The sequence below is a fragment of the Bacillus sp. YKCMOAS1 genome (genome assembly GCF_030268125.1).
GTDB classification, from domain to species: Bacteria; Bacillota; Bacilli; order Bacillales; family Bacillaceae; genus Bacillus; species Bacillus safensis.
Genome location: NZ_BSEI01000001.1, coordinates 919,390 through 977,060 on the forward strand (window position 1 = coordinate 919,390; position 57,671 = coordinate 977,060).

Consider the following 57,671-nt stretch of genomic DNA (forward strand, 5'->3'; position numbering starts at 1 on the left):
ATCTTTGTTGTTAAAATCGTTCAATATCTTTTGAGCATCCTCTTTTAATTCTGCCTTGCTTTTCGATGAATCTTGTTCTAGGTAATACGATAACGAGTAGATTCGCTGATTCAAGGAATTATCATATGAATTAATTAAGGACTGCTCTAGCTGCTTCACAAAGTACACGCCAATGATCTGCATGGCGACGATGATCAGCAGCACGTAAATCAAGGTCAATTTGAAGTGAATCGAGCGAAAAAAACCTACTTTACTCATAAGAATCTTAGTCCTGCTCTGGGTTTCTTAAATAGTAGCCGACGCCTCGTCTTGTCACGATCCAGCTCGGGTGACTAGGGTTGTCTTCAATCTTTTCACGAAGACGGCGGACTGTGACGTCTACTGTACGGACATCTCCGAAGTAATCGTAGCCCCATACGGTTTGCAGTAAGTGCTCACGTGTCATGACTTGTCCGATATGTTTCGCTAAGTAATGAAGCAGTTCGAACTCACGGTGCGTCAATTCAATCGTTTCCTCACGCTTAGACACCACATACGCATCTGGATAAATGACGAGTGATCCAACCTCAATATCATTTGATTCAGATTCTTCCTCCGTCTGTGGAGCAGCGGTTTGTCTTCTCAAATTCGCTTTCACGCGGGCAAGCAGCTCACGCGTACTGAAAGGCTTTGTCACATAATCATCTGCGCCAAGCTCAAGGCCGATGACTTTATCAATTTCAGAGTCTTTTGCTGTCAGCATGATAATGGGCATGTCGTATTTCTTTCTCACTTCACGGCATACTTCAACACCATCTTTATTCGGCAGCATAATGTCGAGCAGAATAATGTCCGGCTTAATTTCTTCTACCATTTCAAGGGCTTCGTTTCCATCATATGCACAATGAACCTCATAGCCCTCTTTCCTTAAATTAAATTCCAATATATCAGCAATCGGTTTTTCATCATCTACGACAAGAATCTTTTTTTCCATTGTGATTTCCTCCTGCATTTTTAGCATCTATGTCATTCCATTTTGCATGTATCATTACGCCTTTTCCGTTTACGAAAAAAAGGCTCACTGTCTATTATAACGTTTTACGAGGCAAAGATAAAAATAATAACGGCTTTCTTTTCTAGTAAACGTTGGATAGAAAGACGCCAGTCAAAAAAATTGATGACTTTTTCCTTTTTTATTGAAACTTTTCCAATCATCAGCCGTCTATATAGATGTAACGTCTTCTTCTTATGGAGCCGGGCCCTACCTAGGTCCGGCTTCTCCCTTTTTATGCCTTCTTTTCATAATAAAAACGCACCTGCGATTGCAGATGCGTTTGGAAGTGGCTCGGGACGGAATCGAACCGCCGACACACGGATTTTCAGTCCGTTGCTCTACCAACTGAGCTACCGAGCCATCATCAAAAAGATGAATATGTATAAATGGCGGTCCGGACGGGACTCGAACCCGCGACCTCCTGCGTGACAGGCAGGCATTCTAACCAACTGAACTACCGGACCTCAGTAACTTGCCCGAAAAAGCAATCGTGGTGCTCCTTCAAGCAAGTGAGGAAAAAATTAGCTTAACGCTAAAGTAAATCAATGACCCGTACGGGATTCGAACCCGTGTTACCGCCGTGAAAGGGCGGTGTCTTAACCGCTTGACCAACGGGCCAATACATGGTGAGCCATGAAGGACTCGAACCTTCGACCCTCTGATTAAAAGTCAGATGCTCTACCAACTGAGCTAATGGCTCTCGGTTTGTGAAAAGTAAATCTGAAGAAGTTGTATTGCGTCAAACCAATCGCTTTAAAAAAGCTGGAACATCGCATCCTAACAAGTTTCAGAGACCTTTGCAACAACGAGATTTATAATATCATAGAATAATTACATATGGCAATACGTTTTTCGACATTTTTTTAAAAAAAGTGTCGGATGTCAAATCTGCTTTCAAAGCCTCCACTTCTGCAACCGCCTTCATTTTACACGTCTTTTCGGATGATCTCTGCCTATTCAAGCACATAGACACGTTTCAGGCCGCTCAAAAATGGCTATACATGAAACAAGTGACATTGTCATTGAAAAAGGAGGAAGCAGTATGAGTTCATTCAAATTAGGAGATAAAATGCCCAACTTTTCACTTCCAACAATACAGGGCGATCACATTGATTTCGACAAACATTTAGAGGAGCATCAAAGCTGGCACCTGATCGTTTTCTTTAGAGGATCTTGGTGTCCGGTATGTGTAGAAGAATTAAAAGAGCTCGAACAGCAGCAGTCATATTTTCAGGACAAGGATATTCACTTGATGGCGATTTCAACCGATAACCCTGATGACTTGAAGGCATTTGCGGATAAAGAGGGACTGTCCTTCCCGATCATGTATGACCATGACCTCACGTCATTAAAAGCATATGAAGTCCACTATCACGGGGAAGATGCCCCATATGAAGACCACGGGGTGCACGGTGAACCCGCCTATTTCTTATTAAATGAAAAAGGGCAAGTGCTCTATCAGCAAAGACAAACAAGTCCGTTTGGCAGACCGCATGCCAACGAATTACGCAAAATCATTCAATACATCCGCAAAAACTTAAAAGGCCAATATAAAAGCCTGAAGTAAGGAAAAAGCCCTCGTGATGAGGGCTTTTTTTATGAATGTTTTTTGTTAAATAGCCAGTCAGCGGAGAAAAAAACAAGGAGTCCCGCCATTAAAATGACAAAAGTAACCGGTGGCCTGTCACCTTGGAAATACGCGTACAACGCATGCCCTCCTAATGCCAGAAGATAAAAGACAAATGCCGGCACAACCGCTTTATGTGCATTCGCTTGTTCTCTTTTCGTCATTTTTTTAAAAAACATTGTGTCTATCCCCTTTATGATGCTTTTTTCATCGTCACCCTGCGAAGTGCCCGTGAACGGATATATTCCAATGGTCCAATTCTCCAAACCTTTAGGCAAACTGCTGAAATCGCGATTTGCAGAAGTGAAATCAATAGCCATGCCAATACAATAAGGGGCGCATTGATTTGACCGCCAAGACCCAATCCCCAGCTATAAAAAAGAATGGAGCAGATGACATTTTGCAGGATGTAGCAGCTAAGCGCCATTTTCCCTACATATTCAAACCAATTCCACATGAACCATGACTCCGTGCGTGCGAGGAGCTTCGCAATGACAGCTATATAGAAAATAGAGAGGAATGGTGAAAAGATGTAGCGCACCACAAATTCCACTAGATCGTTCGGAACGAAGACTAGTGCATTCAGCGGCAGACCAACCCACAGTCCAATTCGGAACAATATTTTCCGGAGAGATTGTCCGCGTTCATTTGCATAAAATACACCGGCTCTCATCATCCGCACACCTAATAAAAATAGAAATGTGTTCATTGGAATGATAAAGATCGCTTCTTCTCGGTACATGAAAAAGTATTGTAACCGTTCTTGAACCTGCGAGATCCATGTCTCTGGCAGCTGCTCTTCTAATGCCGGTTCACCGCCTTGATCATCGGCCGCTGACTCCATTTCAGAGGGGGAGTACACCATCAAACACGACATAACGAGTAGATGAATCACACCTGAGAACATCATGCCCTTCTTGATACGCCTGCTGCCTCCCCGTACAATGTAAGCCACAAGCAGCCCAGTAACGGCATAACTCATGAGCACATCATATTCCATCACGAGCGCAAAATGGACAAAGCCTTCGATGAATAAAAATAAAAGAATCCATAAATAAGTGCCCGGCCAAGGCGTGTTTTTCCTTTTTGCCTGCTGGTATTTCAGCTCCAATCCAACACCAAACATGATCGTGAGCAGCGAGAGCATTTTTCCATATACGAACATGGAGACAAGGCTTTCGAGAAAACTGCCATTTTCATATTCATCCGCAATCTGATCTGTCGCAAAGGTATCTCCTGCATACGCAAAAAACCAGACGTTCGTTCCCAATGTGCCAAGTATAGCAAAACCTCGTAAAATATCTAATAATCGTATTCTTTCTTTCACTAGAACGCTCCTTCCCTCTATACAGTTATCATATTTTGGTAATGATCGGAAGTCCGTTCTACTGAAATTAAGGAATATTTAAACAAAAAAACACCAGTAAAATGCGAGATTTTACTGGTGTCTCATCAATCTATTCTTATGGACGGTACACGCTGCGGACAACGTTCGTTTGTGAACGATCTGGTCCGACTGAGAAAATAGAAAGTGGAATACCTGTTAATTGTGAAATACGCTCTAAATAATGGCGAGCATTTGCAGGCAGTTCACTTAAGTTCTTCACACCTGTAATATCCTCTGTCCATCCAGGCATTTCTTCGTAGACAGGCTCACATTTCGCTAATTCGTTTAGGCTTGCTGGGAATTCCTCTGTGATTTCTCCGTTCAATTTATAAGCAACACAGATTTTCAACTTTTCAATCCCTGTTAGTACATCAATTGAGTTAAGAGATAAATCTGTAATTCCGCTCACACGGCGTGCATGACGGACAACAACGCTGTCAAACCAGCCTACACGGCGCGGGCGTCCAGTTGTCGTACCGTATTCACGGCCAACCTCACGAATTTGATCGCCAATTTCATCATGGAGTTCTGTCGGGAATGGGCCATCTCCAACACGTGTTGTGTACGCTTTTGACACGCCGACCACATGTTGAATTTTCGTTGGTCCTACACCAGAACCAATCGTCACTCCTCCAGCTACTGGGTTAGATGACGTCACAAATGGGTATGTCCCTTGATCGATATCAAGCATGACCCCTTGTGCTCCTTCAAATAGCACGCGGCGGCCTTCATCTAGTGCATCATTCAGAACAACAGATGTGTCTACGACATATTTTTTCACTTGCTGGCCATATTCATAATACTCGTCTAAAATATCTTCAATCTTGAAGCCTTCTGTGTCGTACATTCTCTCTAAAAGACGATTTTTCTCTTCTAGATTACGTGCAAGCTTCTCTTCAAATACTTCACGATCTAATAGATCTGCGACACGGATACCGACGCGAGCTGCTTTGTCCATATAAGCTGGTCCGATTCCTTTTTTCGTCGTGCCGATCTTGTTAGCCCCTTTCCGCTCCTCTTCTACCTCGTCCAATTTTAAATGATAAGGCAGAATAACATGGGCTCTATTGCTGATTCTGAGGTTATCTGTACTCACATTCCGTTCGTGAAGATACGCAAGCTCAGTGACCAACGCTTTAGGATCAACCACCATTCCATTACCGATGACACAAGTTTTCTCTTTATAAAAAATACCGGATGGAATGAGGTGTAGCTTATAAGTCACTCCATCAAATTTGATCGTGTGACCTGCATTGTTTCCCCCTTGATAACGGGCAATCACCTCTGCATTTTCTGAAAGGAAATCGGTAATTTTCCCTTTCCCTTCGTCACCCCACTGCGTACCTACTACGACTACTGAAGACATATCGTGCACCTCCGTTAACCTTTCAAAACGTTATCTCTTTCAAACACATTTATTTTATCAATGCACAACGAAAAAGTCAACGCGAAATCCGAACATTAATATCTCGAAATCAAATTTTGTTCGCTTTAAATATAAAGAAAAGCGCTTTAATCACTTCTTTAGTGCTTGGAAATGGAGATTTTGAGAAAAAACAACGAATTCCCTATTCTTAATGATATTCAAGCAATTGAATCATCGAACTTGCCATGAAGTCAGGTGAGTAGGGTCTTCCTGTCCTCAGCCACCACTCAGCAGTTCCTACATATGCAGAAATGACAAATTGCTTCTGCATATCGAGAGGAACATGCGCCGTATCAGACTTTGAACCAGCAACTCCTTCTAGGCCCAAAGTAAAGCTTTCATCAAAAAAGGCACTGGCTGTCTGATGAATATTAAGCGCTCGTCCTCTTTTTAAGAGAATTTGATACTCCTCTTCATATTCCTGTAAATGTTGATAGAAACGGTAAATATACACATAAGCTTCGTGACCGACTTGCCCATCTTCTTTCTGTACAGGAGCAAAAATAGCGGCTTTCATGATATCGAACATCTCATCCATGACCTGCTGGGCTAAGTCGAACTTATCTTCATAATGCTGATAAAAAGTCGTACGATGAATGCCTGCCGTTTTCGTCAAATCCTGTACAGAAATCTTTGCCCATTCCCTCTCTCTTAGTAACTGAAAGAATGCTTTCCTTAATTGCTGCTTTGATTCAGTTGCCCGCTTATCCCCTCTATAGCAGTCTGCCACGAGCCACTCTCCCCTTCCCATTTTCTTCAACAGATTTCGCTTTTCTGTTGGTTGAATCCTTTCCGTGGATGAATTAACTTTAATCTAACACAATGAAAAAAAGGAATCATCTGACAACCCATAAGGAGTGATGATCGTGGAAACAACAACACCAAATGCTGTGCAAAAAGCGTTAATAAGAGGGAAAAATAAGCAGGATCCGTATCACCCGTTCGATTGGTATGCCAACATGCGTCAAACATCACCTGTTCATTTTGATGAAGCCAGCCAAACATGGAGTGTTTTCACCTATGAAGAAGCAAAACGTGTGACAATCGATAATGATACTTTTTCTAGTCAGCCTCCTAAAGACCGGCGGAAGCATTCCCTGATGAAAACAATGGTGATGATGGACCCACCCAATCACACTCGCATCCGCTCCATTGTAAGCAAAGCCTTTTCACCTCGAGTCATGAAATCGTGGGAACCGCGTATTCAACAATTGATGGAAGAACTCATGGCAGAATTAGAAGGAAAACAAGAGATTGACCTTGTTCAAGATATCTCGTATCCACTCCCAGTCATCGTGATCGCAGAGCTTTTAGGTGTGCCGTCAGAGCATAAACAATCCTTTAAAGAATGGTCAGATATTCTCGTCAGTATGCCTAAAAGTGAACATGAGGAGGATATCGCTGAATGGCAGAAAATTCGGGACAAAGGAGAAGCTGACATGATGGCGTTTTTTGCAGACATTATTGAAAGAAAACGTCAAAACCTCGGTGATGATTTGATTTCTCTCCTCATTCAAGCGGAGGAGATTGGAGACAAGCTGTCAGCGGATGAATTAATTCCATTCTGTAATCTTCTTCTTTTAGCTGGGAATGAAACAACCACCAATTTGATCTCCAATTTGATCTTTAGCTTGTTAGAACAGCCAGGTACGTATGAAGCGCTCGCTCAATCTCCTGAACTTATTCCTCGTGCGGTGGAGGAAGCTGTCCGTTTTCGTGCACCAGCTCCTACGATCGTCCGCTATGTCACAGTAGACACAGAGCTCGGAGGAAAAATGTTGAAAAAGGGAGACAATGTCATTGTGTTTCTTGCGTCTGCCAACAGGGATGAACGTCAATTTTCAAACGCACATGAATTTGATATACACCGCCACCCTAACCCTCATATTGGTTTCGGACACGGCATCCATTTCTGTCTCGGCGCACCCCTTGCCCGTCTTGAGGCATGTACTGCCATAAAGACCTTAATGGAACGATATAAGGAGCTGGAGCTTCTCTCTTACGTTCCAATGACAAACAGCAGTATGTATGGATTGAAAGAGCTGAAACTGCGTGTGACACCTCATTCATAACAGAAAAGACTCCCGCGCATGGGAGTCTTTTTTAAACGGGGGTGATTCCATCTGTATTCATCAGCACAACCCGGTACCCATCTGGGTCTTCAATGGTTGCTCCTCCCCGGTCCCAGTATGGATTCGTTGAGGTGACATGCCGTCCGCCAAATGAAATCAATCTCTCTTTCATTTGCTGAAATTCCTCTTCATCCGGAATATAGAAAACAAGCAGCTGTTCTGGATGCGGGACGGGCAGGCTTTCTTCTTCTTCATGTTTGGTGATTTCTAAATGAACATGCTGGTGAGGCAGCCCGAGCATCACACCATCGTACCCTTCATGCTGATCAAATGAGCCTATTCGTTTAAGCCCTAAGCCTTCTTCATAAAAGGAAACAACCTCTTTCATGTTGACGGTTGGGCGTGCGATACGTAATTGAGCGGCTTCAAACTGTTGAAATTTCATCAGTCTTCACTCCTTTTCTCCTTTTAGTATACGCTTTCTCTTTTTCTCTCTCCTCCTCATATTGACTGTTTTTTCAATCATTCTTTCGATGTAGATCAATCAAAAAAAGCCCAGCTTCTTGAGCTGGGCTTTAAGCACCGGGCGGAACACCCGCATCATCAAATCTTCTTTCCAGGTTGACGAATTTGTTATATTCTTTGACGAACGCCAGTGATACTGTACCAACTGGACCGTTACGCTGTTTGGCAATAATGATTTCGATAATGTTCTTATTCTCTGATTCTTTGTCATAGTAATCATCACGATAAAGGAATGCCACGATATCGGCATCCTGCTCAATACTTCCTGATTCACGAATATCAGACATCATCGGACGTTTGTCCTGACGCTGCTCTACCCCACGGGAAAGCTGAGACAAAGCAATAACGGGAACTTCAAGCTCTCTCGCCAGCGATTTTAAGGCCCTTGAGATTTCAGAAACCTCTTGCTGACGGTTATCGCTTGATCGTCCGCTTCCTTGAATGAGCTGCAAGTAGTCAATCAGAATCATACCAAGACCATTTTCTTGCTTCAAGCGGCGGCATTTCGAGCGAATTTCACTTACTCTGATTCCAGGTGTATCATCAATGAAAATCCCGCTGTTTGACAGCGAGCCCATCGCCATTGTCAGCTTGCCCCAGTCCTCTTCTGTCAGATTACCGGTTCTTAGGTTCTGTGCATTGATATTCCCCTCTGCACACAGCATACGCATAACGAGCTGCTCCGCACCCATCTCTAAACTAAAGATGGCGACACTTTCGTCCGTTTTGGTCGCGACATTTTGGGCAATGTTCAATGCGAAGGCGGTTTTCCCTACTGATGGACGAGCCGCTACAATGATTAAATCATTTCGCTGGAATCCAGCTGTCATCCGGTCAAGCTCAGAGAAACCCGTTGGAATCCCTGTGATATCGCCTTTGCGGTTATGAAGCTGTTCAATATTATCGTATGTTTGAACAAGAACGTCCTTAATGTTTTGAAAGGCTCCTGAGTTTTTACGCTGCGCCACTTCCATAATGGTCTTTTCAGCATCACTCAACAGGTCTTCTACTTCATCCTCACGCGTGTACCCATCCTGTGCAATGGTTGTCGCCGTACGGATCAGACGTCTTAAAATGGATTTCTCTTCTACAATTTTTGCATAGTATTCAATGTTTGCGGCAGTTGGGACCGAGTTCGCAATATCGGTTAAATACGAAATCCCGCCTACCTCTTCTAGTAAATCTGTATTGGCAAGCTCAGATGTCACCGTGACAAGATCGACCGGTTCTCCTCTATCGCCAAGTATAAGCATCGCATTGTAAATCTTTTGATGCGACATTCTATAGAAATCCTCTGGAATTAATACCTCAGAAGCGAGCGTTAGCGCAGATGGTTCTAAAAAAACAGCACCTAATACGGCCTGCTCGGCTTCTATATTTTGCGGCGGCAGCCGGTCATCGAGAAGTTCCGTCATGCCAAGCACCGTCCTTTCATAAAAAAATACGCTACTCATCATTTTAACATTTTCATCAATAAAAAAGTGAAAAACATCGACTATAGTCAAAATTACCATGAGGATGTTTCGTTGAACAGCGAAACAGCGCACTTCAATAGAAAAGACTCTGTAACATAAATTGTTATAGAGTCCTTTATTAACGGTATCTGGTTTTGTACCTGTTGTCGTCCACGTTTTATTAATCTATTGTTCTCTTAATCCCATAATTCTATTTTTGTCCAATGTCTTGTAAAGAGCCATTTTGATATCCAATAGATAGCACCAAATCTGGAATGGAATCAAACCCGTTTTTCGCTAGATCAAATAGCTGTGCTCCGTAATGTGAAGCGGCAATGCGCGCATTTTCTGCTGTGTATGGATTTTTCAGGAGTTCTTCTTTGTATAGATCAAAAATATTCGCTCCGTTATCCGTTACAAATTGACCATTTACAATGCTTAAATCCTTTAAATTGTAGCCTGTCACCGTTTTGATTTGGTTGACAAGATGGAACTTTGCCAGAGAATCCGGTGTGAATTGAGTAGAATCATCATTTCTGCTTTTCATAATATGGAAAAATAGTTCTCTTGTATTGTTGGTTGTATTTAATAGGTCTTCTATTTGCTTCATCAACGATTCGTCTTTTGAACCACTTACCACTAATTTAAAATTGTTCGGGTCAATGGTAAAAGTGAGATTTGTGTTTTTAGGAATGGTTATACCGTTTTTAGAGAATAAATCTTGTAACTGTTCGTTGACCTTTTGACGATTGAGTATTTTCTTTTCTACACTTTCTTGTGTAGGATCGTACCGTTTTTCATTACGGAAGATGGCGTCATTAAAGTCATATTGACCTCCTTTATTATTCCTTGCCCAACTCATTTCCATAATGTAAGCAGCTTCTCTTTCCGGTTTTGTTAAATCACTTCTGAAATAAGAAGAATAAGGGTTTCTATACTTATTATATATATGATCTTGAGGATCTTTGAATCGTTTATTTTGTTCATTTATTTTTTGATATTTTTCATCTAGTATTTTCATTCGTTTATCAGCTTCGGTCATCACCTCATTTGTACTTTTAATAGCTGAATGGCTATTGAAGTCCGGAGTGTTCTGCTTATTTAGAACGGCTGTCGTGTTAGATGTATTTATCTTCACTTTGATACTCCGTAATTCACCTTTTGTCCAATGTCATATAAAGAGCCATTTTGGTAACCAATAGATAACACCAAATCTGGAATAGAATCAAACCCGTTTTTCGCTAGATCAAATAGCTGTGCTCCGTAATGTGAAGCGGCAATGCGTGCATTTTCTGCTGTGTATGGATTTTTCAGGAGTTCTTCTTTGTATAGATCAAAAATATTCGCTCCGTTATCCGTTACAAATTGACCGTTTACAATGCTTAAATCTTTTAAATTGTAGCCTGTCACCGTTTTGATTTGGTTGACAAGATGGAACTTTGCCAGAGAATCCGGTGTGAATTGAGTAGAATCATCATTTCTGCTTTTCATAATATGGAAAAATAGTTCTCTTGTATTGTTGGTTGTATTTAATAGGTCTTCTATTTGCTTCATCAACGATTCGTCTTTTGAACCACTTACCACTAATTTAAAATTGTTCGGGTCAATGGTAAAAGTGAGATTTGTGTTTTTAGGAATGGTTATACCGTTTTTAGAGAATAAATCTTGTAACTGTTCGTTGACCTTTTGACGATTGAGTATTTTCTTTTCTACACTTTCTTGTGTAGGATCGTACCGTTTTTCATTACGGAAGGCGGCATCATTAGAATTATAATGCCCTCCTGTTCCACTATTAGCCCATCCAATTTCAATAGAGTAAGCCGCCTCTCTTTCCGGTTTGGTTAAATCATTTCTATAATAAGGGGAATGTGGATTTCGATACTTATCAAATATATGACCATGAGGGTCTTGGAATCGTTTATTTTGTTCATTAATTTTTTCGTATTTTTCATCTAATATTTTCATTCGTCTATCAGATTCGGTCATCACCTCATTTGTACTTTTAATAGCTGAATGGCTATTGAAGTCCGGAAGGTTCTGCTTATTTAGAACAGCTGTCGTGTTAGATGTATTTATCTTCACTTTGATACTCCGTAATTCACCTTTTGTCCAATGTCATATAAGGAGCCGTTTTGGTAACCAATAGATAACACCAAATCTGGAATAGAATCAAACCCGTTTTTTGCTAGATCAAATAGCTGTGCTCCGTAATGTGAAGCGGCAATGCGCGCATTTTCTGCTGTGTATGGATTTTTCAGGAGTTCTTCTTTGTATAGATCAAAAATATTCGCTCCGTTATCCGTTACAAATTGACCATTTACAATGCTTAAATCCTTTAAATTGTAGCCTGTCACCGTTTTGATTTGATTGACAAGATGGAACTTTGCTAGTGAATCCGGTGTGAATTGAGTAGAATCATCATTTCTACTTTCCGTAATATGGAAAAATAATTCTCTTGTATTGTTGGTTGTATTTAATAGGTCTTCTATTTGTTTCATCAGCGATTCGTCTGTTGATCCACTCACCACTAATTTGAAATTATTTGGATCAATGGTAAAAGTTAAATTTGTGTTTTTAGGAATGGTTATACCGTTTTTAGAGAATAAATCTTGTAATTGTTCGTTGACCTTTTGACGATTGAGTATTTTCTTTTCTACACTTTCTTGTGTAGGATCGTACCGTTTTTCATTACGGAAGATGGCGTCATTAAAGTCATATTGACCTCCTTTTCCAGAATTAGCCCAGCCAATCTCCATCGTATAAGCAGCTTCTCTTTCTACTTTAGTTAGATCACTCCTGAAATAAGGAGAGCGTGGATTTCGATACTTATCGTGTATATGACTTTGAGGATTTTTGAAACGTTTATTTTGTTCATTTATTTTTTCGTATTTTTCATCCAATATTTTCATCCGTCTATCAGATTCGGTCATCACCTCATTTGTACTTTTAATAGCTGATTGACCTTTATCGTCTATTCGGTTCTGATTGTTTGAAGGTATCGTATATGACGTATTAATATTCATTTTGATTCTCCTTTTTTAAAAAATTAGTGATTATTAAATATATCGGCAATTCAGTTAAAATTTGTTAGTTTTGATCAAATGTAGTAATTATTATAAGTAGGGTTAAAATATGACAAATACTATCTTCAAACGTTTTTTATTACCTGCATTATTATTAGTGTTTGTTACTAGTTTTTTTGCACCTCATTCAGCAGAAGCGGCTATTACAGGGAATAACAGTCCTAACACAGCAAGTTTAATGGGATATTGGAAAAACAGTCGTCCAGATACAACAATCTTACCTGAAGGGGAAAATGAAGCGTATTATCAGTTCACGATCAATAAGGGTGAAAGGGTTTATGTGAGAAGTTCATATGATAAGCAATATACGGGGATGAAAATCGAAGTGTATAATTCAAAGAGTTCTAAGCCAGGATCAAGAGTCATTAATCCTGATTCAATAACGCCCTTTATTTTTGCAAATACTGGTGACGTTACTTCAACTTCAGAAACTTATTTTGTGAAAGTGACCCATGGTACATATACAGGGAATATGTACTTTACTGTTTCCATTCAAGATCGTATTAAATCTGGGAATGGGACATTCAATTTTACGGGGACTGCTACTAACTTGGGGAATTCTTCTTTGAATCTAGCAGGTGTTGATTCTTCTGTCATTACAATGGATTTAACGACCAATTCTTCTATTCCTAACAATGCTATCGTAAAATCAATTACGACAACTAGTACCCAAACACCAAACCAAGGAAATGTCACACACAAACTGATGGCTGATGAAAACAAGATTTGGAACCAATCACTTTTTTCATCTGCAACAAGTGGTTCTTACCGTATTTCTCTGGATGATCAATTAAAAGTCGCGCAAAAATGGAGCTTTAAGTACAACGCAAAGGCTACAGCGAGATCTACTATGAGCAATGTCAAAGCCGATATTCGTTACGAATATGATGTCACAGATGGATTCTAATTGAATGGTGTTTGCAGAAAAAAAGTAAGGGGACATCCCTTACTTTTTTAATTACCGCATTTTTGATGCTATATGATCTTTTGCCACTCTTAAAACAGCACCGTCCTTCCATAAGAAATTATTGGGGTTTTTGCTTGAGGGCGTGTTGAAAGAGGAGTACGGTGATCATATCGGTGGCCCGCTGGTATAAATCCCATTGTTCATAGGCCGCAAATGACATCCGTATTTCATGTAATGACTGTTTCATTTCATGATATTCTTCCACTGTAAACGTTTTTGTCAGTTTGAGCTGATTTTCATGCAGTTTTTGCCTCAGCTTTCCTAATGAAGTTTTCATTCTGCCTACATTCCCTTCGATCTTGTCTTCCTTAGAAAATTGTATATGAATTTACGTATAATATTGAATAAGTTGTGAGATATGATCACCAGCTTTTCGAAAAATTCTCCTCTTTTTTCCTAAAAATACAAGAAGGTCTATAGACTTATTTTTCCGCAAAATGATTTCAAGAAGAAAAACCTATATATATTCCTGAATCAAACAGAAGAAAATGGTAAATATCCCGAGACGGTCAAGGTCTTTTGGTATTTCTCATCTTTTTAAATAACTCAGTCCGGCATTCCCTATTTCCATTCATTTGGTAGTTATTTAGTCCTTTATTTTCATAATATTTAGATTAAATGATCAACTACACGACTTAATGAACATTTGACTTCATAATTGATAACCATTATCATTTGATTTGCTTGCGTGATAATTGAGAATCATTTTCATTTGAATTCTACTACTACACTCATCCTATATCCGCAAGCCTGCTTTTATCATCGTATGAGAGTCATTTTGAGGAAGGGGATTTTTACACATGTCCAAACGCCCTGAAGGAATGGGTACTGAGGATTCACTTTTCGGAGAAAGCCGGCCTTTTTTTATACCGGGGACGGAGCAACTGGATATCGCAGCACACCCATACAGACTTTTTATATTTAAACCGAATACTACTCCTCCAGCGGCTGGTTTTCCAGTCATGTACGTGCTTGATGGGAATTCACTTTTTGGCACAATGGTCGAAGCACTTCGTTTACAGTCGAGAAGACCTGAAAAAACAGGTGTCGTACCTGCCATCATTGTTGGAATTGGCTATCAGACAGAAGCACCCTATCATCCGCTCAGGCATTATGATCTCACTCTAACCGGCCCTGATGCTTCGATTGGTGGCAAAAGAAAGGACTTCTCCAACCATACATATGGCGGCGCCTCTGCGTTCTTTTCTTTTTTAGAAAAGATTGTAAAGCCTTATATCGAGCAGCGCTTTCCGATCAACCAGAGTCGTCAAACACTGTTTGGGCATTCTCTTGGTGGTCTTTTTGTATTAAACACACTATTTGAGCACCCTGATGCTTTTCAGACATATATTGCAGGCAGTCCTTCTATCCACTGGAACAAAAAATTATTTCTAGAAAAAGAATACCAATTCACTAGCCATATACGTCAGGTGCCTACGGATGTCAGGCTGCTTGTAGGTGTAGGTGAGTTAGAAAAACATCATCCATGTCAAATGAATGATCATGCACGTGCACTAGTAAATCGGATGCTGCCTTTATCTTCATATGGCTTGCATACGGCCTATCACGAGTTCCCTGAAGAAGGACATACGTCCGTTTTACCAGTGCTGATGAATTACGCTTTTCGTTTTGCACTCTATCATGATGATCCTTTCACAACCACAGACATGAAGGAAAGGCAGTGAACACATGAAACATAGTGGTCTATCTCAAAAAATTGCCCTGATCACAGGCGCAGGACAAGGTATTGGACAAGCAGTCGCAAAAAGACTAGCCGAGGAAGGTGCGATTATTGCAGCAGTTGACGCAAATGAAGATCAGCTGCAAAGCACCGTCAGGCAAATGAATGATGATGGCATACGTGCCTTTGCCTATCCAGGGGACATCACCGATCAAGCTTCTGTTCAGCACATTGTTGATCAAATTGAAAAGCAGCTTGGACCCATTTATTTACTGGTCAATGTAGCAGGCATTCTTCGAATCAGTTCCATTGACCAGCTTAGTGCAGATGACTGGCAACAAACTTTCGCAGTCAACACACACGGTGTCTTTTACGTATCTCAAGCTGTCTCCAAATACATGGTGAAAAGATCAGAAGGGGTCATTGTGACCGTCAGCTCTAACGCAGGTGCCATCCCTAGAGTGAATATGGCTGCCTATGCCGCCTCGAAAGCAGCAGCTACTTCCTTTACAAAAACGCTTGGTTTAGAGCTGGCAGCCTACGGGATCAGGTGCAACGTCGTCTCTCCCGGCTCTACCGCAACACCTATGCAATGGGCTTTATGGGCTGATGAACAAGGAGAAGCTCAGGTGATTAAAGGCTCATTAGAGACGTATAAAACCGGTATTCCTTTACAAAAAATCGCTGATCCTCAAAACATCGCTGATGCAGTCATTTTCTTTGCATCTGAGCAATCCAGTCATATTACGATGCAGAATCTCACGATTGATGGTGGCGCAACACTCGGAATCTAGCATTTCATTCAAAAGGAGGCCTTTTCATGAAACATTCATTATTGTCGTCAAAAGAAAAAGTACAGTTGCTTCAAGACTATCAGCCAGGCGCTTTTTTCCTTGCTTCTCCTAAACGCACGATACTTGCCGAAGGGATATTCAAGCATATTGAAACCAATCAACTAAATGAACTATCCACAAAGGTAGCGCACGTATTTGACGCTGCCAAACAAGCTGGTATTCAAGCACCGATTGTTGCTGGTGCTGTCCCGTTTGATCCAGTGCAGCCCGTTCGTTTAAATGTGCCAGTCCATGTACAGTTTAGTGATCCACTCGAATTTCAACAAGCTGATGAGGAACCAGAAGCTGCATCTCCATCTTATGAGGTGACACCTGTCCCTGCTCCAGATGTCTACATGGAAGGTGTGAACGAAGGGTTAGCTAAAATTGAGAGCGGAGAGCTTAGCAAAATCGTACTCTCTCGATCCCTCCATCTCAAATCAAATCAAGAAATTCATACGAAAGCAATACTCGAACGACTGGCTCGCCATAATACGACTGGCTATACGTTTGCTACAAATGTAGCTGACCCGGCATCTTCCGAAAAGCGAACACTTCTTGGGGCAAGTCCTGAGCTGCTTCTTTCAAAAACTGGTTCATCTGTGATTTCCAATCCACTCGCTGGTTCTCGGCCCCGCAGTTCAGATCCAGTAGAAGACAAGCGCCGTCACGATGAACTCCTTACTTCAGCGAAGGATTTACACGAGCATGCAGTGGTTGTCGAAGCTGTCACTAAAGCGCTTGCTCCTTACTGTCATACACTAGATGTGCCTGCATCACCCTCCGTCATACAAACAGAAACGATGTGGCATTTATCTACTGTCGTAAAAGGTGAATTAGCAGATCCAAATGTGTCCTCAATTGATATAGCGCTGAGCCTTCATCCAACACCTGCAGTATGCGGAACACCTACAGCAGATGCACGTGAAGCCATCCAAGCAATCGAACCCTTCGATCGAGGATTTTTCACAGGAATGATCGGCTGGGCAGATGAAAATGGTGATGGTGATTGGATTGTCACCATTCGTTGTGCAGAAGCTGAGGGTCACTCCCTTCGCCTTTTTGCTGGTGCAGGAGTGGTCAAAGGGTCAAAGGCAGAAGAAGAGCTAGCTGAAACATCTGCAAAATTCAACACAATGCTTCATGCGATGGGCATCCATCAGCTATAAAAATTCTTAGGAGATGACAAAAACATGTTTGTTCAACCACCTACATGGCCAGAAGAATTTGCAAAACGCTACCGTGAAAACGGCTGTTGGCGTGGGGAAACCTTTGGCGGTATGCTTCGTGCACGTGCCGCATCGTTAGGAAATAAAACAGCGATTACATACGCTGATACGCACATGAGCTACCAAGAACTCGATGAGCGCGTCAGCAGTCTTGCTGCCGGTTTTCATCAGCTTGGCATTCAAAAAGGAAGTCGAGTTGTCGTGCAGCTTCCGAACATTCCTGCTTTTTTTGAGGTCATTTTCGCTTTATTTCGAATCGGTGCTTTACCCGTCTTCTCTCTGCCGTCTCATAGAAGCAGTGAAATCACTTATTTTATTGAGTTTGCCGAAGCAGACGCATATGTCATACCGGATATCGATGGCGGCTTTGATTATCGAACACTCGCACGTCAAGTGAAAGAAAAGCTTCCCTCATTACCTCATGTCATTGTTGCAGGGGAAGCTGAGGAATTCCTTGGCTTAGATGATCTGCGCAAGGACCCAGCACTTGATCCGCACATTCATGTAGAGGCAAGCGATATTGCATTTCTTCAGTTATCTGGAGGCAGCACAGGCCTTTCTAAGCTGATCCCTCGCACGCATGATGACTATATTTATAGTCTTTGGAAAAGCAATGAGGTGTGCGAGCTCACGCAAGAAAGTGTGTATCTAGCTGCACTTCCAGTTGCGCACAACTATCCATTAAGCTCGCCTGGAGTCCTTGGGACGTTATACGCAGGCGGAAGAGTCGTTCTTGCACCTGGATCAAGCCCTGATGTAATCTTTCCACTCATTGAAAAAGAACGGGCGACCATTACCGCTGTCGTTCCACCTATCGCATTGATTTGGCTAGAGGCCGCTCCTCATCGATCAGATGACTTATCGAGTCTTGAAGTCTTACAAGTCGGCGGTGCTAAATTCAGTGCTGAGGCAGCAAAACGAGTGATGCCTGCCCTTGGATGTAAGTTACAGCAAGTTTTTGGCATGGCAGAAGGTCTGGTCAACTATACCAGATTAGATGATCCTGAACATGTCATTATTCATACACAAGGACGCCCGATGTCTGAATATGATGAGGTACTAGTGGTTGATGATGAGGACAAGCCCGTCTCGCATGAAGTGGCTGGACATCTTTTAACAAGAGGACCTTATACGATTCGCGGCTACTATAAAGCCGATGAACAAAACAAAAAAGCATTTACACCCGATGGCTTTTACAGAACAGGTGACATCGTGCGATTAACCAAAGAAGGAAATGTTGTTGTAGAAGGCAGAGACAAGGATCAAATCAATCGTGGCGGTGAAAAGGTTGCCGCTGAAGAAGTTGAAAACCATTTACTTGCGCATGCTGACATTCATGATGCCGCCATGGTATCCATGCCGGATCCATTTCTTGGCGAACGCTCATGTGCCTTTGTTATCGCGAAAGGAAACAACAAACCAGCACCGCACGTCTTAAAATCATTTCTAAGAGAACGCGGGCTCGCAGCCTATAAAATTCCTGACCGCATTGAATGGATCGATGCGTTCCCACAAACAGGTGTAGGCAAAGTCAGTAAAAAAGCATTAAGAGAATTAGCTGCAACCCATACTGCCAACGTATAAAAATGAGGAGTGAAAACCATGGCAATCCCTACTATTCCTGCGTATCCAATGCCAGGCACACAAGATTTACCAGAAAATAAAGTGAACTGGATACCAGATCCGAAACGTGCTGTTCTGCTGATACATGACATGCAGCAATATTTTTTAAATGCATTTCAACAAGATACATCACCGATTACAGAATTAGTTCAGCATATTGAACAATTACGTGATACATGCAATGAACTTGGCATTCCAGTCGTCTATACAGCACAGCCTGGTGACCAAGACCCGAAGGATCGTGCCCTATTAACAGATTTTTGGGGACCTGGACTTGGTGATGATGAAGCATTGACAAAAATCATTGATCAGCTTGCTCCATCTGAGGAAGATACAATGCTGACAAAATGGCGTTATAGTGCATTCAAGAAATCTAATTTTTTGGAAATTCTTCAAGAAGGCGGACGTGATCAACTGATCATTACTGGCGTATATGCACATATTGGCTGTATGCTGACAGCCGCAGAAGCATTTATGCTCGATATTGAAACCTTTTTTGTCGCCGATGCCGTCGCTGACTTTTCACTTAAGCATCACAAAATGGCGATGACCTATGCAGCTGAACGCTGTGCGGTCACCACAACAACAAATCAAATCATTGGTCGTTTAACAGGACAGGAAGCAGAAAATGATGACCTATCCTTTGAGGCCATTCTTCAGCAAGTAGCTGAGTATCTCCAAATGGAGCCGAATGAAATACCGCTTGACGAGAATCTCGTCTACCTTGGACTTGATTCTATTAGAATGATGAGCCTAGCAGAAAAGTGGAGACAACAAGGAGCAACAGTCAATTTCGTTGAGCTTGCAGCAAATCCAACACTCGCTCATTGGCGGACTCTTCTTTTCCCAGACAAACAACCATCTATTCCAAATATCGATTACTTGTAAAGGAGGTATAGACCCTTGTCGATCCAGTCAGTCGATTCATTTCCACTAACCGGTGCCCAATCAGGCATTTGGTATGCGCAGCAGCTTGATCCATCTAATCCTATTTTCAATACAGCTGAGTATATAGATATTAAAGGTCCTATTGACCCCATACACTTTGAAGCAGCCATTAGAAAAACTGTCTTAGAAGCAGATTCTTTGTATATGCGCTTCGTTGAGGATACTGACGGTCCAAAGCAATGGTTGACATCTAAGAAAGAGATTCCATTTCAATTTATCAATTTACAAAATGAAAAACAGCCGCTTGATGCGGCTAAAGCATGGATGAAGGCAGATCTTTCAACGCCAGTCTCTTTAGAGAAAGATGTATTATTCCGTGAAGTACTTTTTCAACTTGCTGACGATCGATTTATTTGGTATCAGCGCATTCATCACATTGCCATTGATGGATTCGCCTTTTCGCTCATTGCACGTCGTGTTGCTGAGGTCTATTCCGCTCTATCGAAAGGGACACCTGTGCCTCCTCAAACATTTGGAGTCTTACATGACGTAGTTCAAGAGGAGATCACTTATCAACAGTCCAATCGATATGAAGATGATCGAGCGTTTTGGAAAAATCGCTTTGCTGATCAACCTGAAATTGTCAGCCTTGCTGAGCTTGCCCCAAGAACGTCGGATCATTTTATCCGAAAAACAGCTAGCTACGATGCTGCAAAGGTAAGCAAAATGAAAAAAAATGCTCTAGCCTTCGGTGGTACGTGGCATGAAATGATTCTTGCGGCATCCGCACTCTATATGCACCGTATGACTGGTGCACATGATATTGTTTTAGGATTACCTGTGATGATGCGCCTTGGATCGTGCGCCTTACAAACTCCCGGAATGGTCATGAACCTAGTACCGCTTCGTTTAACATGTAAACCAGAAATGACGCTCTCAGCACTTGTTCGCCAAGTATCTGATGAGCTAAAAGCCATTCGTCCTCATCAACGATATCGTCACGAGGACATGCGGAGAGACTTTAAACTTATCGGAAGAAATCAGCGATTATTTGGCCCGCAGATCAATATCATGCCATTTGATTATGATCTCATGTTCGATCAGAGCATGGGTCAAGCACATAATCTTTCAGCAGGACCCGTGGATGATATATCGATCAACATATACGATCGCGCGGATGGGAACGGATTTCAAATCGACTTTGATGCAAACCCTGCCGTTTATAAAGAGCAAGCAGTTGACGCTCATCAGCAGCGTTTTCTTCAATTGCTGGAGGAAATAACCGGACTAGAGCAAGATCAAACGATCAGTCAATTCAACCTTCTTTTGTCTGAAGAGAAAGAGACCATTCTCAAGCACTGGAATGATACAAAACGAGAATTACCAAAGGAATCTTTACGGGAACTGTTTGAAAAACAGGTGAGCAAAACGCCACAAGCAAAAGCACTACAGTTTGAAGGAATCACTTTGACTTACGAAGAGCTAAATCAGCGGGCAAATCAATTAGCTCATTATTTGAAAAAACACGGCATTGGGCCAGAACAATTTGTCGCCATTGCTCTGCCTCGATCCATCGATATGGTCGTAAGTCTATTAGCCGTCGTCAAAACGGGAGCTGCATATCTGCCATTAGACCCTGATTACCCTAACGATCGAGTCGCCTATATGCTAGAAGATGCCAAACCGGCATGCTTGCTCACAGTCAAAGAGACAGCAGACGGTTTGGACCATCCGCACATCGTTCAACTTGACAATTCAACTGTTCATCAGGAGATAGCAGGCAGTCCAAATCTCAATCCGACATGGAGCGAGGGCTCTCCACATCACCCGGCCTACATCCTCTACACATCAGGATCGACAGGCAAACCAAAGGGTGTTGTTGTAACAAAGCGAAATGTAATCAACTTTATATTGTCCATGCAAGATTCATTTTTATTAGATCAAGAAGACCAACTATTAGCCGTAACGACCATTGCCTTTGATATTTCCGGGTTGGAAATGTTCCTACCGCTATTACATGGGGCTGCTATTTTATTGGCAAAAAAAGAAACCATACAAGAACCAGCAAAGCTTTCTGACATGATTCGTTCTCATCATGTCACCATCATGCAGGCAACACCAACGTTGTGGCATGCATTGGCAGATGAATATCCTGACGTGATTACAGGTATGCGAGTTCTTGTTGGAGGAGAAGCACTCCCTGCCTCCCTTTTGCATACCTTGCAATCTCTTCAATGCGACATTACCAATTTGTACGGACCTACAGAAACGACGATCTGGTCTACGATGGAAAATGTCACAGCACATCGAGAGAATAGCGGGCCGGCAATTGGTAAACCCATTTGGAATACGAGCGTTTATATTTTAGATGAAGGACTAAACCCAGTCCCAGCAGGGTCAATCGGTGAACTTTATATTGCTGGTGAAGGAGTATCCAGAGGATATCTTGGACGATATGATTTAACGGCTGAACGTTTTGTCGCTGATCCATTCGGCACAAGCGGCACGAGAATGTATCGTACTGGTGATTTAGCCAGATGGCGTGAAGATGGTTCGATTGATTATATCAGCCGTGCCGATCATCAAATTAAAATCCGCGGCTTCCGTATTGAACTAGGTGAAATCGAAACCGTGATGATGCAGCACCAAGCCATTAAGCATACATCTGTTATCGTTCGTGAGGATCAACCTGGACAACAGCTGCTTTGTGCATATGTTGTGCTGACAGACGGCTCGTCTCTGCACCCTTCAGAGCTCAGGCAGTTTGTGGCTTCATTACTTCCTGATTACATGGTGCCTTCTGCTGTTGTCGTTTTGCCAGAACTTCCACTTACACCAAACGGCAAAATCGATCGCAAAGCATTACCAATACCAAATATGTCTTTAGTTAGTTCTGAGCGGACACCTAGAACACCACAAGAAGACATGTTATGTAGTTTATTTGCAGAAACCCTTGGCCTATCTCAAATTGGCATAGATGATAGTTTCTTTGACTTAGGAGGACATTCCTTACTCGCCGCTCGTCTGCTTAGACGTATACGCAATACACTTGGTGCAGACCTAAGCATGAGTACCATTTTTGAATCGCCTCGGGTTGCTGAGCTTGCGCAGCACATTGACAAAGCGAAGGACATTCGGCCGCCGCTTCAGGTTGAAGACAAGCCAGATGAAATTCCATTATCCTTTGCCCAAAAACGGCTCTGGTTCCTTCATTGCCTTGAAGGGCCAAGTCCAACTTACAATATTCCACTTGTCATTCAACTGACAGGTACACTAGATCAAACAGCTCTAATTGGTGCACTGGCAGATATCACTGAAAAACATGAAACCCTTAGAACCATTTTTCCAGATAAGAACGGCATGCCAAGACAGGTCATTTTACATCCGAAAAGTGTCCAGCCTGAACTCCATGTCACAGCTTCAACCGATCAACAAATTGAGAGTCAGTTAAACGAAGCCATTCGCTATAGCTTTAGAATTGAAGAAGAACCTGCACTGCGAGCAGAGTTATTCACGCTTGATGCAAACCGATCCGTCCTGCTTCTATTGCTGCATCACATCGCTGGTGACGGTTGGTCACTTGCACCATTGACGCGAGACTTAGCTGCTGCTTACGAAGCCCGTATACAAGGAAAATCCATCTCCTTGCCAGCAGAACCTGTTCAATATGCTGACTATGCTATTTGGCAGCAGAAGCTGTTGGGTAGTGAAGAAGAGACGGATAGTCTATTTGCCAAGCAGCTCAGCTATTGGAAAAGTGCCTTACATGACTTGCCTGAAGAACTTGAGCTGCCTTATGACTTCCCGCGTCCACAGGAAGGAAGCTTCAACGGTGCGACGATAGACTTTACGATTGAACCCGCTTTACATCAGAATCTCCTTGAGCTTGCCAAGCAGCATCAAGTGAGTTTGTTCATGGTGCTTCAAGCATCACTTGCAGCATTAATGACACGCCTTGGAGCGGGGACAGATATCCCAATCGGCAGTCCGATTGCTGGACGGAATGACGATGCACTTGACGACATTGTGGGCTTGTTTGTGAACACATTAGTATTACGTACAAATACAGATGGTAATCCAACCTTTAGTGAGCTATTGAAGCGAGTGCGAGACGTTGACTTAGCTGCCTATGAGCATCAGGATCTGCCATTTGAACGGCTAGTCGAAATCCTAAATCCAACCAGATCCAGATCACGAAATCCATTGTTCCAAGTCATGCTTGCCTTCCAAAATACACCGAAGGCAGAAATGAAGCTGACACAGCTTGACTCAGATCTTTACGTGAAACCAGTAGGGTCAGCTAAATTTGATCTGACCATCGAATTGACAGAACAAAGAACTGAAACTGGATCAGCAGCAGGATTAACAGGTTTGTTTGAATTCAGTACAGATGTATTTAAAGAAAGCACCATTCGAGCAATTGCTGACAGAATGAAGCGCTTTTTAACTGAAGTGACTGAGCGCCCACACGTGCCTATTGGTCAAGTGAACATTTTATCAGATAAAGAACGGCAAACATTTCTCCCTGATAAAAAGACATTCGCTCAGTTAGATCAAGCACATAGTCTCCCAGCCTTATTTGAAAAAACGGCGCAGCAATATCCTGATCGAGTGGCTGTAACGTATGGCAATAAGCAGCTTACCTATGGTGAGTTAAACAACAAAGCCAATCGTCTTGCTCATTTATTAATACAAAGGGGCGTTGGACCAGAACAGTTCGTTGCACTTGCCCTGCCTAGATCAATCGACATGCTCGTAAGCTTGTTAGCCGTTCATAAAGCAGGCGCAGCCTATGTTCCGCTTGATCCTGACTATCCAGCAGACAGGCTGGCATACATGATACAAGATGCCAAACCAGTTTGCAGCATCACAACAAAAGCAGATGCAGTGCATCTCCCTGCTGATTGCGATTTGATTTTGTTAGACGAAAAAGAAACGAGCGATCATTTGCTGACTATGCCAAATCATAATCCGGCTGATATAGACAGAATTGAACCGCTATCTTCTCTGCATCCGGCCTATATTATTTATACATCCGGTTCTACAGGGAAACCAAAAGGAGTGGTCATCCCACATCAAAATGTCATCCGTCTTCTGACATCTACTGAACATTGGTTCCATTTTGATGAAGAGGATGTTTGGACAATGTTCCATTCATATGCCTTTGATTTTTCAGTATGGGAAATATGGGGACCACTTTTATATGGCGGCCGTCTTGTCATTGTACCTCATACCATCTCTCGCTCCCCTGAAGAGATGCTGCAGCTTCTAGTCGAGGAAGGGGTAACTGTGCTTAATCAAACACCTTCTGCCTTCTATCAGCTCATGCAGATAGACAAGGAACAACAAACACTAGGCCAAGCATTATCACTCCGCTATGTCATCTTTGGCGGTGAAGCATTAGAGCTTAGCAGATTAGAAGATTGGTACAGCCGTCACTCAGACTGTAAGCCAAAGCTAATTAACATGTACGGCATTACAGAAACCACCGTACACGTTACGTACAATGAACTCAATCGAGACATGATCACAAAGAACTCCAGCAGTTTAATCGGCGAACCGATTCCTGATTTACACGTTTACGTACTTGATGAATACCTGCAGCCTGTTCCCCCTGGGACAACAGGTGAAATGTATGTAGCTGGAGCTGGCCTTGCAAGAGGTTATCTTGGCAGACCTGACCTGACATCAGATCGATTCCCTGCCGATCCATATGGAGCACCTGGCACAAGGATGTATCGTACAGGCGACCTTGCGCGCTGGACAGAAGAAGGGGCTCTTGATTACATTGGCAGAGCTGATCATCAAATTAAAATACGCGGATTCCGTATTGAACTTGGAGAAATCGAAGCCGTTCTGGCACGCCATGATGCAGTTGCACAAGTGGCCGTCATAATGCGAGAGGATCAGCCTGGCGACAAGCGCTTAGTCGCATATATCGTCACAACGGAAGAAGACCATTTCGATACTGAAGCCCTTCGTCATTTTGCAGCAGCCAGTCTTCCTGATTATATGGTGCCCGCAGCATATGTACAGATTGACGCCATGCCGCTTACAGCAAACGGGAAGCTTGATCAAAAATCACTGCCGGCCCCTCAATTGCATATACAGCAAGCGGATGGCCGCGGCCCAAGAAATCCGAAAGAGGAAATCCTATGTCATCTCTTTGAAGAGGTGCTTGATTTGCCTAAAATCAGCATAGACGATCGCTTTTTTGACATTGGCGGGCATTCACTGCTTGCAGTTCGTTTAATCAGCCGCATTCGTGATGCACTTGGTGTCAAACTAAGTATCGGAACATTGTTTGAAGCACCAAATGTGGCAAGTTTGGCAGAGAAACTAGAAACAGGAAGCGATGAAAACGCACTAGACATCTTGCTGCCGCTGCGAACAAATGGAGAAAGGTATCCTCTCTTCTGTGTTCACCCAGCAGGTGGTCTTAGCTGGTGCTATGCCGGTCTCTTGAATACATTAGAGAAAGACATCCCTATTTATGGATTACAGGCACGAGGAATCGCAAGAAAAGATGCCTACCCGCACACACTAGATGATATGGCTGCGGATTACATCAAGCACATCCAAACAATTCAGCCAAAAGGTCCTTATCATCTTCTTGGCTGGTCATTAGGTGGAAACGTTGTACAAGCAATGGCTACACAGCTCCAGCAGCAAGGTGAAGAAATCGCACTCGTTGCGATGCTGGATGCCTATCCAAACCATTTCTTACCGATTAAAGAAGCACCTGATGAAGAAGAAGCACTAATCGCTCTTCTTGCGCTCGGCGGTTATGATCCAGATACCTTAACAGGTGAACCGCTCACGATGAAAAGTGCCGTCGACATTTTGAAAAAAGATGGCAGTGCACTAGCAAGCTTAAGTGAAGATGCCATTAGAAATCTAAAAGAAACCTATGTGAATTCAGTTCGATTGCTCGGAGAATATCAGCCAAAAACTTATCAGGGAGACATATTATTCTTTAGATCTACCATTATCCCAGATTGGTTTACACCAATTGATCCCGAAGCATGGGCACCTTATATCAACGGAACAATCGAACAACACGACATTCATTGCCGGCACAAAGACATGTGCCAGCCTAAACCCCTAGCAGAAATTGGTGTCATCTTAGACAACGCACTGCATCGGGTCAAACAAAAGCACTAAGAATAAAGGAGAGATGACAAATGACAAATCCCTTTGATCGTGAAGACGGTGTATTTCTTGTGCTTGTCAATGAACAAGGACAGCATTCACTTTGGCCATCATTTGCACCAGTACCAGATGGATGGGAAAAAGTCTTTGGTGAAGACACTAGAAATGCCTGCATCGATTATATCCAGACACACTGGCAGGACTTGCGGCCATTAAGCTTAACAAAAGAACCTGCACTAGCACATGGAAAAACGGAATAAATCATCGCACCCCTGATCTCACTCAGGGTGCGATGATTTTTGACAAAGGGCTAAAATGATCTTGATTTTAGCCCTTTGTCTTCTTTTCAGCGTGATAGAAAACCTTTGCAGTCTAGGAAGGGCGAGCACCGGAACGGAGCGAATTTGACATTCGTGAGTACCGACGCTCAGACCTGCGGGCGAATGCGAGGGTTTGTCTACACGCTGCGCACCCTGATCTCACTCAGGGTGCTTTTTTGACAGATAAACATCACCATCTTTCAGCTCTTTCTGCTACAATTTAATTGAGAATGTTTATCAATCAATAAGAGATCAGGTGGTTTTATGGGAAACAACAATCAATTACGTACATTGGCAAATGCCGAACAATTCATCTATCGATTAACATATACTGAAAAAATAAATAATGCAGAGCTTCCACATACAGAGCAGCAGCTATCAGATACATTCTGCCTCCTCTTCAGCATAAGCGGCAGCGGTTTACTCACATTGAACGATCAAAAATGGCGATTGAAACATCTGACACTCTATACGATCATGCCTGGGGAAACATTTATGTTGAAAACAGAGCCTTATCAAAAACACGAGCTCTATCTGTTTCGCTTTCAGCTCTACACGCTGCAAGATCAAAACATAGGAGAAGTATCAACGGAACATGCCCGTTCTTTACTGAATAAATGGCAATTTATCGATATTAGTTCGATTGAACAAATTCATTCTTTACTGTCCGATATGACAGAGGAATGGCAAAGACCTGAATCCATTAGCTTTTTTAGAAGCCAAACTCTTTTTCAGCAGCTCATTATGCAGCTTTTCACACTGCATAAAGAAGATATTTGTGACACGGCACATGCCCTTTTCAAAACAAAACAATATATCGATCAACATTCCGAAGAACCCCTCAGCCTGACAAGTCTATCTCATATGGCTGGCATCAGCTCTAATCATTACAGTGAGCTATTTAAAAAGCATTTTGATGTGAGTGTCACTGATTATATCACCAAGAAAAGGATGGCTAGAGCCAAACAATTAATGGCAAAAGGCAGCGCAAAGCTCAAAGACATTGCACTTGAAATCGGCTATCAAGATCCGTATTACTTCAGCCGCATCTTTAAGAAAAAAACGGGCATGACCCCTTCTACTTATATGAAAAGCCGGCAGCGGAAAATTGCAGCCTATGGCCATTCCATACTCGGCCAGCTCACACCCATTCATATCATCCCATATGCTGCCCCTCTTCACCCTAAATGGACAGCACATGATTTTGAGCATTATGCAGAAGAAATTCCGATTCACTTGAGTGCACATCGGATCAACGAGCATGCTGAAGCCAATTTACAGCTATTAAAGGAAACAAAACCTGAGCTGATCATTGCCAATGATCATGTGACAGAGGAAGAAAAACAAGTGTTAAAAACCATCTGTCCTGTTCACTTTGTTCCATTCACACAATTGGATTGGCGCACTCAATTCAGACAGACAGCTATGTTCTTAAACGAAGCGAAGGAAGCAGAAGAATGGCTGATTCATTACGAGGAACTCGTCATTCAAGCGAAAAAGGCATGCCTTTTTGATCATCCACCAAAAACTATCCTGCCTCTTCGTATCTTTCAAGATCAACTCTATTTGTCTGTGAATCGCACCATGTCAGAAGTGATTTTTCAAGACATTGGTCTTCAGCCAGCTTTTCAGAATGACGGCCAGCTAACAGAAAAAAAAATCAGCATTCGCTCTATACAACAGCTAGATCCAGATACCATCTTCCTTTTCCTGCATAAGGAGCCAAAAACCATTGCTTTTTATCAAAAATTAAAGCAGCAGGAGGCTTGGCAAAATCTCAAGGCTGTGACGCAGCAAGCAGTCTATCCACTTACGTCTGACCCTTGGCGTGAATACACAGCAGCCAGTCATCAACGAGTCATTCAGGACCTTTTATCTTTTTTTCCGTAAAAAGTCCATCATATGACAGATCATTGTCTATGGATAAAAGGACGAAAGACTACTACAATCTTTAATTGAGAACAATTATCAGTTAAAGGAGAAAACAAATGAAAAAATGGTTCGCATTGCTTATCCTTTGTATCATGACGATCATCGCAGCAGCCTGTGGTGCTGCAGAAAATAAACCTGCTTCAAACACAACCAAAGGCAAGTCAGCTGAAGCAGCTGAAACAAACATCAAATACTTAGATCAAACGTACAAACTCACAACACCAGTGAAACGAATCGTCATTGCTGGAAGCCTAGAATCAATGGAAGATGCAAAACTACTTGGTATCGAGCCTATTGGTGCTTCTACTGTAGGCGGCACTTTCCCTGAATTATTTAAAGACATCACAGCGAAAACAGAAGGCATTGGGGAAAAAACAGAACCGAACCTTGAAAAAATCCTAAAACTAAAACCAGACGTGATACTCGGATCAACCAAGTTCCCGCCTGCAACAATTAAAAAACTAGATAAAGTCAAAACAACGATCCCAGTATCCCATGTCTCTTCTGACTGGGAAAACAATCTATTATTACTCGGCGAACTGACTGGAAAAAGTAAAGAAGCCAAAACCATCATCTCTGATTATCAGAAAGATCTCAAACAAGCGAAAGAAACTTTGAAAGACAAAAGCAGCAACAAAACAGCTGTCATTTTACGCATTAGACAGGGCGACTTGTACGTATACCCTGAAGACGTATACTTCAACTCTACTTTATATGGGGACTTAGGATTTACAGCACCAAGTGATATCAAAAAAGCCAAAGCACAGGCATTGATTTCATTGGAGCGCCTAGGAGAACTCAATCCTGACTATATTTTTGTTCAGTTCTCTAAAGAGGAAAACTCATCGAATCCGAACGCATTGAAGGACTTAGAGAAAAATAAAATTTGGACAAGCCTAAAAGCTGTGAAAAATGGGCACATCAATGAAAATGCCGTTGACCCTATGCTTCAAGGAGGAACAGCACTAAGCAAGACAACCTTCCTTGATAAGGCCGTGAAATGGTTAGATCAAAACAACTAAAAGAGATGTGACGAATGACAAAGGGCTAAAATGATTTTTATTTTTAGCCCTTTGTCTTCTTTTCAGCGGAGCTTGAAAACTTGGAGGAGAGATGACACATGAACGGAACGTTTCTATATGACGAGTTTAACGGGCGTCAGCTTGATATTTACCTACCACCGGACACCTCTATTCATGTTCCAGCTGTCTTTGTACAAGATGGCTCTTCTTTGTTTAGAACACACCTGCTAGAGATCGAAAGAATGATCGAAACCAAAACCATCTCACCAATCATCATTGTCGGCATACACCCCTTCAATCGACTCGATGAATATACCCCATGGAAGGCATCATCACTGCGTTCTGGGTTCCCTGACTTTAAAGGCGAGGCACAGACGTATGTGTCATTTTTAGCGAATGACTTGCTCCTATATATCAAAAGTGAATATCCAGTTCAAGAGACCTGTCATGAGCATAGCCACGTAGGTGCTTCATTAGGCGGGCTATTTGCTATTTATACTTTATTCATGCACCCTGCACTTTTTAAAAACATCGCATCTCTCTCCGGGTCGTTTTGGTATCAAGATTTTCTACCATTTGCTAAACAACAAAACATTCAGTGTCTGGATCACCTTGTCTATTTGTCGGTAGGCAGTGAAGAAGGGAAAGGCAAAACATCTGTTCAACAGCATATGCCGTTATTCACCAAACAACTGCATGATCTTTTATTACAGAAAGGGATGCAGGAATGGCAGCTGCACTATCACATCGAACAAGGAGAGGGCCATCATCTGAAACAATTTCAAAAAAATTTCTTATCGGCTCTAATGTGGTTTTATAAAAAAGATCGCTAATTTTTTATCAGCATGACACAAAGCCGATATGATATATTGGAACGTATAGATTGAAAGAGGAGGGATTTGCGCATGAGACCTTTACAAATCTCAGCCGATACCGCACAAAAGCTTGCTGCATCACTCAATGTACCGTTAGAACAAATTATGCATATGCCGCAGCATATCTTATTAGCTAAATTAGCGGAGCTTGAACAGAAGAAAGATCGTTCTTCTTAAAGAAATAAAGGAGTTTGCAATCATGGAACAACAACTAGAAAAATCAACATTACATCCTCGCAGTACAGGACAAACCATCCTGCTGATTGCTGGGATTTTGCTCATTGCATTTAATCTGCGGCCTGCCATTACGTCCGTTGGCCCTGTTATCGGCGCGATTCGTTCCGATTTACAGCTTTCAAATGGACTGGCGGGTTTTCTTACGACATTACCACTGCTCTCATTCGCATTGCTTTCTCCAATTGCACCTAAAATCGGAAAACGCCTTGGCAATGAACGAACCCTCTGGCTTGGACTTGCTGTCCTTCTGTTTGGGATTGTGATTCGCTCGTTTGGCACCATCACCTTCTTAATGATTGGAACGGCGCTTGTCGGCGTTGGAATTGCGATTTGTAATGTGCTCTTACCGGGGCTTGTGAAGCATAAATTTCCTGCACATGCAGGTTTGATGACAAGTGTATATACGACTTCAATGTCCGTCTTCGCTGCACTTGCATCAGGTGTCAGTGTTCCGCTCAGTCATACGATGCCTGGCGGCTGGAATACATCATTCCTTGTATGGGCTGGACTTGCCCTTCTCGCCATGATGGTTTGGGCGCCGCAGCTTCTTCATCAGAATACAGCGGCCGTCAAAACCATTTCTCTTACAGAGCAGCCAATATGGCGCTCACGTGTCGCATGGCAAGTGACCTTTTTTATGGGCTTGCAATCATTCCTTTTCTATAGCAGCATCGCTTGGTTTCCTGATATCTTAACATCACATGGAATGAACCTATCAACAGCTGGCTGGATGCTGTCCATTATGCAGTTCGCTGGTCTGCCATCCACCTTCTTAACGCCCGTTCTTGCAGAAAAATTAAAAACGCAAAGACCGCTTGTCGCCGGCCTTGTCCTTGTGTATTTACTCGGCATGATTGGACTTCTTCTCGGAGGATCGACACCTATTCTTGTCATCTCTGTCCTATTGATCGGCATTGGACAAGGTGCTAGTATCAGTCTAGCGCTCACCTTCATTGGATTGCGGACAAGACATATGGAACAAGCAGCTGCCCTCTCTGGAATGGCGCAGTCACTCGGTTATTTATTAGCCGCTGTTGGTCCATTCATGATCGGTATCCTTTTTGATTTCACACATACATGGACACCAGCAATTATCATCTTTATCATCATCCTATTTTTCATGTTTTTATCCGGTATGCGTGCCGGACGCAGCGTCTATATTTCAGATCCTTCATAAAAAAGAACCCGCCTCCTCGTGAGACGGGTTCTTTTCTGCTTATGCCTGCTCTGTCACATGTACCTTTAACGTTGCTTGTACCTCTGGATGAAGCTTTACCGGTACATTTGTGTAACCTAATGCACGGATGGCATCATTCAGCTCGATTTTGCGCTTATCGAGTTTAATTTGATGATCTTTTTGCAATTTATCAGCGATTTGTTTGCTTGTAATGGAGCCAAACAAACGGCCGCCTTCACCTGATTTTGCAGTGAGTTCCACTGTTAACGCCTCAAGTGTTTCTTTTAATTGTTTTGCTTGTTCAAGCTCTTGGATGGCATTCTTTTTCTCTTTGTTTTTCTGCCCTTCCAATGCACTTAGGTTCGTTGGAGTTGCTTCAACAGCTAACCCTTGTTTGATGAGAAAGTTGTGAGCGTATCCGTCAGCTACATTCTTGACTTCGCCTTTTTTCCCTTTGCCTTTTACGTCTTTTAGAAAGATGACTTTCATCTTTGAACCCCTCCTTCGAAATATTCGTCTATGGCAGCCTTTAACTTCCCTACCGCTTCTTCAATGGTTATACCATAAATCTGGGTAGCAGCGTTAGTCAAATGACCGCCGCCGTCTAGTGCTTCCATAATAATTTGAACGTTGATATCCCCTAATGATCTGGCACTAATGCATACCGTATCGTCATCTCGTCTAGCGACAGCAAATGACGCTTCTACCTCACTCATTGACAACAAGGAATCAGCCGTCTGGGCAATCGTAATTTGATCATAATACTCCGACCTGTCAGACGGTAATGAAGCAATAGCCACCTGATTTTGATACAGTTCTGTATGCTGAATGAGTTTTGCCCGTTTGATGTAATGATCGACTGTTTCTTTTAAAAACTTTTGCACAAGGACAGGATCTGCTCCCTTTGCACGAAGGTAAGATGCTGCATCGAACGTTCTTGACCCCGTTCTCAGAGAGAAACTCTTCGTATCCACGATGATCCCAGCAAGAAGCGCAGTCGCCTCAATCATGTTGATCCGCAATTTCTTCGGCTGATACTCTAAGAGCTCTGTCACAAGCTCTGCTGTAGATGAAGCATACGGCTCCATATAAACAAGTAAAGGATCACGGATAAATTCCTCGCCTCGTCTATGATGGTCAATGACCACGACGTTTTCAATCTTATTCAGCAGTCGTTCCTCCATGACGAGAGACGGTTTATGTGTATCCACGACGACAAGCAATGTGTCATCCTTTGCAAGCTCCATTGCTTCCTCTGGCGTGATAAAACGTGACCAAAGCTCTTCATAATTTTTAATTTCACTAATTAAGCGTTGAACACTGTCGCCAATCTGGTTGGCATCAATGACAATATAGCCTTCTTTTCCATTGGCCTGGGCGACCTTTAAAATCCCGATGGAAGCACCGATTGAGTCCATGTCTGGGAACTTATGCCCCATGATCATGACATTACCGCTTTCAGATACAATTTCTTTTAAAGCATGAGAAATGACCCGTGCGCGTACGCGTGTCCGTTTCTCCATTGGGTTCGTTTTTCCACCGTAGAACTTCACTTTTCCATTCGGCTGTTTAATGGCGACCTGATCCCCGCCTCGTCCGAGGGCAAGGTCAAGACTCGACTGCGCTAGTGCCCCAAGCTCTTTCAAAGAAGGAACGGACGCACCAATCCCGATACTCAAAGTAAGCGTCGCACTATGTGCCCCTGTTTTCTCACGGACCTCGTCTAAAATGGAGAATTTCGACGCTTCAAGCTCAGCTAAAATGCTCTCATTTAGGACCGCCATAAATCGTTCAGACGAAATTCTCTTCAGGAAAATTCCGTATTCTTGTGCCCAATTGTTGAGCAGAGACGTCACTTCACTATTAATCGCGCTGCGCACTTGATCATCAAGGCCCTGCGTGACATCGTCGTAGTTGTCTAAAAAGATATAAGATAAAACCGTTCGTTCATTTTCGTACTGTCGTTCAATCTGCACCTGTTCCGTGACATCAAAGAAATATAAAAGGCGCTCTGATCGTTTAATAATGACTTTGAATTTCCGGTCATTCAGCGTTACATTTTCGGTCTCGACCTCTTGTTTAATAAGAGGCACAATGGACTCGAATGTATCGTACAAGGATCTGCCGACAAGTGTGCTTTCATGAAAGCATGAAGCGAGAAATGGATTCGTCCATTCGATATAATACTGGTCATTAAACAGCATAATACCAATTGGCATCTCCATTAATGCTTCTTCTCCAACCTTTTTGACTCGATAGGATAATGTTGAAATATATGAATCAATCTCTTTCTGCACTTGCGTATCTGCCCACTTTAAGAAGTAGAGCACACCTGCAAGGACGAAAAGACCAACCGCTCCTATGATCCAATTAAAATAAAGGTTGAGGAGGACTGTGACCACCGCAAGAACAATTAACGCGAAGATCGGATACTTGATGACAGGTTTTCTATAGAAGCTTGGCACTGATATCAACTCCTCAACATTCAGAGTGAATTATTTGTTTTTTACTTTTTCTCTTAAATCAAAGCCTATGTCAGCAATCCCTATAATTCGCACAATCACACCGATCGGCGGAAAGAAAACCGTTAACACGATAGCGAAAATGGGTACCGCTTTTGAGATGTTTTTTTCGTGGCAATAATAGAAGAGAAAAGAAAATCCCTGAATAAGCACCAGTATAAATAAAATTTGAAACGCACTCGTTTGAACGAGCCATAAAAAGCTGCCTTTTTCCGTCTGAATCAGCATCAAAAGCAATGTGAGTAAATAATACCATACCATGCTTTTTGGCAGCCGCATATCCTTAAATTTCTTCAAAACCGGCATGTCTGAAACAAACCGTTTGAGCAAAGGTCGAACGAACCAATGATTCACAAAAGCCATCAAAGTAACAGCGATCAAAAGCGCTACAGGTAAAGCACTTAATGCCATATCCTGCATCTCTTTAAACTGTTTGAGCTGTTTGGCTATGTCCTTTTCAGAAGCCCCGGATTGCTTTAAAACACTCTCTACTATCGGCATCATTTGCTCAATTGATTCCTTGGCAATACTCATGATATCGATCTGAAAAAGCTGAACACTCACAACAAAAGAGATGAGAAAACTGAATAAATAAATCAGCGCACCTGTAATGATGGCATTCCCAGGCTGCCTTCTGCTGTAGAAAGCACCCATGCCTAATCCGACAGCAATCAGAATAGGTGCACTCATGAGTCCAGCCATAGACCCAATTAAAAAGCTGATCACTATGCCAATAGCGCCAGCAGCAATTCCTTTTTTCAAGCCGTGTCTGATTGTATAGAGGATGATCGGAATCGGAGCAGCTAGAAAGAAAATAATGGATAATAGCGGCACATACAAATAAAACAGCATCATGACCGAGAAAATACTCATCATGATTGCGCCCTCTACTAACGCTTTTGTTTGTTTCACACCTTCACCTCTATCCAATCCTTTTGTCTATATCTTGCTCAATGTGTACTTCTATGTATACGTATGATGTCAGCTCCATCATGTCTTGCCCCAACCTTTATTTTACCATAGCGACAAATCTCAAGTAAAATGCAGGCTATTCTGGGAGCGTTTCACGTGGAACACCCATATTGAATCGTACATGCAAGTTTTTCAACAGCATGTTACAATTTTTAAGATAATTCTTAGCTATAAACCCTGAATTCAAGGTCAAAAGCTGTTAGAATAGAAACATCATCAATAAAAGTAAGAAGGAGAATTCACATGGGAAAAACACTCGTATTCGGACACAAAAATCCTGACACAGACACGATTTGCTCTGCTATTGCTTACGCTGTTCTGAAAAACAAAATCGGCGCTCAGGCAGAAGCCGTCAGACTTGGAGAAATTAATGGAGAAACACAATACGCATTAGATTTCTTTAAACAAGAAGCACCTCGTTTCATTGAAACGGCTGCAAATGAAACAAAGCAAGTCATTCTTGTCGATCATAACGAATTCCAGCAAAGTGTAAGCGACATTGATCAAGTACAAGTAACTGAAGTCATTGACCATCACCGTATTGCCAACTTTGAAACAAGTGAACCTCTTTACTATCGTGCTGAGCCTGTAGGCTGTACCGCAACGATCTTAAACAAAATGTATAAAGAAAACCAAGTGACGATTGAAAAAGAAATCGCTGGTTTGCTTTTATCTGCGATCATTTCTGATTCCTTACTATTCAAATCCCCAACATGCACACAGCAAGATATTGATGCTGCGCATGAGCTTGCAAAAATCGCAGGGGTAGATCCAGAAGTTTATGGCCTAGACATGCTGAAAGCCGGCGCTGATCTAAGCCAAAAAACAGTTCAAGAATTAATTACACTTGATGCAAAAGAATTCGCACTAGGCAAAAGCAAAGTGGAAATTGCGCAAGTCAATACAGTAGATATCGCTGAAGTGACAGCAAGACAGGCTGACATTGAAGCGAAAATCAATGAAGTCATTGCAGCAAAAGGTCTTGATCTATTTGTTTTAGTCATCACTGATATTTTAGAAAATGACTCCCTTGCTCTTGCACTCGGTGCAGAAGCAGCAAAAGTAGAAAAAGCATTTAACGTCAAGCTTGAAAACAACACAGCTTTACTAAAAGGTGTTGTATCAAGAAAGAAACAAGTCGTACCTGCATTAACAGACGCACTTTCTTAATAAAACAAGACAAGACTGCTGAATCATTCAGCAGTCTTTTTTGTCTGTCTTCTTTTAATGAATGTACGTATCACTCACGAGAATATCCTTTAACACACTTGTTGGAATCGTGAATTCAACTACGCCCATGTAACCAGGTGCCACATCATATTCATTAAAGGAAATCACCAGTTTGCCTTTTGAATTGATATAGAAATTTTGATCCGGCTTAATTTTCTTAAATGGATCCGCCATATCTTGCTTGCCAATCCAATACATTTTGTTTGAATCCTCTTTCATCTGATTCTTCATTTGTTCTTTAATATTTTCACTAATCACATCTATATACCGGTTATCTTTAAACAGACTTGGTAATGTAATGAGGACATGATTTTTCTTATCCACCGTATCATATGTCATTTCCTCTGCCGCAGAAGCCTGAGTCGTCACCTTGTATCGACCTAGTGAAAGAATTTGATCATTGTTCGTTCTCACATCATATCCGCTCTCTACACTCAAATGACCATTTTTATAACCCTTTGTTTCCTTTTCAAAATCTTGATACAGCTTTTTGTTTTCAGCTAAATATTTTTGATTCAGGCTGTCTTGTAATGTTCCGTCCCCAAGTCCTGAAACGTGTGGTGTTTTAAGATCAATATTCGTTCCTTGATCGCTCTTTTTAAATTCTGTAAACGTCACGACTTTCACCAGATCGCCAATGATAGGTACTTCTGAAATCGCTCTTGCTGCCTGTGGACTGACATTAACAGTTGTGACAAAAAGAGCAGCCGCTGCAACAAGTCCGATGGTCCATTGCTGAAAATGAGGTTTTTTGTTTTTTCTTTTTAACGTTCGTTCAATCATCGCATCATATTCCGGTGGTATAGGGATTTCTAAATATTCATCTTTTAAATGTTCCAAATACTTATCCATTTATATTTCCTCCTGTGATAATTCTACTTTTAAAAGCCGCAGCGCCTTATATAATCTTGTTTTAATGGTGTTTTCATTTTCATCGAGAATCTGGGCGATGTCCTCTAATTTTAGATCTTCAAAGAATCTCAAAATAATGATGACTCGATACATCTCAGGCAAATCTTCTATAGCCCGTTTGACGTCTTGATCCTCGTATACATCTGATTCGCCCTGTGATAAGAATTCAAGCGTATCATCATCTGTCACCTGCACCCGCTTCTTCTTTCGTAAAAAGTCTAGGGCAGCGTTCACCACGATTTTATAAAACCAACTATGCATCTTGCTCGTATCCTCTAATCGATGAACAGATTTGAGTGCTTTATGAATAGCCTCCTGAACAACATCCATAGCATCTTCCGGGTTTTTGACATAACTATAGGACAACCGATAAAAACTGTGTTTATGCTCCATGACGTAATCCGCAAATTGATCGTCTATTTTTCGTTTCTTCATTTTACAAAGAGCTCCTTTATCTTAAATGCGCATCTGTTATTTCTTACATTGGATAGACGCGCGCCTTTTAAAAATAGTTTGCGCTCGGTTATTTTTTTAACATGTCATCGCATTTGCATTCCTATACAAAAAGAGCGAACCTGATGGGTTCACTCTTTCCAGACGGATAGTGTTTGATGGACAAACTGTTTTAGTGGAGAAAGCGGATGAATGATAGGAACGCCTGTCTCCCGCTCCATCTGCTGTGCCGCATGAACCATCGAAAGCTGCATCACACAAATATCTCTGCCTTTTTGCTTCATACATTTTCTCAGCTGCTCCATGATTTGTTCATCATAGGCTTGCATATCACCGTTTAGGCAAAGATGAAAGACATCCTCCATCACAACCATTTCTACTTCAATCTGTTTGCCCCGCTCTGTTGCATATGATTCAAGCCGCTGCATCGTTCCCTCCACTGTATCTGGGTTGGAAAACACCAGCTGAAGAGGCCCTTTTTTCTCACAAATCAGCTCAAATAGCGGTTCATCAATCGGAACAATCGGTTGTTTAAAGAGGTGCTGCTGATCACCTAGAGCAGCAATGTATTGTGTACACGTGAGCAGAATAAGATCGGCTTCACTTTCTTGCTTTAATCTGTTGATAGCATACGTTTGCTGCTTGTGTTGATCAAACGAGGGATCTTGAGTGGCGCGTTCTATAAATGATGAATCGACTGTGTGATGCAAATCAACATCTGTATCATCAAAAACATCTTCTATATATGACTGATTGGACGGATGGGCGTGAAGGCAGTGTAATCGAATCATCAGGCTCTCTCCTCGTGAAAGTTTTCAATCATTATATCAATCCTTGTATGAAATAGGGAGCAGCATGACCATATTGTTAGGGAGATATTGAAGGAGGGATTTGAATTGAAAGAAGATCAACAGCCTAAACCATCTTCAGAGTCAGAAGAAACCTTAACGAATCGGCAAGGTCATCCCGTCACAGACAATCAAAATATGAGAACTGTTGGGAATAGAGGACCCACTACGCTTGAAAACTACGATTTCCTAGAGAAAATCAGTCATTTTGATCGTGAACGCATCCCTGAACGTGTTGTGCATGCACGCGGTGCCGGAGCTCACGGTTATTTTGAAGCCTATGGCACATTCGGCGATGAACCGATCTCCACCTATACGAGAGCGAAATTGTTTCAGGAGAAAGGGAAAAAGACGCCTGTTTTCGTTCGTTTTTCTTCTGTGATTCACGGCGGTCATTCACCTGAAACATTACGCGATCCAAGAGGGTTTGCGATTAAATTTTATACAGAGGAAGGCAACTGGGATCTCGTGGGGAACAACCTGAAAATTTTCTTTATCCGAGATGCTTTAAAATTTCCTGATTTGGTTCATGCCTTTAAGCCAGACCCCGTCACCAATCGTCAGGACGGCGAGCGTATCTTTGATTTTGTCTCACAATCACCTGAAGCGACGCATATGGTGACATTTCTCTTTTCACCGTGGGGCATCCCAGCAACATACCGGCATATGCAAGGCTCAGGTGTCCATGCGTACAAATGGGTGAATCATGAAGGAAAAGCGGTGCTGGTTAAATATCATTTTGAACCGAAACAAGGCATTCGCAATCTGACCCAAGAACAGGCGCAATCGATTCAGGGAGAAAATTTTAACCATGCCACACAGGATTTATATGAAGCCATTAAGCAAGGAGATTATCCTGAATGGGAGGTATATGCACAGATCATGGAAGATGATGCCCACCCTCACCTCGACTTTGATCCGCTTGATCCGACAAAGCTTTGGTACAAGGATGACTATCCATGGAAACCTATCGGACGGATGGTATTAAACAAAAATCCTGAAAACTATTTCGCAGAAGTCGAGCAGGTTGCCTTTGGGACTGGTGTACTCGTAGATGGTTTGGATTTCTCAGATGATAAATTGCTTCAAGGCCGTACCTTCTCCTACTCTGACACGCAGCGATATCGTGTAGGACCAAACTATTTACAACTGCCGATCAATGCACCGAAAAAGCATGTCGCCACCAATCAGAGAGACGGCCAAATGGAATACCATGTCGATCAAGGCAAAGGGCAAAATCCCCATGTGAATTATGAACCATCGATCCTCGGGGGATTAAAAGAAGCCAAACAGGATGGAAAGGATCATACCCCTTTTGTAGAGGGTGAAGTCAAACGAGAAGCCATTGACCGCCCAAACAACTTCGGACAAGCGGGAGAAACGTATCGCCGTTTTAATGATTGGGAGCGAGAGGAACTGATTAAGAACTTAGTCAACACCCTTGCGACATGTCAAAAGGACATTCAAGACCAAATGATCGAAAACTTTACAAAAGCAGACCCTGATTATGGAAAGCGTGTCGCTGACGGTTTAAAAGCCTTTAAACAAGAGCAGCCAAGCGGACCTATCGGCTCTACAGGCGCTGCTCAAGCCGTGGACGAAGCCATCAACAACAGCACACCATCAGACCCTTATTAATGAAAAAAAGAATGCAGCGGCGAGGCTGCATTCTTTTTGTATACATCTATTAAGCGTTTTGACCTTTTTTGATCCATTCTGCCACATTCACTGTACGTTTTGCCTGATGTTTCACAGCTGCTTCTGCATCCTCTTGGATTTTTCCATTTTGGTCAACAGTCACACTCACACCGTAAGGGTTGCCCCCTGCACCGTATAAGGAATCATCTGTGTATCCAGGAGCGGCAATAATTGCTCCCCAGTGGAACATTGTCGTATAAAGGCTGAGAACCGTCTGCTCCTGTCCGCCATTTGCATTTTGAGCTGAAGTCATCGCACTGACTGCTTTGTTTGCCAATTTACCTTGGAACCACAAGCCGCCTGTCGTATCTAAGAACTGCTTCATTTGAGCTGGCAGGTTACCGAAACGTGTCGGCATGCTAAAGATGATGGCATCTGCCCACTCTAAATCACTTAATTGAACCTCTGGCACATCCTTTGTTTCGTCTAAATGTGCTTTCCATGCTGGATTTGAAGCTACAACTGCTTCTGGTGCCAATTCAGCAACCTTTAATACTTTAACTTCTGCGCCAGCTTCTTTTGCTCCAGCTTCAGCCCATTTCGCCATCTGATAGTTTGTACCTGTTGAACTATAATAAATAATCGCTAATTTTACGTTTTCCATTTGATCCATCTCCTTTTGTTTGTTTTGCCCAAAAAGCTTCTGTAAAAATCCCACCTGTATACCCCACCTTATTTAAAATTGACGACGATACCATAAAGCTGCAGCATCGACTTCTTCTCTCGTTAGCTGATGTCCGCGATTTTCCCAATGAAGTGTAACCGATGCGCCTGCACCCTGCAGCAATTGCTCCAGCTCCTGCGATTCCTCTGGACGGCACATTGGGTCATTTTCACCAGCTGCTATAAAGACTTGTTTCCCCGCTAATGAAGGTAATGAAACCCCGCGTCTTGGAACCATTGGATGATGCAGGATAGCTCCTTTTAAAGCATCCCCATAATGGAATAACAAGCTTCCAGCAATGTTTGCCCCATTGGAATATCCGATAGCCACCACATTGTGACGATCAAACCCATATTCATCGGCTGCTTCTCCGATAAATGTATATAGTTCCTCTGTACGCGCAATCAAATCCTGCTCATCAAATACGCCCTCTGCCAAACGTCTGAAAAACCGTGGCATGCCGTTTTCTAATACATTCCCTCTCACACTAAGAACAGATGCGTCAGGATCTACTATCTGTGCAAGCGGCAATAAATCTTCTTCCGTCCCACCAGTTCCATGCAGTAATAATAGGACAGGTCTTTGTTCATTCTTTCCTTTTCGAAAAAGATGCTTCATCATGAATCTCCTTTCCCTTTAACTTCTCTCACTTCAATTGGCAGTACAATTTGTTCAATCTGACTGCGCTGCGCCTCATATTGCGGTGGCAATTTCAATGCCTCACCCATTGTTTCCACTGATTCGTCATGTGCAAACCCTGGAGGATCAGTGGCAATCTCAAATAATATGCCCCCAAGTTCTCTAAAATAAATGGCATTGAAGTAATTTCGGTCTTGCACAGGTGTCACTTGATACCCGCTTTGTGCAATATGTCTTTGCCAATCTAATTGGTCCTGATCATCTGTTGCTCTCCATGCAATATGGTGCACAACTCCAACACCCATACGTCCTCGTGGAACAGGTGTGATGTTCACATCAATGACATTGCCTATTTCGCCAAACGAACGGAATCTCACATAGTCTCCTTCTGCTCCGACTCTTTCAAGTCCCATCGTTTGCTCTAGCAGCTGCATTGTTTGTTCCGGCTGCGAAGTTAATAAAACAGCTCCGCCAAATCCTTTAATCGCTACATCTGGTGTGACACCGTTAAATGTCCACTCGTTTTGCTTTCCTTCCGCACGCTCTACTAGCTCAATCAATAAGCCATGTGGATCTTCAAATGAGAGAAAAGCTTCACCAAAACGTTCAACCATTTCATAAGAAACATTAAACTGCTCAAGACGATCCTTCCAGAAAGAGAAAGCGCCTATCGGTACGACATATGTCGTCACGCCCACTTGCCCTGCACCAATTTGACCTTTTTGTGCTCCCGGCCAAGGGAAAAATGTAATAATGGTCCCTGGAGATCCGCCTTCATTTCCGAAATATAAATGGTATGTGCCTGGATCATCAAAATTCACGGTCTTCTTCACGAGACGAAGCCCTAAAACACCTGCATAAAAATCAACGTTCTCCTGAGGGTGACCTACAATAGCTGTAATATGATGAATTCCTTCTGTTTTTTTCACTTCTAATGACCTCCTAATCATGAAGTAATAAACCTCTATTCATTATGTCTTTACTGACGTCTTTATATTATCTCGAATTCGAGATATTAGATCAAAAAAATATATTTATCTCGAATTAAGGATATTATGTTTTTAAGTAAATGTCAATGATTTTTGTTTTTTCTTTTAAAAAAGCAGAGCTGCTTTGCCATAAACAGCCCTGTTTTTCCTTGATTATTTCAGCAATTTTTTCTTTTTTAAATAGGCTTTCGCTACCTGAAATGCATCCTTCCCCTTCACATTGACTTCATAATTCATTTCTCTCATCTCATCGTCTGTGATTTGATCCGCAAGCTTATTGAGAGAGGTCTCAATCTCAGGGAATTCATTTAATGTCTCCTGCCTGAGCAGCGGTGCTCCTTGATATGGCGGGAAAACATGCTGATCATCATCAAGCACCTTTAATTTGTATTGTCTCAATTCACTATCTGTCGAATACGCATCGACTAAATTGATATCCCCTTTTTGAATCGCTCGATACCGAAGCTTTGGCTCCATCGTCACGACATCATCAAAAGAAAATTGATAGGCTTTTTGAATGCCTCGATACCCATCCTGACGATCAGAAAACTCTAAGGTGAATCCAGCTTTTATACGGTTTTTGATCTTACCTAGATCTGAAATGTTAGACACCTCATATTGATCAGCCAGTGACTGCGGCACGGCTAAAGCATACGTATTGTTGTATGCCATGGGCTCAAGAAGGCGGAGCTGAAAGGATGATTCCAATCCGCGCCGAGCTTGCTCATACACTTTTCTTTTATCTGTGCTTTTTGCTGTTTCCTTGAGGAATTCAGAAATCGCTGTACCCGTAAACTCAGGATAAATGTCAATATCACCAGAGCGTAAAGCCTGGAAAACAAAGGACGTCTTACCAAGACCGGGCTTCAGGTTCACTTGAATATCTGTATCCTGTTCAATTAAAAGCTTATACATCGAGATCAAAATCTCAGGCTCTGAACCTAACTTCCCGCCAATGGTGATTTCTTTCTTTTCTTGCTGAAACAGCAATGGGACAGCGACAACTGCTCCTGCAATCAGAGCAAAAACAGTCACAGAGATCACCGTCTTTTTAAAGGAAATTTTCTCAAAGGTTCGCAGCACCACATCAAATAAGAGTGCGAGTAAGGCAGCTGGTATCGCGCCAATGACAATGAGCGACATATCATTTCGATCAATTCCCAGCAGGATTAAGCTTCCTAATCCCCCAGCCCCGATCAGTGCGGCCAGAGTGGCCGTTCCCACAATGAGAACCATCCCGGTTCGGATACCCGCCATGATCACTGGCATCGCAAGAGGTAGCTCCACCTTTAATAACCGTTTGCGATGATTCATCCCCATAGCAAGCGCCGCTTCTCTCAGGGAAGGATCAACCTCCTGAATGCCTGTATATGTATTTCTTAAAATAGGGAGTAAGGCATAGACCACAAGCGCAATAATGGCAGGCACTTGCCCAATCCCCACGAGAGGAATCAGCAAGCCAAGCAGTGCAAGCGACGGAATTGTTTGCAAGACAGCCGTCACCCCGATGACCCACTCCGCTAGCTTTGGAACCCTTGTTAAATAAATACCTAATGGAATGGCAATCAAAATCGCTAAAAATAAAGCAATAAAAGAAATTTGAATATGCTCAAGTAAGGCGTGTCCCAATTGTTCTTTTCGTTCCCATAACACACGGGTCCAATCATTCATGTGAATCGCCCCTCTCTCTAGGAGAATCAGCTAAAAACTGAATCACTGCTTGACGGTTCACTAGACCTATCCGATCTCCATTCTTTTCTACAGCAAATTCCTCGTGCCTTGCCAATTGAGATAAGACTTCATCCAGTGTGGCATGTGCTGAGACCGCCTCATAGGATAAAAGAGCTTCGTGAGCCATCGGTTGCGCCAAGGTTTCCAGCTCAAATGCTTGATGTCCTACATGATGGGCAGCCCCTGAGACAAACTCTTGTACAAAGGTATTGGCTGGTTGCTGAACCAATTCCTCAGGACGTCCGATCTGTACTACTTTTCCTTCATTCATCACACAAATTCGATCACCCATCTTCATAGCTTCCTGCATATCATGCGTCACAAAAACAATGGTTTTTTGAATACGGCGCTGCAAATCGAGCAGATCATCCTGCAATTTCTCCCTCGTTAGTGGATCTAACGCACTAAAAGGTTCATCCATCAGGACAATCTCAGGATCAGCTGCAAGTGCACGTGCCACACCGACACGCTGCTGCTGCCCACCAGAAAGCTCTGCTGGCTTTCGATGTCGATACATAGCTGGCTCAAGCCCGACCATCAACATGAGTTCATCGACACGCTGATTGGTCTCATTCCGGCTCCATTGTTTAAGCTCTGGCACCACAGCAATATTTTCTTCTATGGTCATATGAGGAAAAAGCGCAATTTGCTGTAGAACATAACCGATATCCCAGCGCAGCTCATACATATCATATTCACTTATTTTTTGACCTTTTATGTAAATCTCACCTTCTGTTGAAGAAATGAGACGATTGATCATTTTCAATGTCGTCGTTTTCCCGCTGCCACTAGGTCCAATCAATACAAAAAACTCACCTTGCTGAATCTTCAAATCAACAGATTGAACGGCATAGCGCTCATCAGAAAATTGCATCGATACCTTTTTAAATTCAATCATCTTCCCACGCCCTGACTGCAATTATTTTCTAGACTACCAATATGACAGATCAACCTCATATTTGTATAGAATAAACTGTCACTTTTACATACTTCCCCTCGGTTGACTGCCAAAAACAGTTCTAGCAAAAATAGATGAGATTCTTAGTGAGACAAATAAAAAAAGCGAAGAGCTCGGGGCTCTCCGCTTTTTAAGTCAACGACTTACTCACCAGTAACGTATGGAAGTAATGCCATTTGACGTGATCTTTTGATCGCTAATGTCAATTTACGTTGATACTTAGCGCTAGTTCCTGTTACACGACGAGGTAAAATTTTACCACGCTCAGAAACAAACTTTCTAAGAAGATCAACATCTTTGTAATCGATGTGCGTGATACCGTTAGAAGTAAAGAAACATACTTTACGACGTTTCGCACGACCGCCTCTGCGTCCACCTGCCATTTGTTTTCACACCTTTCCTTTAGTCATTTTTTCAGATCAATTAGAATGGCAAATCATCATCGGAGATGTCAATCGGTTTACCATCGTTCGCAAATGGGTCATCATTGAAGCTATTTCCCTGATTACGATTTTGGTTGTTTTGATTGCCATATGGATTTTGACTTGGTTCATTTCCAAATGGATTCTGATCGTTTTGGCTGCCGCCATAATACTGGCCTCCGCTATTGCCACCGCCGCTGTATCCACCTGAACCAGCACCGCCGCTCTTAGGCTCAAGAAATTGAACACTTTCAGCTTGAACTTCTGTCACGAAGACACGCTGTCCTTGCTGATTTTCATAGTTTCTTGTCTGCAAACGACCGTCTACACCGGCAAGACTTCCTTTTTTCAAGAAATTAGCCACGTTCTCGGCTTGTCTTCTCCAAGTAACACAGTTAATGAAATCGGCTTCACGCTCTCCAGATTGATTCGTAAACGTACGATTCACAGCTAGAGTAAACGTGGCTACAGCCGCACCATTAGGCGTGTAGCGAAGCTCAGGGTCTTTTGTTAGTCTTCCGACCAATACAACACGGTTTAGCATATTGAAAGACCACCTTTAAATATATATTTCAATGATTTATACTTCTTCTTTAACAACAATGTGGCGAATGATATCGTCACTGATCTTAGCTAAGCGGTCAAATTCTTGAACTGCTGCAGCGTCAGATTGAACGTTTACGATTTGGTAGAAACCGTCACGGAAATCGTTGATTTCGTATGCAAGACGACGTTTACCCCAATCCTTTGTTCCAGTGATCTCCGCACCGTTAGAAGTTAACACGTTATTGAAACGCTCGATAACTGCTTTTTTAGCCTCATCGTCAACTGTTGGGCGGATGATGTACATAACTTCGTACTTTCTCATCTGATTGCACCTCCTTTTGGTCTAAGCGGCCCTAAACGGGCAAGGAGCAATAAATTATATTACTCACAATTGTATATTATAACAAATCACTTGGCCTATGACAAGAACCTATACGTTAAAACGGAAATGAATGACGTCTCCATCTTTCACTACATATTCTTTACCTTCTAGACGAACTTTCCCTGCTTCTTTAGCAGCAGACATGCTTCCGCCAGCTAGTAAATCCTCATACGCAACCGTTTCAGCACGAATAAATCCACGCTCGAAGTCTGTGTGGATGATTCCAGCACATTCTGGCGCTTTCATTCCTTTTTTAAATGTCCAAGCACGTACCTCTTGCTCACCTGCTGTGAAATACGTAGCTAATCCTAGAAGAGAATAAGATGCTCTAATTAACTGATCAAGCCCTGACTCATTAATACCAAGCTCTTCAAGGAACATTTGCTTCTCTTCTCCTTCAAGCTCTGCAATTTCAGACTCGATCTTCGCACAAACGACGATGACTTCAGCGTTTTCACCAGCAGCAAACTCACGGATTTGCTGCACATATTCGTTGCCGTCATGATCCGCTACTTCATCCTCACTCACATTTGCTACATAAAGAACTGGTTTAGATGTGAGTAAATGAAGCTGTTTCACAAGCTTTTGCTGCTCATCTGTAAATTCTACAGATCTTGCCGATTTCCCAGCTTCAAATGCGGTCATTAGCTTCGACAAAATCTCAAATTCAGCTACTGCTTCCTTGTCCTTTTGTTTTGCAAGCTTACTCACACGAGCTAAACGCTTTTCAACTGTTTCTAAATCAGCCAAAATCAATTCGAGATTAATCGTTTCAATATCTGCAACAGGATCAACCTTACCAGCTACGTGTGTAATGTTATCGTCTGCAAAAGCTCTGACCACGTGACAAATCGCATCTACTTGACGAATATGAGAAAGGAATTTATTCCCTAAACCTTCACCTTTAGATGCACCTTTGACAATACCCGCAATATCAGTGAATTCGAAAGCAGTGGGTACTGTCTTTTTCGGCTGCACCAATTCTGTTAGCTTTTGTAAACGCTCGTCTGGAACTTCTACAATTCCGACGTTTGGATCAATGGTACAAAACGGATAGTTAGCAGACTCCGCTCCAGCCTGTGTAATTGCATTAAATAGCGTTGACTTCCCGACATTAGGTAAGCCAACAATACCAGCTGTTAAAGCCATTCTTTCATCTCCTCTATATCAAACGTGCTCGTTATACTGCGTAATATGAACCTAGAGCAATTATAAGTAGGTTTACATGAAAAGACAAGCTAACCATCATGCATTTTCAATAGAAGAAACATCGTCAAAAAGAATAAATCAATGCTTCAAAACGGGAAATTGCACCTGGCTTTGCTGTAGAAAAGACAAATTTAATAAAAAAAGCATGAGGCCTACTTAAGCAGTTGGCTCCTCATGCTTGACGAGAATTTTCTTCATTTTTCGTTCAAAATCTCTTCTTGGGATCATCACGCTGTGTCCGCAGCCTTCACATTTAATACGGATATCCATGCCCAAACGAATGACCTTCCACCGATTGGCACCACATGGATGGGGCTTTTTCATTTCAACAACATCATGTAACCCAAATGCTTTGTCTGCCATCAGCCTTCACCTCTCTTGCTCACTTCATTGCATCTATTGTACAAAAAAACGGCGATGGAGGGCAATGCACAAAACAAAGAGTCTCTTTCAATCGTTCATCCTATTCTTTTTTAAAGAAAAAACCCTTCTTTTAGATCATTTTATTTGTGACCAATAGTTACTTAAACTCCGCTTTTTTTCAATATTGTCACAAACACTGTAGGTCAAAAGGTTTTTATTGGTAGAACGCAGTGGTTTTTCCATATTTTTTGATTTATGATATCTGCATAAATGTTATGTGAGGGAGCAGGTACGATGGTCAATCGAAAGGATAGATTAACTGATAAAGAATATAAAATCATATCCGATCATGCTGGAAATATCGACAATTACCAGCAGCACCATACGATAGAAATAGGTCAGCAAACACTCACTGTCCACGATTTTCTAAAAATCGATCAAAAATTATATGGTTTAACGATGCAGCCGGAACAATCAGACGAATTCATCGTCGCTTTTCACTGTCCGCTGCCACATCAAATGACGGTGACATCTAAGCAAGATGTACACAACGCTGCACAGTCATTGCTCAAAACAGATTATGCCTATCCAATTGAAAGAAAGTCCCTTGACAGCAATCAAGAACATGTCTTTTTTAAAGGGAAGGAATACATAGAGAAAGTCTGTCAGACGCATCCGAATGCAGGTATCCATCTCACTGGACAAGCACTTGCCGGTGCTGTTTGTGCTTATGTTGCAACAGAACAGCCAGCTGTCAAAAAAGCCGTCACTTTTGACAGCCCAAATATATGGAGCAGTCTATCGCCTTCGATTCAGCAAAAGGCGCAGCAAGGTCAATATACACGCATGTTGACTGAATATATTCAGCCTAATCATTACGTCGGTTTACTCAATCGCCATGATCAAGGGGTTGGACAAGTCAAGTACACCGTCCCGCCACGGCAGCAAGTCTCAGTCCAAGAATCCGTTAAATACAAAAAAAGAGAAATAGACACCTTTTTAAAATCAGCTTTTGCATCTATGAATATAGAATGGAACGAATCCTTTGATACAAATGCTTTTTTAGCTCTCGTTTCAGGAGAATTTAAAGTAAATGGATATTCATTCCATCCGAATGGATCTGCCCGTATTTTAGATGAACAGCTTGATCATAATACAAGCTTTACAGCCATGCTGCTGCAAGAAATTCATTCTGGACGTGCATATGCACAAAGCGGACTTGAAATTATCATAAAATCCCATTTACTGAAAAATTCATCCTATGATCTGAAAAGTATTATTGAACATGAAGTGCACACTGTATTTGAGAAAATCGATGGAATTGATGAAAGCGTAAAAGACGCCGTTCATCATGTAAAACAAGAGCTCAAAGGACTCGTCGGCTTTGGCCACTATGATTTATTAAGTCATAGTGATGTGGAAGCACTCGTAGAGGAAGTGAGAATGGAACAGACCCATTCCTCCTTTTATTCACACGAAAAACAACTGAATGCCTTGTACACCCTGAGAGATTACGAACAAGAGCTTTCTGCCCTTTCAAGACATATGTACACAATGGGTGATGACTACGCCAAGGCAGATAGACGCCTTGCGGTGCAAATGGGTATTCATTAAGAAAGGAGTCATCGCATGATCAATCAAAATAAACCTCCTAGTGACGCCCAGCGTTTCTTGCAAAATGTGAGTGCCCGCCGCTCCATGTCTGTATTTGAAAATCAATCGGCACCAAACACACAAACACAGTCTCCTGAAGAAATTGCCGCCATTCAGGCCATGCGCAGAGAAGGACAGCGTAAGGATTTAAAACGGCTGCTCAAAATGCGGCTGCACGACGAATTAGCAAATACACGCGTGCACTTGGAGTATCAGTTGGCTAAAACAGAAGACATGATAAACCAGACGACCATTGTCAAACAACACATTTCCCAGCATTTAAAGGGACAGGCCATATCAGAATTAGAGGATCGCCTCCAGCGCCTTAAACAAATGCCTGTCTACGATGACATCAAAGAAGCTATTGATTCAATTCAGATCAAATAAGCACAGCTCTTAAAATGAGAGGTGCTTATTTTATTTTATCAATATAATTTTTAGGACGAGAAAATATCTTTTTACTTAAAATCGGATACAGCATTAAACAGACGAGCAAATAAAGATTCAACAAACTATAAATTGGATACAAGAAAGCAATCAAATCAGCAAATCCAAGAGATGTTAACGGGGCCATCAAAAGAAGCATCACCAATACAACCAGCCAGCGGGGCATTCGTACAAAAGAAAGCATCCGGCTGGATAATCCAAATAAACCTGCTGCCGTCGTCGTATAAATGGCTAGACAAAGGACAACCGTCATAAACACAAACAAAGACGCCGGCGCCCCTTCTAATACTGTGAACAAAGGAATTCCCTCTGCTGAAAGGCTTCCAGAAATATCAACTAGTATTTCGTTATACACATACGAGATGACACCAAAAATGAGCCCGCTTAATATACTCGCCACTTTGGCTTCCCCAAGTCCCTTCATTTCTTTCCCAACCGAAGACAGCACTGCCACAACGGATAATATATTCAAAGAAGCAAAGACAATGCTGGCAGGCCAATTGTACTGCTGTCCAAAATCAATCCGCCACATATGATCATGGTTCATATAATAAAAAACAAACGCATAGATGAGCCCTGCCACCAAAATTGGTATAATGAAAGCATTCACAGATAAAAGCCCTTTCACATCCCAGAAAAAAATCATAAATGAAAACAAACAGAACGCGCCGATGCCAATCCAAAAAGGCACATGATACATCTCAAGAGTCACCCCGCCGCCGGCAATCATGACCGTCGTTGTCGTGAATAAATAAAGGACAATTAACACGTCATACACCTTAGCCAGCCATGGACCGACAAGCCGCTCCAGCACTGGCACAAAGTGATCGGCACGCACCTCATAACTGATTTTTAACACCACATAGGTAGACAGCATAAACATCAATGTAAACAGTAGAATGGCTAGTCCGCTATCAATGCCAAAAAACTGCCAAATTTCCTGGCCGGAAGCATATCCCGCTCCTATTAAGCTTCCTAAAATTAAAAGCGTCCACCTTGAACCAGCCTTCCACACAATCATCACCTCATAGGTATAGAATTAAGCTTGTTTCCGTATACTGTTACTAACTACTATGACAAGGAAGTGAGACCTATGAATAGCAAGAACGGTCTTTTTTTTAGAAATAGGGTGAAAGAATACGTGTCCCATACGGATACAAATGCCATTCAACAGCTTAAAAGTATTTTATTCTCGCATCTTCAGAAAGCAGGAAAAAGACCCGTTGCCATCGTTTGTATTGGAACAGACCGCTCAACTGGCGACTCTCTAGGTCCACTTGTTGGTACAAAGCTTTCAGGTCTGAATTTGAAAAAGCTTCATGTATATGGAACACTCTCTGATCCAGTGCATGCAGTCAATTTAAAAGAAAAACTCGCTGAAATTGAACAAGCTCATAAACACCCGTTTATTGTAGCGGTTGATGCTTGTTTAGGAAGAGTGAAAAGTGTCGGTTCCTTCCAAATTGGAGATGGACCGTTAAAACCTGGGGCTGGTGTGCAAAAAGAGCTGCCAGAGGTAGGAGATATTCATATTAATGGAATCGTCAATGTGAGTGGTTTCATGGAATACTTCGTTCTCCAAAACACACGTCTTCATCTTGTCATGTCTATGGCCAATACACTTTCTGAAAGTCTATCTCACATTGACCAAATGGATTGGACGAGAGAAAAAAGCAGGTCTCTCTTCACACCTATTCAAAATATCACTGGGCGAATATAAAAAAGACCATCCTGTATCAAGATGGTCACTCTGATGATTCCCTCGTAGAAAGCAATTCAAGGATTCTTTCTAAATCTTCATTGGAGAGAAATTCAATCTCAATTTTCCCTTTTTTCTTTTGTTTCTTGATCGTCACGGAAGTACCAAAGTAGTTTTGTAAGAAAGACTCTCTTTCTTTCAACACTCGATCCTTTGGTGCTTCTTTTTTCTTTGTTTCACGTGGAACATTTTCGTTTAACTGCTGCACAAGTTTCTCAACCTGGCGTACGTTTAATCCCTCATCCACGATTTTCTTTACTAAAGGTGCCAGCTTCTTTTTGTTTTTTAAGCTAAGCAATGTCCGGCCATGTCCCATTGATAACGTTCCATTTGCAATCAGCTTTTGTATGTCATCCGGTAAAGTCAACAGACGGAGATGGTTCGCAATATGCGGTCTGCTTTTCCCTAATCGCTTCGCTAATTCCTCTTGCGTCACACTTAGATGATCCAGCAAGGAAGCATACGCTTCGGCTTCCTCTAGTGGAGATAGATCCTCGCGCTGCAGGTTTTCTAAAAGGGCAATTTCTCTCATTAGCGTTTCTGAAAACTCTCGAACGATCGCAGGAATTGTTGTCAGACCAGCTTGTTGTGCCGCTCGAAAACGGCGCTCTCCTGCTACAATGTCATATCCTTTAATCGATTTACGAACAATGATTGGCTGTAAAACACCGTGCTGCTGAATCGATTCTTTCAGATCAGCCAACGCATCATCATCAAACGTTTTCCTTGGCTGATACGGATTCGGACGCAATTCCTTTAGTTTGATTTCTTCAACCGTTTCTTCATTTGAGTCTACGTTGTTAAATAGTGCATTAATACCCTTTCCAAGACCTTTAGCCATTCGCATCCACTTCCTTTGCTAAGTCTAAATAGACATCTGCACCTCTTGAACGTGGATCATACAAGATAATCGGCTTTCCATGACTTGGCGCTTCACTCAGCCTCACATTTCTAGGAATCACGGTTTGATAGACTTTATCTCTAAAGTACTTCTTCACTTCTTCGATAACCTGAATCCCAAGATTTGTTCTGGCATCAAGCATTGTCAGTAAGACACCTTCAATGGCTAGATCGGTATTTAAATGTTTCTGCACGAGACGAACTGTGTTTAACAATTGGCTCAATCCTTCAAGCGCATAATATTCGCACTGAACTGGTATTAAAACGGAATCAGAGGCAGTTAACGCATTAATCGTCAGTAGTCCAAGTGATGGCGGGCAGTCAATAATCATATAATCATAATTCTGCTTAACAGATTCAAGTGCTCTCTTCAGCCTCACTTCACGTGAGATTGTAGGCACAAGCTCTATTTCAGCCCCTGCAAGCTGTATCGTCGCAGGAATGACATCAAGATTTTCGACCTCTGTCGTCTTAATCACATCAAGAACATCTGCATCATCAACTAAAATATCATACACACACTTCTCTACGTCGGCCTTCTCAATCCCAATACCACTCGTGGCATTGCCCTGCGGATCAATATCAACTAACAACACTCGTTTGCCTATGTATGCTAAACACGCACCCAAATTAACAGAAGTTGTCGTCTTCCCGACGCCGCCCTTCTGGTTGGTAATCGCTATGATTTTCCCCACGATGTCACCCACTTTCAACTTAACAAGTTTCTCATTCATTCATACTTCCTATTCTATCAAAAAAAGTATGAAACGTTTGCTTTTTTTGTTTCCCTATTATAAATTCGTCGGTGAATGTGCCTTTTCGTACATAAAAGGATGAATGAAAACACACCCAAAAATTATATTGATATATCTTTTTCGAGAAATAGACATGCTCAAAACCCTCACTTTCATCAAAAGTGAGGGTCACATGTCAAAAGTTTAATTCACCTATTTTACGGCCTTCACTCACAATGACCTTAGGAGTTACTGTTTTATAGCTTTTCTTTTTTAAAAATCCATAAGGTGTCTTAATAGTAAAGGCCGCATTTCCCAAAGCGTCCCCTGTTTTGCCATAGGCCTGCCACACAATCTTTGAACAATAAGTCGGATCCAGTGATTGAATGGACATGGTGATGGAGTAGCGAGCCTTCGGATGACCTTTCACATAATCGTGTGCCCATTCCCCTGCTAAATCTGCCTTCTCCTCTTGATTAATTCGAATTACCTTTGTATTGGCACTATAGCGAAACCAGTTATGAATGGAATCAAGTTGAGGATGCTGCCGTAACCCTGGAATAGAAGCATAGCTTTTCTCATTAATGACGATACCTGCATGTCCAACCAAACCCTTTACAGCATCAGTGGTTGTCACCAAAATATCTCCTTTTTTAGGGATAATATCAGTACCAGGATACGGCTTTCCTAAAAGGAGCTTGAGGGTGTGTGGCTTCTCATCCGTCACCAGCTCATCCTGTTTATTTTGTCGTAATCCATAGTTCTTCAATTCATCGTCAGCTGTAATCAAGTCGATTGAATCGTCGGAAGACGCATACTCTCGATTGAATTGCTGTACAGTCACATCTTTAGAAACAGCACCTTGCTCCTTCAGAACGTTCAATTCTTCGTTGGTCATCAAACTTTCATCCGCATGATGAGCCGTTGGCGATTTCACAGCGTATATTGTCGCTTCATTTGAAAAAAGAGAAAAAGAAAATAGTAAATAACAAATAATGGCGAAAGTAGTCTTCTTCATTTTCATCAAGTAGTTGTCACCTCCTTCACACTTCTAAAATCATATTTTACCAATTTATAAATATAATGTATATTAAATGTGTGCTAGAAATAAGACAAAAAAAAGCTGACGAGTGGCGCTCATCAGCTTTTTTCTATTTAGGGATTCGAATTGTTAGTTGGATATATTCCTCAAACTCTTCTTCCTCGGTATTTATCTTAAGTCCGCTGTCTTCTACCATGTGGAGAGACTGACGAATGGTATTCATCGCAATTCGTGTATCACGACTAAACGCCTTACGTTTTGGCTTCGGTTTGCGATCTGTTTTTTGTTCAAGCATCTTCACTACACGCTCTTCAGTCTGTTTCACATTCAACTGCTTTTCGATGATTTCCTGCAATAGCGCGATTTGTAATTCTGGAAGCTTTAGGGGCACAAGTGAACGTGCATGCCTTTCAGAGATTTTTTTCTCTAAAATGGCTTGTTGTACCTCTTCAGGCAACTTTAAAAGTCTTAATTTGTTTGCAACAGTTGATTGTCCCTTGCCTAAACGCTGAGCAAGCGCCTCTTGTGTTAAATCATGGAGCTCTAAAAGACGTGCATAAGCATGAGCCTCCTCAATAGCAGACAGCTCTTCTCTTTGCAAATTTTCAATCAATGCCACAGATGCCGTTTCCGTATCAGTAAAATCTTTTATAATAGCGGGGATTTTCTCCCATTGAAGAGTCTGTACCGCTCTCCAACGTCTTTCGCCGGCGATCAGTTCATATTTTCCTTCTTCTTCTGTTGGTCTAACAACAATCGGTTGGATAATGCCATGGGTATGAATCGTCGTGGCCAGCTCTTGTATCTTTTCTTCTGAAAAAATGGTGCGTGGCTGAAAACGGTTTGGCATAATTGTGTCGACCGGGAGCTCCTGTATCTCTTCCTTTAATGTATCATGCTCAGCAATCTCTGCCTCTATTTCGGTTTCACGCTCAGGATGTTCTTTGTCACCAAGCCCGAAGAAGCGTGAGAGTGAATGCTTCATGAACCTACACCACCTTTAAAAACTACCTTTTTATAATTCTATTTTCTCATGTTTTTTCCTTCTGTAAAATCATAAATATTGAAGAAAAACCGACCTTTTACATGATCAACCTTCTATTGGTGATTTATTAGGTGTTCCTGGTTTTCTAGGATATTTTTTTGGTGTTTGCTTTTTCTTTTCAATGACAATGATGTTTCGTTCGCTTTCTTCTAAAGGCAGAACAAAGGAATGCTTTTCAACAACCTCTCCTCCGAGGACTGTGACGGCTTTTTTCCCTGCTTGCATTTCTTCATCAGCGGCAGATGCTTTTAAGGCAACAAACAATCCTTCCTTTTTCACTAGAGGCAGACAAAGTTCGCTTAAGACGGATAAACGTGCAACTGCTCTAGCAGTGACAAGATCATAGCTTTCACGCTTTTCCTTACGTTGTCCAAACGTTTCCGCACGATCATGATAAAAAGTAGTATCTTGTAAGTTTAATCCTTTTGCTAACTCATTGAGAAACGTAATTCGTTTCTGAAGAGAATCAACAATGGTCACATGTAGATGAGGGAAACAAATTCTAAGAGGAATGCTTGGAAAACCAGCACCAGCTCCAATATCACAAATCGTCGTCACTTTGTGAAAATCAATAAAAAATGCTGCTGATATTGAATCATAAAAATGCTTTAAATACACTTCTTCCTTTTCAGTAATGGACGTTAAATTCATTTTCTCGTTCCATTCTACAAGCATGCGGAAGTAGGTTTCAAATTGTTCAAGCTGCACAGGAGAAAGAGTGATCCCTTTCTCCTCTAGTGCTGCTGTAAATTGTTCAATGTTCATGCCGACATCCTTTCTATTCTGCTATCTTCGCAATACGCCCCTGCTCTAAATATACTAAAAGGATAGAAATATCAGCAGGGTTAACGCCTGAAATACGAGAAGCCTGTGCAACAGAAAGCGGTCGGACTTCTTTCAGCTTTTGTTTCGCTTCAGTTGCAATTCCTTTGATGGCGTCATAATCAATTCGATCAGGAATCTTTTTGTTCTCCATCTTTTTCAGTTTTTCAACTTGCTGGAGTGACTTT

Annotated in this window: 55 protein-coding genes and 4 tRNA genes (2 of these 59 only partly in view); 20 read left to right on the forward strand and 39 right to left on the reverse strand. The window is 42.1% G+C overall.

Going from position 1 to position 57,671, the window contains the following annotated elements:
• From walK to QSJ46_RS04690, 6 genes are all read right to left on the reverse strand, one after another.
• On the reverse strand, window positions 1-258 hold the 5' portion of the coding sequence (walK, locus tag QSJ46_RS04665; protein ID WP_024424029.1) for a cell wall metabolism sensor histidine kinase WalK. It extends 1,581 nt beyond the left edge of the window; only the first 258 of its 1,839 coding nucleotides appear in the window; the start codon lies at window positions 256-258; the stop codon falls past the left edge of the window.
• Between the two features lie 7 nt (window positions 259-265).
• Complete coding sequence (yycF, locus tag QSJ46_RS04670) at window positions 266-973, reverse strand: response regulator YycF (protein WP_024424030.1); 708 nt, start codon at window positions 971-973, stop codon at window positions 266-268.
• Between the two features lie 347 nt (window positions 974-1,320).
• Window positions 1,321-1,393: transfer RNA gene (locus QSJ46_RS04675), tRNA-Phe, on the reverse strand.
• A gap of 27 nt (window positions 1,394-1,420) precedes the next feature.
• A tRNA-Asp gene (locus QSJ46_RS04680) sits at window positions 1,421-1,497 on the reverse strand.
• Window positions 1,498-1,579: 82 nt separating this feature from the next.
• A tRNA-Glu gene (locus tag QSJ46_RS04685) sits at window positions 1,580-1,651 on the reverse strand.
• Between the two features lie 6 nt (window positions 1,652-1,657).
• Window positions 1,658-1,733, reverse strand: a tRNA-Lys gene (locus QSJ46_RS04690).
• Window positions 1,734-2,075: 342 nt separating this feature from the next.
• On the opposite strand from QSJ46_RS04690, the gene QSJ46_RS04695 reads away from it, so the two are divergent.
• On the forward strand, window positions 2,076-2,600 hold the full coding sequence (locus QSJ46_RS04695; protein ID WP_024424031.1) for a peroxiredoxin family protein: 525 nt from the start codon (window positions 2,076-2,078) through the stop codon (window positions 2,598-2,600).
• A 29-nt stretch (window positions 2,601-2,629) separates the two neighbouring features.
• On the opposite strand, the gene QSJ46_RS04700 is transcribed toward QSJ46_RS04695, so the two are convergent.
• The 4 genes from QSJ46_RS04700 to QSJ46_RS04715 form a co-directional block, all read right to left on the reverse strand.
• The gene (locus QSJ46_RS04700) at window positions 2,630-2,839 is read right to left on the reverse strand and encodes a hypothetical protein (RefSeq protein WP_144493773.1); all 210 of its coding nucleotides are present in this window, start codon (window positions 2,837-2,839) and stop codon (window positions 2,630-2,632) included.
• 14 nt (window positions 2,840-2,853) lie between these two features.
• Complete coding sequence (locus QSJ46_RS04705) at window positions 2,854-3,987, reverse strand: DUF418 domain-containing protein (RefSeq protein WP_047203207.1); 1,134 nt, start codon at window positions 3,985-3,987, stop codon at window positions 2,854-2,856.
• Between the two features lie 136 nt (window positions 3,988-4,123).
• Entirely contained in the window at window positions 4,124-5,413 is a 1,290-nt protein-coding gene (locus tag QSJ46_RS04710; protein WP_285604357.1) for an adenylosuccinate synthase, read from the reverse strand.
• A gap of 208 nt (window positions 5,414-5,621) precedes the next feature.
• Entirely contained in the window at window positions 5,622-6,203 is a 582-nt protein-coding gene (locus QSJ46_RS04715) for a TetR/AcrR family transcriptional regulator (RefSeq protein WP_269102938.1), read from the reverse strand.
• Window positions 6,204-6,339: 136 nt separating this feature from the next.
• Here QSJ46_RS04715 and QSJ46_RS04720 point away from each other — a divergent pair, with 136 nt between their 5' ends.
• The gene (locus tag QSJ46_RS04720) at window positions 6,340-7,545 is read left to right on the forward strand and encodes a cytochrome P450 (RefSeq protein ID WP_285604358.1); all 1,206 of its coding nucleotides are present in this window, start codon (window positions 6,340-6,342) and stop codon (window positions 7,543-7,545) included.
• Between the two features lie 31 nt (window positions 7,546-7,576).
• On the opposite strand, the gene QSJ46_RS04725 is transcribed toward QSJ46_RS04720, so the two are convergent.
• The 5 genes from QSJ46_RS04725 to QSJ46_RS04745 all read right to left on the reverse strand — a co-directional run bounded on the left by QSJ46_RS04725 (window position 7,577) and on the right by QSJ46_RS04745 (window position 12,547).
• The gene (locus QSJ46_RS04725) at window positions 7,577-7,990 is read right to left on the reverse strand and encodes a VOC family protein (RefSeq protein ID WP_047203210.1); all 414 of its coding nucleotides are present in this window, start codon (window positions 7,988-7,990) and stop codon (window positions 7,577-7,579) included.
• Between the two features lie 130 nt (window positions 7,991-8,120).
• Window positions 8,121-9,485 (reverse strand): replicative DNA helicase, encoded by a 1,365-nt coding sequence (gene dnaB / locus QSJ46_RS04730; RefSeq protein WP_024424034.1) that lies wholly within the window; start codon window positions 9,483-9,485, stop codon window positions 8,121-8,123.
• A 250-nt stretch (window positions 9,486-9,735) separates the two neighbouring features.
• Complete coding sequence (locus QSJ46_RS04735; RefSeq protein ID WP_285604359.1) at window positions 9,736-10,662, reverse strand: DUF4885 family protein; 927 nt, start codon at window positions 10,660-10,662, stop codon at window positions 9,736-9,738.
• Entirely contained in the window at window positions 10,659-11,606 is a 948-nt protein-coding gene (locus QSJ46_RS04740) for a DUF4885 family protein (protein WP_285604360.1), read from the reverse strand. Before QSJ46_RS04740 ends, QSJ46_RS04735 begins: the two co-directional genes overlap by 4 nt.
• Entirely contained in the window at window positions 11,603-12,547 is a 945-nt protein-coding gene (locus QSJ46_RS04745; RefSeq protein WP_285604361.1) for a DUF4885 family protein, read from the reverse strand. Before QSJ46_RS04745 ends, QSJ46_RS04740 begins: the two co-directional genes overlap by 4 nt.
• Window positions 12,548-12,656: 109 nt before the next feature.
• On the opposite strand from QSJ46_RS04745, the gene QSJ46_RS04750 reads away from it, so the two are divergent.
• Entirely contained in the window at window positions 12,657-13,514 is an 858-nt protein-coding gene (locus tag QSJ46_RS04750; protein WP_285604362.1) for a hypothetical protein, read from the forward strand.
• A gap of 118 nt (window positions 13,515-13,632) precedes the next feature.
• Here QSJ46_RS04750 and QSJ46_RS04755 read toward each other — a convergent pair whose 3' ends face one another.
• The gene (locus QSJ46_RS04755; RefSeq protein ID WP_285604363.1) at window positions 13,633-13,851 is read right to left on the reverse strand and encodes a hypothetical protein; all 219 of its coding nucleotides are present in this window, start codon (window positions 13,849-13,851) and stop codon (window positions 13,633-13,635) included.
• Window positions 13,852-14,374: 523 nt separating this feature from the next.
• On the opposite strand from QSJ46_RS04755, the gene QSJ46_RS04760 reads away from it, so the two are divergent.
• The 12 genes from QSJ46_RS04760 to QSJ46_RS04815 all read left to right on the forward strand — a co-directional run bounded on the left by QSJ46_RS04760 (window position 14,375) and on the right by QSJ46_RS04815 (window position 32,543).
• Window positions 14,375-15,259 (forward strand): alpha/beta hydrolase, encoded by an 885-nt coding sequence (locus QSJ46_RS04760; RefSeq protein ID WP_224930956.1) that lies wholly within the window; start codon window positions 14,375-14,377, stop codon window positions 15,257-15,259.
• A gap of 4 nt (window positions 15,260-15,263) precedes the next feature.
• A complete protein-coding gene (locus QSJ46_RS04765; RefSeq protein WP_047203201.1) occupies window positions 15,264-16,049 on the forward strand; it encodes a 2,3-dihydro-2,3-dihydroxybenzoate dehydrogenase in 786 nt (261 codons plus the stop codon).
• A 26-nt stretch (window positions 16,050-16,075) separates the two neighbouring features.
• Window positions 16,076-17,257 carry an isochorismate synthase DhbC gene (dhbC, locus tag QSJ46_RS04770; protein WP_224930959.1) on the forward strand — a complete coding sequence of 394 codons (1,182 nt, stop codon included), beginning with the start codon at window positions 16,076-16,078 and terminating at the stop codon, window positions 17,255-17,257.
• A gap of 24 nt (window positions 17,258-17,281) precedes the next feature.
• Window positions 17,282-18,901, forward strand: a complete 1,620-nt coding sequence (locus QSJ46_RS04775; RefSeq protein ID WP_047203199.1) for a (2,3-dihydroxybenzoyl)adenylate synthase — start codon at window positions 17,282-17,284, stop codon at window positions 18,899-18,901.
• Between the two features lie 18 nt (window positions 18,902-18,919).
• Window positions 18,920-19,828 carry an isochorismatase family protein gene (locus tag QSJ46_RS04780; RefSeq protein ID WP_224930962.1) on the forward strand — a complete coding sequence of 303 codons (909 nt, stop codon included), beginning with the start codon at window positions 18,920-18,922 and terminating at the stop codon, window positions 19,826-19,828.
• A gap of 15 nt (window positions 19,829-19,843) precedes the next feature.
• Window positions 19,844-26,992 (forward strand): amino acid adenylation domain-containing protein, encoded by a 7,149-nt coding sequence (locus QSJ46_RS04785; protein WP_285604364.1) that lies wholly within the window; start codon window positions 19,844-19,846, stop codon window positions 26,990-26,992.
• A gap of 20 nt (window positions 26,993-27,012) precedes the next feature.
• Window positions 27,013-27,240 (forward strand): MbtH family protein, encoded by a 228-nt coding sequence (locus QSJ46_RS04790; protein ID WP_025093680.1) that lies wholly within the window; start codon window positions 27,013-27,015, stop codon window positions 27,238-27,240.
• 324 nt (window positions 27,241-27,564) lie between these two features.
• Window positions 27,565-29,190 carry an AraC family transcriptional regulator gene (locus QSJ46_RS04795; RefSeq protein ID WP_285604365.1) on the forward strand — a complete coding sequence of 542 codons (1,626 nt, stop codon included), beginning with the start codon at window positions 27,565-27,567 and terminating at the stop codon, window positions 29,188-29,190.
• Window positions 29,191-29,288: 98 nt separating this feature from the next.
• Window positions 29,289-30,254 carry an ABC transporter substrate-binding protein gene (locus QSJ46_RS04800; RefSeq protein ID WP_212040488.1) on the forward strand — a complete coding sequence of 322 codons (966 nt, stop codon included), beginning with the start codon at window positions 29,289-29,291 and terminating at the stop codon, window positions 30,252-30,254.
• A 98-nt stretch (window positions 30,255-30,352) separates the two neighbouring features.
• Window positions 30,353-31,087 (forward strand): alpha/beta hydrolase, encoded by a 735-nt coding sequence (locus QSJ46_RS04805; RefSeq protein ID WP_107164218.1) that lies wholly within the window; start codon window positions 30,353-30,355, stop codon window positions 31,085-31,087.
• Between the two features lie 72 nt (window positions 31,088-31,159).
• Entirely contained in the window at window positions 31,160-31,306 is a 147-nt protein-coding gene (locus tag QSJ46_RS04810; protein WP_064498621.1) for a YycC family protein, read from the forward strand.
• Between the two features lie 22 nt (window positions 31,307-31,328).
• Entirely contained in the window at window positions 31,329-32,543 is a 1,215-nt protein-coding gene (locus tag QSJ46_RS04815) for a CynX/NimT family MFS transporter (RefSeq protein WP_039182887.1), read from the forward strand.
• Between the two features lie 39 nt (window positions 32,544-32,582).
• Here the strand turns inward: QSJ46_RS04815 and rplI are convergent, their stop codons facing one another.
• From rplI to QSJ46_RS04830, 3 genes are read right to left on the reverse strand one after another with little or no spacing between them, the layout of a single operon-like run.
• On the reverse strand, window positions 32,583-33,032 hold the full coding sequence (gene rplI / locus QSJ46_RS04820; protein ID WP_008359128.1) for a 50S ribosomal protein L9: 450 nt from the start codon (window positions 33,030-33,032) through the stop codon (window positions 32,583-32,585).
• The gene (locus tag QSJ46_RS04825; RefSeq protein WP_024427639.1) at window positions 33,029-35,008 is read right to left on the reverse strand and encodes a DHH family phosphoesterase; all 1,980 of its coding nucleotides are present in this window, start codon (window positions 35,006-35,008) and stop codon (window positions 33,029-33,031) included. Before QSJ46_RS04825 ends, rplI begins: the two co-directional genes overlap by 4 nt.
• Before the next feature lie 30 nt (window positions 35,009-35,038).
• On the reverse strand, window positions 35,039-35,977 hold the full coding sequence (locus QSJ46_RS04830) for a YybS family protein (RefSeq protein ID WP_142398061.1): 939 nt from the start codon (window positions 35,975-35,977) through the stop codon (window positions 35,039-35,041).
• A gap of 303 nt (window positions 35,978-36,280) precedes the next feature.
• On the opposite strand from QSJ46_RS04830, the gene QSJ46_RS04835 reads away from it, so the two are divergent.
• Window positions 36,281-37,207, forward strand: coding sequence for a manganese-dependent inorganic pyrophosphatase (locus QSJ46_RS04835; protein WP_285604366.1), 927 nt, complete (start codon window positions 36,281-36,283; stop codon window positions 37,205-37,207).
• 54 nt (window positions 37,208-37,261) lie between these two features.
• Here QSJ46_RS04835 and rsiV read toward each other — a convergent pair whose 3' ends face one another.
• The 3 genes from rsiV to QSJ46_RS04850 all read right to left on the reverse strand — a co-directional run bounded on the left by rsiV (window position 37,262) and on the right by QSJ46_RS04850 (window position 39,423).
• Window positions 37,262-38,119: an anti-sigma-V factor RsiV gene (gene rsiV / locus QSJ46_RS04840; RefSeq protein WP_285604367.1), complete on the reverse strand. Its 858-nt coding sequence runs from the start codon at window positions 38,117-38,119 to the stop codon at window positions 37,262-37,264.
• On the reverse strand, window positions 38,120-38,614 hold the full coding sequence (locus tag QSJ46_RS04845; protein WP_039182900.1) for an RNA polymerase sigma factor SigV: 495 nt from the start codon (window positions 38,612-38,614) through the stop codon (window positions 38,120-38,122).
• Between the two features lie 149 nt (window positions 38,615-38,763).
• Window positions 38,764-39,423 (reverse strand): aspartate/glutamate racemase family protein, encoded by a 660-nt coding sequence (locus tag QSJ46_RS04850; RefSeq protein WP_212040491.1) that lies wholly within the window; start codon window positions 39,421-39,423, stop codon window positions 38,764-38,766.
• 84 nt (window positions 39,424-39,507) lie between these two features.
• Here QSJ46_RS04850 and katX point away from each other — a divergent pair, with 84 nt between their 5' ends.
• Window positions 39,508-41,118, forward strand: coding sequence for a catalase KatX (gene katX / locus QSJ46_RS04855; RefSeq protein WP_483298727.1), 1,611 nt, complete (start codon window positions 39,508-39,510; stop codon window positions 41,116-41,118).
• 49 nt (window positions 41,119-41,167) lie between these two features.
• Here katX and wrbA read toward each other — a convergent pair whose 3' ends face one another.
• The 10 genes from wrbA to QSJ46_RS04905 form a co-directional block, all read right to left on the reverse strand.
• A complete protein-coding gene (gene wrbA, locus QSJ46_RS04860) occupies window positions 41,168-41,782 on the reverse strand; it encodes an NAD(P)H:quinone oxidoreductase (protein ID WP_034283654.1) in 615 nt (204 codons plus the stop codon).
• A gap of 72 nt (window positions 41,783-41,854) precedes the next feature.
• Window positions 41,855-42,463, reverse strand: coding sequence for an alpha/beta hydrolase (locus QSJ46_RS04865; RefSeq protein ID WP_039182909.1), 609 nt, complete (start codon window positions 42,461-42,463; stop codon window positions 41,855-41,857).
• Window positions 42,460-43,431 carry a ring-cleaving dioxygenase gene (locus QSJ46_RS04870; RefSeq protein WP_285604369.1) on the reverse strand — a complete coding sequence of 324 codons (972 nt, stop codon included), beginning with the start codon at window positions 43,429-43,431 and terminating at the stop codon, window positions 42,460-42,462. The genes QSJ46_RS04865 and QSJ46_RS04870 overlap by 4 nt, the downstream gene beginning before the upstream one ends.
• Before the next feature lie 192 nt (window positions 43,432-43,623).
• The gene (gene opuFB / locus QSJ46_RS04875; protein WP_285604370.1) at window positions 43,624-45,141 is read right to left on the reverse strand and encodes an osmoprotectant update ABC transporter permease/substrate-binding subunit OpuFB; all 1,518 of its coding nucleotides are present in this window, start codon (window positions 45,139-45,141) and stop codon (window positions 43,624-43,626) included.
• The gene (locus QSJ46_RS04880) at window positions 45,134-46,099 is read right to left on the reverse strand and encodes an ABC transporter ATP-binding protein (RefSeq protein WP_285604371.1); all 966 of its coding nucleotides are present in this window, start codon (window positions 46,097-46,099) and stop codon (window positions 45,134-45,136) included. Before QSJ46_RS04880 ends, opuFB begins: the two co-directional genes overlap by 8 nt.
• Before the next feature lie 203 nt (window positions 46,100-46,302).
• A complete protein-coding gene (rpsR, locus tag QSJ46_RS04885; RefSeq protein ID WP_008359105.1) occupies window positions 46,303-46,542 on the reverse strand; it encodes a 30S ribosomal protein S18 in 240 nt (79 codons plus the stop codon).
• A 40-nt stretch (window positions 46,543-46,582) separates the two neighbouring features.
• Complete coding sequence (ssbA, locus tag QSJ46_RS04890; RefSeq protein WP_007497456.1) at window positions 46,583-47,125, reverse strand: single-stranded DNA-binding protein SsbA; 543 nt, start codon at window positions 47,123-47,125, stop codon at window positions 46,583-46,585.
• Window positions 47,126-47,161: 36 nt separating this feature from the next.
• On the reverse strand, window positions 47,162-47,449 hold the full coding sequence (gene rpsF, locus QSJ46_RS04895; RefSeq protein WP_024424058.1) for a 30S ribosomal protein S6: 288 nt from the start codon (window positions 47,447-47,449) through the stop codon (window positions 47,162-47,164).
• A gap of 108 nt (window positions 47,450-47,557) precedes the next feature.
• Entirely contained in the window at window positions 47,558-48,658 is a 1,101-nt protein-coding gene (gene ychF / locus QSJ46_RS04900; RefSeq protein ID WP_039182923.1) for a redox-regulated ATPase YchF, read from the reverse strand.
• Window positions 48,659-48,874: 216 nt separating this feature from the next.
• Window positions 48,875-49,081 carry a DUF951 domain-containing protein gene (locus QSJ46_RS04905; RefSeq protein WP_008347561.1) on the reverse strand — a complete coding sequence of 69 codons (207 nt, stop codon included), beginning with the start codon at window positions 49,079-49,081 and terminating at the stop codon, window positions 48,875-48,877.
• 294 nt (window positions 49,082-49,375) lie between these two features.
• Between QSJ46_RS04905 and QSJ46_RS04910 the strand changes: the two genes are divergently transcribed.
• Complete coding sequence (locus QSJ46_RS04910) at window positions 49,376-50,695, forward strand: hydrolase (RefSeq protein WP_285604372.1); 1,320 nt, start codon at window positions 49,376-49,378, stop codon at window positions 50,693-50,695.
• A gap of 15 nt (window positions 50,696-50,710) precedes the next feature.
• On the forward strand, window positions 50,711-51,121 hold the full coding sequence (locus QSJ46_RS04915) for a hypothetical protein (protein WP_126682588.1): 411 nt from the start codon (window positions 50,711-50,713) through the stop codon (window positions 51,119-51,121).
• Between the two features lie 25 nt (window positions 51,122-51,146).
• Here the strand turns inward: QSJ46_RS04915 and QSJ46_RS04920 are convergent, their stop codons facing one another.
• On the reverse strand, window positions 51,147-52,202 hold the full coding sequence (locus tag QSJ46_RS04920; protein ID WP_080967203.1) for a YkvI family membrane protein: 1,056 nt from the start codon (window positions 52,200-52,202) through the stop codon (window positions 51,147-51,149).
• Between the two features lie 72 nt (window positions 52,203-52,274).
• Here QSJ46_RS04920 and yyaC point away from each other — a divergent pair, with 72 nt between their 5' ends.
• Entirely contained in the window at window positions 52,275-52,901 is a 627-nt protein-coding gene (yyaC, locus tag QSJ46_RS04925; protein WP_058837885.1) for a spore protease YyaC, read from the forward strand.
• A 25-nt stretch (window positions 52,902-52,926) separates the two neighbouring features.
• Here yyaC and QSJ46_RS04930 read toward each other — a convergent pair whose 3' ends face one another.
• From QSJ46_RS04930 to mnmG, 6 genes are all read right to left on the reverse strand, one after another.
• A complete protein-coding gene (locus tag QSJ46_RS04930; protein WP_107164231.1) occupies window positions 52,927-53,781 on the reverse strand; it encodes a ParB/RepB/Spo0J family partition protein in 855 nt (284 codons plus the stop codon).
• Window positions 53,774-54,535, reverse strand: a complete 762-nt coding sequence (gene soj / locus QSJ46_RS04935; RefSeq protein ID WP_008360890.1) for a sporulation initiation inhibitor protein Soj — start codon at window positions 54,533-54,535, stop codon at window positions 53,774-53,776. The genes QSJ46_RS04930 and soj overlap by 8 nt, the downstream gene beginning before the upstream one ends.
• Before the next feature lie 235 nt (window positions 54,536-54,770).
• Window positions 54,771-55,598 (reverse strand): orthopoxovirus pf05708 family protein, encoded by an 828-nt coding sequence (locus tag QSJ46_RS04940; protein WP_107164232.1) that lies wholly within the window; start codon window positions 55,596-55,598, stop codon window positions 54,771-54,773.
• A gap of 127 nt (window positions 55,599-55,725) precedes the next feature.
• Complete coding sequence (gene noc, locus QSJ46_RS04945) at window positions 55,726-56,601, reverse strand: nucleoid occlusion protein (protein WP_039182930.1); 876 nt, start codon at window positions 56,599-56,601, stop codon at window positions 55,726-55,728.
• A gap of 105 nt (window positions 56,602-56,706) precedes the next feature.
• Window positions 56,707-57,426, reverse strand: a complete 720-nt coding sequence (gene rsmG / locus QSJ46_RS04950) for a 16S rRNA (guanine(527)-N(7))-methyltransferase RsmG (protein ID WP_285604373.1) — start codon at window positions 57,424-57,426, stop codon at window positions 56,707-56,709.
• A gap of 13 nt (window positions 57,427-57,439) precedes the next feature.
• Window positions 57,440-57,671: the end of a tRNA uridine-5-carboxymethylaminomethyl(34) synthesis enzyme MnmG gene (gene mnmG, locus QSJ46_RS04955; RefSeq protein ID WP_039182934.1), read on the reverse strand. 1,655 nt of this gene lie beyond the right edge of the window; 232 of the gene's 1,887 nt are visible here — the last part of the coding sequence; the start codon falls outside the window, past its right edge — the gene reads right to left on this strand; the stop codon is at window positions 57,440-57,442.

Bases quoted from the DNA above. Each gene is read 5' to 3' on its own strand.
- yycF (WP_024424030.1), bottom strand. From the start codon at position 973: ATGGAAAAAAAGATTCTTGTCGTAGATGATGAAAAACCGATTGCTGAT.
- QSJ46_RS04695 (WP_024424031.1), top strand. From the start codon at position 2,076: ATGAGTTCATTCAAATTAGGAGATAAAATGCCCAACTTTTCACTTCCA.
- QSJ46_RS04700 (WP_144493773.1), bottom strand. From the start codon at position 2,839: ATGTTTTTTAAAAAAATGACGAAAAGAGAACAAGCGAATGCACATAAA.
- QSJ46_RS04710 (WP_285604357.1), bottom strand. From the start codon at position 5,413: ATGTCTTCAGTAGTCGTAGTAGGTACGCAGTGGGGTGACGAAGGGAAA.
- QSJ46_RS04725 (WP_047203210.1), bottom strand. From the start codon at position 7,990: ATGAAATTTCAACAGTTTGAAGCCGCTCAATTACGTATCGCACGCCCA.
- dnaB (WP_024424034.1), bottom strand. From the start codon at position 9,485: ATGACGGAACTTCTCGATGACCGGCTGCCGCCGCAAAATATAGAAGCC.
- QSJ46_RS04745 (WP_285604361.1), bottom strand. From the start codon at position 12,547: ATGAATATTAATACGTCATATACGATACCTTCAAACAATCAGAACCGA.
- QSJ46_RS04750 (WP_285604362.1), top strand. From the start codon at position 12,657: ATGACAAATACTATCTTCAAACGTTTTTTATTACCTGCATTATTATTA.
- QSJ46_RS04755 (WP_285604363.1), bottom strand. From the start codon at position 13,851: ATGAAAACTTCATTAGGAAAGCTGAGGCAAAAACTGCATGAAAATCAG.
- QSJ46_RS04760 (WP_224930956.1), top strand. From the start codon at position 14,375: ATGTCCAAACGCCCTGAAGGAATGGGTACTGAGGATTCACTTTTCGGA.
- QSJ46_RS04765 (WP_047203201.1), top strand. From the start codon at position 15,264: ATGAAACATAGTGGTCTATCTCAAAAAATTGCCCTGATCACAGGCGCA.
- dhbC (WP_224930959.1), top strand. From the start codon at position 16,076: ATGAAACATTCATTATTGTCGTCAAAAGAAAAAGTACAGTTGCTTCAA.
- QSJ46_RS04775 (WP_047203199.1), top strand. From the start codon at position 17,282: ATGTTTGTTCAACCACCTACATGGCCAGAAGAATTTGCAAAACGCTAC.
- QSJ46_RS04780 (WP_224930962.1), top strand. From the start codon at position 18,920: ATGGCAATCCCTACTATTCCTGCGTATCCAATGCCAGGCACACAAGAT.
- QSJ46_RS04790 (WP_025093680.1), top strand. From the start codon at position 27,013: ATGACAAATCCCTTTGATCGTGAAGACGGTGTATTTCTTGTGCTTGTC.
- QSJ46_RS04795 (WP_285604365.1), top strand. From the start codon at position 27,565: ATGGGAAACAACAATCAATTACGTACATTGGCAAATGCCGAACAATTC.
- QSJ46_RS04800 (WP_212040488.1), top strand. From the start codon at position 29,289: ATGAAAAAATGGTTCGCATTGCTTATCCTTTGTATCATGACGATCATC.
- QSJ46_RS04805 (WP_107164218.1), top strand. From the start codon at position 30,353: ATGAACGGAACGTTTCTATATGACGAGTTTAACGGGCGTCAGCTTGAT.
- QSJ46_RS04810 (WP_064498621.1), top strand. From the start codon at position 31,160: ATGAGACCTTTACAAATCTCAGCCGATACCGCACAAAAGCTTGCTGCA.
- QSJ46_RS04815 (WP_039182887.1), top strand. From the start codon at position 31,329: ATGGAACAACAACTAGAAAAATCAACATTACATCCTCGCAGTACAGGA.
- rplI (WP_008359128.1), bottom strand. From the start codon at position 33,032: ATGAAAGTCATCTTTCTAAAAGACGTAAAAGGCAAAGGGAAAAAAGGC.
- QSJ46_RS04835 (WP_285604366.1), top strand. From the start codon at position 36,281: ATGGGAAAAACACTCGTATTCGGACACAAAAATCCTGACACAGACACG.
- rsiV (WP_285604367.1), bottom strand. From the start codon at position 38,119: ATGGATAAGTATTTGGAACATTTAAAAGATGAATATTTAGAAATCCCT.
- QSJ46_RS04845 (WP_039182900.1), bottom strand. From the start codon at position 38,614: ATGAAGAAACGAAAAATAGACGATCAATTTGCGGATTACGTCATGGAG.
- QSJ46_RS04850 (WP_212040491.1), bottom strand. From the start codon at position 39,423: ATGATTCGATTACACTGCCTTCACGCCCATCCGTCCAATCAGTCATAT.
- wrbA (WP_034283654.1), bottom strand. From the start codon at position 41,782: ATGGAAAACGTAAAATTAGCGATTATTTATTATAGTTCAACAGGTACA.
- QSJ46_RS04865 (WP_039182909.1), bottom strand. From the start codon at position 42,463: ATGATGAAGCATCTTTTTCGAAAAGGAAAGAATGAACAAAGACCTGTC.
- QSJ46_RS04870 (WP_285604369.1), bottom strand. From the start codon at position 43,431: ATGATTAGGAGGTCATTAGAAGTGAAAAAAACAGAAGGAATTCATCAT.
- opuFB (WP_285604370.1), bottom strand. From the start codon at position 45,141: ATGAATGATTGGACCCGTGTGTTATGGGAACGAAAAGAACAATTGGGA.
- QSJ46_RS04880 (WP_285604371.1), bottom strand. From the start codon at position 46,099: ATGATTGAATTTAAAAAGGTATCGATGCAATTTTCTGATGAGCGCTAT.
- rpsR (WP_008359105.1), bottom strand. From the start codon at position 46,542: ATGGCAGGTGGACGCAGAGGCGGTCGTGCGAAACGTCGTAAAGTATGT.
- ssbA (WP_007497456.1), bottom strand. From the start codon at position 47,125: ATGCTAAACCGTGTTGTATTGGTCGGAAGACTAACAAAAGACCCTGAG.
- rpsF (WP_024424058.1), bottom strand. From the start codon at position 47,449: ATGAGAAAGTACGAAGTTATGTACATCATCCGCCCAACAGTTGACGAT.
- ychF (WP_039182923.1), bottom strand. From the start codon at position 48,658: ATGGCTTTAACAGCTGGTATTGTTGGCTTACCTAATGTCGGGAAGTCA.
- QSJ46_RS04905 (WP_008347561.1), bottom strand. From the start codon at position 49,081: ATGGCAGACAAAGCATTTGGGTTACATGATGTTGTTGAAATGAAAAAG.
- QSJ46_RS04910 (WP_285604372.1), top strand. From the start codon at position 49,376: ATGGTCAATCGAAAGGATAGATTAACTGATAAAGAATATAAAATCATA.
- QSJ46_RS04915 (WP_126682588.1), top strand. From the start codon at position 50,711: ATGATCAATCAAAATAAACCTCCTAGTGACGCCCAGCGTTTCTTGCAA.
- QSJ46_RS04920 (WP_080967203.1), bottom strand. From the start codon at position 52,202: ATGATTGTGTGGAAGGCTGGTTCAAGGTGGACGCTTTTAATTTTAGGA.
- yyaC (WP_058837885.1), top strand. From the start codon at position 52,275: ATGAATAGCAAGAACGGTCTTTTTTTTAGAAATAGGGTGAAAGAATAC.
- QSJ46_RS04930 (WP_107164231.1), bottom strand. From the start codon at position 53,781: ATGGCTAAAGGTCTTGGAAAGGGTATTAATGCACTATTTAACAACGTA.
- QSJ46_RS04940 (WP_107164232.1), bottom strand. From the start codon at position 55,598: ATGAAAATGAAGAAGACTACTTTCGCCATTATTTGTTATTTACTATTT.
- noc (WP_039182930.1), bottom strand. From the start codon at position 56,601: ATGAAGCATTCACTCTCACGCTTCTTCGGGCTTGGTGACAAAGAACAT.
- rsmG (WP_285604373.1), bottom strand. From the start codon at position 57,426: ATGAACATTGAACAATTTACAGCAGCACTAGAGGAGAAAGGGATCACT.